The organism is Terrabacter carboxydivorans (assembly GCF_039532035.1).
Taxonomy (GTDB): Bacteria; Actinomycetota; Actinomycetes; order Actinomycetales; family Dermatophilaceae; genus Terrabacter; species Terrabacter carboxydivorans.
The window spans coordinates 112,788-169,876 of the sequence record NZ_BAAARE010000009.1 but is presented as its reverse complement, the minus strand read 5'-3'; the positions used below and the strand labels follow the sequence as shown (position 1 = coordinate 169,876).

53 protein-coding genes, 1 tRNA gene and 1 riboswitch (2 of these 55 cut by a window edge) are annotated in these 57,089 nt (G+C 71.6%); of the genes, 45 read left to right on the top strand and 9 right to left on the bottom strand.

Going from position 1 to position 57,089, the window contains the following annotated elements:
• A protein-coding gene (gene thrS / locus ABD297_RS11685) for a threonine--tRNA ligase (RefSeq protein ID WP_344255103.1) crosses the window boundary here: on the top strand, positions 1-691 show its final stretch. 1,295 nt of this gene lie to the left of the window's left edge; only the last 691 of its 1,986 coding nucleotides appear in the window; its start codon lies beyond the left edge, outside the window; it ends in the stop codon at positions 689-691.
• 96 nt (positions 692-787) lie between these two features.
• Here thrS and ABD297_RS11680 read toward each other — a convergent pair whose 3' ends face one another.
• On the bottom strand, positions 788-1,276 hold the full coding sequence (locus ABD297_RS11680; RefSeq protein ID WP_344255102.1) for a hypothetical protein: 489 nt from the start codon (positions 1,274-1,276) through the stop codon (positions 788-790).
• A 235-nt stretch (positions 1,277-1,511) separates the two neighbouring features.
• On the opposite strand from ABD297_RS11680, the gene ABD297_RS11675 reads away from it, so the two are divergent.
• Positions 1,512-4,793 (top strand): GH92 family glycosyl hydrolase, encoded by a 3,282-nt coding sequence (locus ABD297_RS11675; RefSeq protein WP_344255101.1) that lies wholly within the window; start codon positions 1,512-1,514, stop codon positions 4,791-4,793.
• Here the strand turns inward: ABD297_RS11675 and ABD297_RS11670 are convergent.
• A complete protein-coding gene (locus tag ABD297_RS11670; RefSeq protein ID WP_344255100.1) occupies positions 4,780-5,793 on the bottom strand; it encodes a prolipoprotein diacylglyceryl transferase in 1,014 nt (337 codons plus the stop codon). The two genes, ABD297_RS11675 and ABD297_RS11670, sit on opposite strands and share 14 nt — an antisense overlap.
• A 451-nt stretch (positions 5,794-6,244) precedes the next feature.
• Here ABD297_RS11670 and ABD297_RS11665 point away from each other — a divergent pair, with 451 nt between their 5' ends.
• From ABD297_RS11665 to ABD297_RS11635, 7 genes are all read left to right on the top strand, one after another.
• Complete coding sequence (locus tag ABD297_RS11665; protein ID WP_344255098.1) at positions 6,245-6,799, top strand: HIT family protein; 555 nt, start codon at positions 6,245-6,247, stop codon at positions 6,797-6,799.
• 63 nt (positions 6,800-6,862) lie between these two features.
• Positions 6,863-7,486, top strand: a complete 624-nt coding sequence (gene pgsA / locus ABD297_RS11660) for a phosphatidylinositol phosphate synthase (RefSeq protein WP_344255097.1) — start codon at positions 6,863-6,865, stop codon at positions 7,484-7,486.
• Positions 7,483-8,532, top strand: coding sequence for a phosphatidylinositol mannoside acyltransferase (locus ABD297_RS11655; RefSeq protein ID WP_344255096.1), 1,050 nt, complete (start codon positions 7,483-7,485; stop codon positions 8,530-8,532). The genes pgsA and ABD297_RS11655 overlap by 4 nt, the downstream gene beginning before the upstream one ends.
• Positions 8,529-9,701, top strand: coding sequence for a glycosyltransferase family 4 protein (locus ABD297_RS11650; protein WP_344255095.1), 1,173 nt, complete (start codon positions 8,529-8,531; stop codon positions 9,699-9,701). The genes ABD297_RS11655 and ABD297_RS11650 overlap by 4 nt, the downstream gene beginning before the upstream one ends.
• Entirely contained in the window at positions 9,698-10,249 is a 552-nt protein-coding gene (locus ABD297_RS11645) for a hypothetical protein (RefSeq protein ID WP_344255094.1), read from the top strand. Before ABD297_RS11650 ends, ABD297_RS11645 begins: the two co-directional genes overlap by 4 nt.
• A 148-nt stretch (positions 10,250-10,397) precedes the next feature.
• On the top strand, positions 10,398-11,330 hold the full coding sequence (pdxS, locus tag ABD297_RS11640) for a pyridoxal 5'-phosphate synthase lyase subunit PdxS (RefSeq protein ID WP_344255093.1): 933 nt from the start codon (positions 10,398-10,400) through the stop codon (positions 11,328-11,330).
• Between the two features lie 196 nt (positions 11,331-11,526).
• Positions 11,527-12,564, top strand: coding sequence for a DUF4037 domain-containing protein (locus tag ABD297_RS11635; protein WP_344255092.1), 1,038 nt, complete (start codon positions 11,527-11,529; stop codon positions 12,562-12,564).
• Here the strand turns inward: ABD297_RS11635 and kynU are convergent.
• Positions 12,557-13,810 (bottom strand): kynureninase, encoded by a 1,254-nt coding sequence (gene kynU / locus ABD297_RS11630; protein WP_344255091.1) that lies wholly within the window; start codon positions 13,808-13,810, stop codon positions 12,557-12,559. The genes ABD297_RS11635 and kynU overlap by 8 nt on opposite strands.
• 156 nt (positions 13,811-13,966) lie before the next feature.
• Here kynU and pdxT point away from each other — a divergent pair, with 156 nt between their 5' ends.
• The 10 genes from pdxT (at position 13,967) to ABD297_RS11580 (ending at position 24,499) form a co-directional block, all read left to right on the top strand.
• Entirely contained in the window at positions 13,967-14,638 is a 672-nt protein-coding gene (gene pdxT, locus ABD297_RS11625) for a pyridoxal 5'-phosphate synthase glutaminase subunit PdxT (protein ID WP_344255164.1), read from the top strand.
• Entirely contained in the window at positions 14,635-15,396 is a 762-nt protein-coding gene (locus ABD297_RS11620) for a YebC/PmpR family DNA-binding transcriptional regulator (protein WP_344255089.1), read from the top strand. Before pdxT ends, ABD297_RS11620 begins: the two co-directional genes overlap by 4 nt.
• Before the next feature lie 142 nt (positions 15,397-15,538).
• Entirely contained in the window at positions 15,539-16,219 is a 681-nt protein-coding gene (ruvC, locus tag ABD297_RS11615; protein WP_344255088.1) for a crossover junction endodeoxyribonuclease RuvC, read from the top strand.
• Positions 16,216-16,818 carry a Holliday junction branch migration protein RuvA gene (gene ruvA, locus ABD297_RS11610; RefSeq protein WP_344255087.1) on the top strand — a complete coding sequence of 201 codons (603 nt, stop codon included), beginning with the start codon at positions 16,216-16,218 and terminating at the stop codon, positions 16,816-16,818. The genes ruvC and ruvA overlap by 4 nt, the downstream gene beginning before the upstream one ends.
• A complete protein-coding gene (gene ruvB, locus ABD297_RS11605) occupies positions 16,815-17,939 on the top strand; it encodes a Holliday junction branch migration DNA helicase RuvB (protein WP_344255086.1) in 1,125 nt (374 codons plus the stop codon). The genes ruvA and ruvB overlap by 4 nt, the downstream gene beginning before the upstream one ends.
• Positions 17,940-18,178: 239 nt before the next feature.
• Entirely contained in the window at positions 18,179-18,541 is a 363-nt protein-coding gene (gene yajC / locus ABD297_RS11600; RefSeq protein WP_344255085.1) for a preprotein translocase subunit YajC, read from the top strand.
• A 7-nt stretch (positions 18,542-18,548) separates the two neighbouring features.
• Complete coding sequence (gene secD / locus ABD297_RS11595; RefSeq protein WP_344255084.1) at positions 18,549-20,462, top strand: protein translocase subunit SecD; 1,914 nt, start codon at positions 18,549-18,551, stop codon at positions 20,460-20,462.
• Positions 20,459-21,619, top strand: a complete 1,161-nt coding sequence (gene secF / locus ABD297_RS11590; RefSeq protein ID WP_344255083.1) for a protein translocase subunit SecF — start codon at positions 20,459-20,461, stop codon at positions 21,617-21,619. Before secD ends, secF begins: the two co-directional genes overlap by 4 nt.
• A gap of 41 nt (positions 21,620-21,660) precedes the next feature.
• On the top strand, positions 21,661-22,185 hold the full coding sequence (locus ABD297_RS11585) for an adenine phosphoribosyltransferase (protein WP_344255082.1): 525 nt from the start codon (positions 21,661-21,663) through the stop codon (positions 22,183-22,185).
• A gap of 28 nt (positions 22,186-22,213) precedes the next feature.
• Positions 22,214-24,499, top strand: coding sequence for a RelA/SpoT family protein (locus ABD297_RS11580; RefSeq protein ID WP_344255081.1), 2,286 nt, complete (start codon positions 22,214-22,216; stop codon positions 24,497-24,499).
• Between the two features lie 112 nt (positions 24,500-24,611).
• Here the strand turns inward: ABD297_RS11580 and ABD297_RS11575 are convergent, their stop codons facing one another.
• A complete protein-coding gene (locus ABD297_RS11575; RefSeq protein WP_344255080.1) occupies positions 24,612-26,501 on the bottom strand; it encodes a DUF349 domain-containing protein in 1,890 nt (629 codons plus the stop codon).
• Entirely contained in the window at positions 26,498-27,352 is an 855-nt protein-coding gene (locus tag ABD297_RS11570; RefSeq protein WP_344255079.1) for a peptidylprolyl isomerase, read from the bottom strand. Before ABD297_RS11570 ends, ABD297_RS11575 begins: the two co-directional genes overlap by 4 nt.
• Positions 27,353-27,568: 216 nt before the next feature.
• Here ABD297_RS11570 and ABD297_RS11565 point away from each other — a divergent pair, with 216 nt between their 5' ends.
• Positions 27,569-28,270: an MBL fold metallo-hydrolase gene (locus ABD297_RS11565; protein ID WP_344255078.1), complete on the top strand. Its 702-nt coding sequence runs from the start codon at positions 27,569-27,571 to the stop codon at positions 28,268-28,270.
• On the top strand, positions 28,267-29,619 hold the full coding sequence (gene hisS / locus ABD297_RS11560; RefSeq protein ID WP_344255077.1) for a histidine--tRNA ligase: 1,353 nt from the start codon (positions 28,267-28,269) through the stop codon (positions 29,617-29,619). Before ABD297_RS11565 ends, hisS begins: the two co-directional genes overlap by 4 nt.
• A gap of 59 nt (positions 29,620-29,678) precedes the next feature.
• On the opposite strand, the gene ABD297_RS11555 is transcribed toward hisS, so the two are convergent.
• Positions 29,679-30,290, bottom strand: coding sequence for a hypothetical protein (locus tag ABD297_RS11555; protein WP_344255076.1), 612 nt, complete (start codon positions 30,288-30,290; stop codon positions 29,679-29,681).
• Entirely contained in the window at positions 30,287-30,664 is a 378-nt protein-coding gene (locus ABD297_RS11550; RefSeq protein ID WP_344255075.1) for a hypothetical protein, read from the bottom strand. Before ABD297_RS11550 ends, ABD297_RS11555 begins: the two co-directional genes overlap by 4 nt.
• A gap of 197 nt (positions 30,665-30,861) precedes the next feature.
• On the opposite strand from ABD297_RS11550, the gene ald reads away from it, so the two are divergent.
• The 12 genes from ald to ABD297_RS11490 all read left to right on the top strand — a co-directional run bounded on the left by ald (position 30,862) and on the right by ABD297_RS11490 (position 42,412).
• Positions 30,862-31,977, top strand: coding sequence for an alanine dehydrogenase (gene ald, locus ABD297_RS11545; protein WP_344255074.1), 1,116 nt, complete (start codon positions 30,862-30,864; stop codon positions 31,975-31,977).
• Positions 31,974-32,960: a site-specific tyrosine recombinase XerD gene (gene xerD / locus ABD297_RS11540; RefSeq protein WP_344255163.1), complete on the top strand. Its 987-nt coding sequence runs from the start codon at positions 31,974-31,976 to the stop codon at positions 32,958-32,960. Before ald ends, xerD begins: the two co-directional genes overlap by 4 nt.
• 204 nt (positions 32,961-33,164) lie before the next feature.
• The gene (locus tag ABD297_RS11535) at positions 33,165-34,001 is read left to right on the top strand and encodes a ParA family protein (RefSeq protein WP_344255162.1); all 837 of its coding nucleotides are present in this window, start codon (positions 33,165-33,167) and stop codon (positions 33,999-34,001) included.
• Between the two features lie 14 nt (positions 34,002-34,015).
• On the top strand, positions 34,016-35,047 hold the full coding sequence (locus ABD297_RS11530; protein WP_344255073.1) for a segregation and condensation protein A: 1,032 nt from the start codon (positions 34,016-34,018) through the stop codon (positions 35,045-35,047).
• Positions 35,040-35,723 (top strand): SMC-Scp complex subunit ScpB, encoded by a 684-nt coding sequence (scpB, locus tag ABD297_RS11525; RefSeq protein ID WP_344255072.1) that lies wholly within the window; start codon positions 35,040-35,042, stop codon positions 35,721-35,723. The genes ABD297_RS11530 and scpB overlap by 8 nt, the downstream gene beginning before the upstream one ends.
• On the top strand, positions 35,720-36,688 hold the full coding sequence (locus ABD297_RS11520; protein ID WP_344255071.1) for a pseudouridine synthase: 969 nt from the start codon (positions 35,720-35,722) through the stop codon (positions 36,686-36,688). Before scpB ends, ABD297_RS11520 begins: the two co-directional genes overlap by 4 nt.
• Positions 36,689-36,734: 46 nt before the next feature.
• Complete coding sequence (locus tag ABD297_RS11515) at positions 36,735-37,817, top strand: prephenate dehydrogenase (RefSeq protein WP_344255070.1); 1,083 nt, start codon at positions 36,735-36,737, stop codon at positions 37,815-37,817.
• 157 nt (positions 37,818-37,974) lie between these two features.
• Positions 37,975-38,682: a (d)CMP kinase gene (gene cmk, locus ABD297_RS11510; RefSeq protein WP_344255069.1), complete on the top strand. Its 708-nt coding sequence runs from the start codon at positions 37,975-37,977 to the stop codon at positions 38,680-38,682.
• Positions 38,679-39,344, top strand: a complete 666-nt coding sequence (locus ABD297_RS11505) for a lysophospholipid acyltransferase family protein (protein WP_344255068.1) — start codon at positions 38,679-38,681, stop codon at positions 39,342-39,344. Before cmk ends, ABD297_RS11505 begins: the two co-directional genes overlap by 4 nt.
• A 12-nt stretch (positions 39,345-39,356) precedes the next feature.
• Positions 39,357-40,856, top strand: coding sequence for a ribosome biogenesis GTPase Der (gene der / locus ABD297_RS11500; RefSeq protein WP_344255067.1), 1,500 nt, complete (start codon positions 39,357-39,359; stop codon positions 40,854-40,856).
• Positions 40,857-40,943: 87 nt separating this feature from the next.
• Positions 40,944-41,017, top strand: a tRNA-Pro gene (locus ABD297_RS11495).
• A 219-nt stretch (positions 41,018-41,236) separates the two neighbouring features.
• Entirely contained in the window at positions 41,237-42,412 is a 1,176-nt protein-coding gene (locus tag ABD297_RS11490) for a glycosyltransferase 87 family protein (RefSeq protein WP_344255066.1), read from the top strand.
• A 261-nt stretch (positions 42,413-42,673) separates the two neighbouring features.
• Here the strand turns inward: ABD297_RS11490 and ABD297_RS11485 are convergent, their stop codons facing one another.
• Positions 42,674-45,286 (bottom strand): WD40/YVTN/BNR-like repeat-containing protein, encoded by a 2,613-nt coding sequence (locus ABD297_RS11485; protein ID WP_344255065.1) that lies wholly within the window; start codon positions 45,284-45,286, stop codon positions 42,674-42,676.
• A gap of 432 nt (positions 45,287-45,718) precedes the next feature.
• Here ABD297_RS11485 and ABD297_RS11480 point away from each other — a divergent pair, with 432 nt between their 5' ends.
• The gene (locus ABD297_RS11480; protein ID WP_344255064.1) at positions 45,719-46,231 is read left to right on the top strand and encodes a hypothetical protein; all 513 of its coding nucleotides are present in this window, start codon (positions 45,719-45,721) and stop codon (positions 46,229-46,231) included.
• A 266-nt stretch (positions 46,232-46,497) separates the two neighbouring features.
• A complete protein-coding gene (locus tag ABD297_RS11475) occupies positions 46,498-48,183 on the top strand; it encodes an Ig-like domain repeat protein (RefSeq protein WP_344255063.1) in 1,686 nt (561 codons plus the stop codon).
• A gap of 42 nt (positions 48,184-48,225) precedes the next feature.
• Here ABD297_RS11475 and ABD297_RS11470 read toward each other — a convergent pair whose 3' ends face one another.
• Complete coding sequence (locus ABD297_RS11470; protein WP_344255062.1) at positions 48,226-49,662, bottom strand: YibE/F family protein; 1,437 nt, start codon at positions 49,660-49,662, stop codon at positions 48,226-48,228.
• Between the two features lie 123 nt (positions 49,663-49,785).
• Between ABD297_RS11470 and clsA the strand changes: the two genes are divergently transcribed.
• The 10 genes from clsA to gcvP all read left to right on the top strand — a co-directional run.
• A complete protein-coding gene (gene clsA / locus ABD297_RS11465; protein WP_344255061.1) occupies positions 49,786-50,394 on the top strand; it encodes a cardiolipin synthase ClsA in 609 nt (202 codons plus the stop codon).
• A 37-nt stretch (positions 50,395-50,431) separates the two neighbouring features.
• A complete protein-coding gene (locus ABD297_RS11460) occupies positions 50,432-51,448 on the top strand; it encodes a DUF881 domain-containing protein (RefSeq protein WP_344255060.1) in 1,017 nt (338 codons plus the stop codon).
• On the top strand, positions 51,445-51,777 hold the full coding sequence (locus ABD297_RS11455; protein WP_028785606.1) for a small basic family protein: 333 nt from the start codon (positions 51,445-51,447) through the stop codon (positions 51,775-51,777). Before ABD297_RS11460 ends, ABD297_RS11455 begins: the two co-directional genes overlap by 4 nt.
• Positions 51,778-51,779: 2 nt before the next feature.
• Positions 51,780-53,063 (top strand): DUF881 domain-containing protein, encoded by a 1,284-nt coding sequence (locus ABD297_RS11450; RefSeq protein ID WP_344255059.1) that lies wholly within the window; start codon positions 51,780-51,782, stop codon positions 53,061-53,063.
• Between the two features lie 208 nt (positions 53,064-53,271).
• Entirely contained in the window at positions 53,272-53,661 is a 390-nt protein-coding gene (gene gcvH, locus ABD297_RS11445; protein ID WP_344255058.1) for a glycine cleavage system protein GcvH, read from the top strand.
• Between the two features lie 163 nt (positions 53,662-53,824).
• Positions 53,825-54,295, top strand: coding sequence for an FHA domain-containing protein (locus ABD297_RS11440; RefSeq protein ID WP_344255057.1), 471 nt, complete (start codon positions 53,825-53,827; stop codon positions 54,293-54,295).
• Positions 54,292-55,017 carry a transcriptional regulator FtsR gene (gene ftsR / locus ABD297_RS11435; RefSeq protein ID WP_344255056.1) on the top strand — a complete coding sequence of 242 codons (726 nt, stop codon included), beginning with the start codon at positions 54,292-54,294 and terminating at the stop codon, positions 55,015-55,017. Before ABD297_RS11440 ends, ftsR begins: the two co-directional genes overlap by 4 nt.
• 41 nt (positions 55,018-55,058) lie before the next feature.
• A complete protein-coding gene (locus ABD297_RS11430; protein WP_344255055.1) occupies positions 55,059-55,580 on the top strand; it encodes a bifunctional nuclease family protein in 522 nt (173 codons plus the stop codon).
• Between the two features lie 217 nt (positions 55,581-55,797).
• Positions 55,798-56,382 (top strand): MerR family transcriptional regulator, encoded by a 585-nt coding sequence (locus ABD297_RS11425; protein WP_344255054.1) that lies wholly within the window; start codon positions 55,798-55,800, stop codon positions 56,380-56,382.
• Positions 56,383-56,509: 127 nt separating this feature from the next.
• A riboswitch (glycine riboswitch) is annotated at positions 56,510-56,609 on the top strand.
• Positions 56,610-56,689: 80 nt separating this feature from the next.
• On the top strand, positions 56,690-57,089 hold the beginning of the coding sequence (gene gcvP / locus ABD297_RS11420) for an aminomethyl-transferring glycine dehydrogenase (protein WP_344255053.1). 2,528 nt of this gene lie beyond the right edge of the window; 400 of the gene's 2,928 nt are visible here — the first part of the coding sequence; the start codon lies at positions 56,690-56,692; its stop codon lies off the right edge, out of view.

Here is a 57,089-nt window from a genome sequence, read left to right as displayed (position 1 = left end):
CTTCTACCTCGAGCTGTCCACCCGCGACACCGAGGGCGAGAAGTCCTCGAAGTTCATCGGCTCGGACGAGCAGTGGGAGGCCGCGACCAAGGTGCTCGAGGAGGTCGCCACGGCGTCCGGTCTCGAGCTCGTGCCCGACCCGGGCGGCGCCGCGTTCTACGGCCCCAAGATCTCGGTCCAGGCCCGTGACGCCATCGGACGCACCTGGCAGATGTCGACGATCCAGTACGACTTCAACCAGCCGGAGCGCTTCGGGCTCGAGTACCAGGCCGCCGACGGCTCGCGCCAGCAGCCGGTCATGATCCACTCGGCGAAGTTCGGCTCGATCGAGCGCTTCCTCGGCGTGCTCGTCGAGCACTACGCCGGCGCCTTCCCGGTGTGGCTGGCCCCGGTCCAGGCACTCGGCGTGCCGGTCGCGGAGGACTACGCCGACTACCTCGGTGAGGTGCTGGACCGCTTGCAGCGCAAGGGAGTTCGCGTCGAGCTCGACGCGAGCGACGACCGCTTCCCCAAGAAGATCCGCAACGCGAGCAAGTCGAAGGTGCCGTTCACGCTCATCGCGGGCGAGGAGGACCGTGCCGCCGGCGCCGTGTCGTTCCGCTACCGGGACGGCTCGCAGAAGAACGGCGTCCCGGTCGACGACGCGATCGCCGAGATCGTCGCCGCGATCGAGAGCCGCGCCCAGGTCTGAAGCCGCCGGCCACCGACGGCGTATGCCGTGTGGTGACGTGCAAGGAGCCCCCGCCGACGTCGTCGGCGGGGGCTCCTTCGTTGCGCCCGGTGGCGCTCAGAGGATCGGCAGCGTCACCCCGGCTGCGGTGCAGATGGCGGCGTTGCCCATGACCGCCGCGCCGAGGCGCGCCTTCGTGTCGGCCGACACCGACCCGTCACGGGTGTCGGCGAGCTCGAGCGTCCAGAGCTCGATGACGGCGTAGAGGCCCCGGAACCTGGCCGGCGCCTTCTCCTTGTCGGCCGACGCCTCGTCGTGCAGGTCCATCCAGGCCGCGCGGTCGGCGACGTCCTTCTGCCCCTGAGCGTGCACCCGCCGGTTGAGCTCGACGTAGGCCTCGCAGTGCTCCTTGGCGAGCGGGACGTCGGCGTCGTCGAACGCGACCGTCGACGGCGAGCCGCTCGCGAGGCGGTCGGTCGGCGCCGGCGTCGAGGTGGCGGGTGCCGTCGACGAGGACGCGGACGTCGGCCGGTCGGTGCCGGAGGTGGAGCAGCCCGCGACGGCGAGCGTGCAGATGAGCGCGGCGAGCGCCCTGGTGGTGAGCATGGAAGTGGTACCCCTGTCTGTCGGCGACCCGGTGTCGTCGTGGCGCGAGCCTACGAGGGAGCCCGTCCGCGCCCGGCACGGCCCCGGCAGTGGGCGCAGTGCACGGCTCACGGCATACGCCCTCTTTGTCCGATGTCCGGCGTCCATCGGACAGGACAGGCGTCTCGGGTTGCCGGTCCCACTGAACGACACGAGTCTCGGGAAGGACACCGTCGTCGCCCCAGAAGGAACGTCCATGCGCACCGTGCTCCGCTCGCTCGGCACCGTCGTCCTCGCCGCCACCGCCCTCGGGCCGGTCCTGCCCGCGGGAGCACCCCCGACGGCCGCGGCCGCCGCACCCCTCGTCGGCTCCGTCAACCCGTTCATCGGCACCCAGGACAACGGCAACACCTTCCCGGGTGCCAGCGCTCCGTTCGGCATGGTGCAGGTGAGCCCTGACACCGGGGGAGAGGGTGGCTACGACTACTCGCAGAAGTCGATCTACGGCTTCAGCCAGACCCACCTGTCGGGCGTGGGCTGCCCGGTCGTCGGCGAGCTCCCCGTCATGCCGACGACCGGCGCGATCACGAGCGTCGACTCCTCGCGCTACGCGTCGAGCTACTCCCACTCCGACGAGGAGGCGAGCCCCGGCTACTACCGCGTCGGACTGCCGACCTACGGCGTCCAGGCCGAGCTGACGGCCACTGACCGCACCGGGTGGCAGCGCTTCACCTTCCCGGCCGACAAGGCCGCCAACGTCCTGCTCAACACGGGCAAGGCCAACATGCGCGTCTTCGACTCGGAGGTGCACGTCGTCGGCGACCGCGTCGTCGAGGGTCGCATCCACGACGGCAACTTCTGCGCCGGCAAGGACGAGCACACGGTCTACTTCCGCGCCGAGTTCGACCGTCCCTTCAGGTCGTTCGGCACCTGGAGCGGATCCACGCTGACCGCCGGCGCCCGCGATGCGTCCACCAGGGCCGGTGGCAACGGTGCGGCCCTGACCTTCCCGTCCGGCACGACGTCGGTGACGATGAAGGTCGGCCTCAGCTACACCGGGGCCGACGGAGCCCGGGCCAACCTCGCGAAGGAGACGGGCGACGACTTCGACTTCGACGCGACGCGTGCCGCCCTGACGCAGCGGTGGGAGTCCGAGCTCGGCAAGGCCCGCATCACGGGCGGCACCGACGAGCGACGGACGGCGTACTACACGGCGCTCTACCACTCGCTCATGCACCCCAACCTCGCCTCTGACGTCGACGGGCGCTACCACGGCTGGGACGGGAAGAACCACGTCGCCGAGGGCTACACGCCCCGGCAGAACTTCTCGCTCTGGGACACCTACCGGCCGCAGAACCAGCTGCTCGAGGTGCTCGCCCCCGACGTCGCCCGCGACTCCTACCTCTCGGTGCTCGCCATCGGGCGCGAGGGTGGATGGCTGCCTCGCTGGGCCCTCGTCAACAGCGAGACCAACATCATGACCGGCGACCCCGTCACGCCGTTCCTCGTGGAGGGCTGGAGCAAGGGCTTCCTCGCGGGCCACGAGGCGGAGGCCTACGCGCTGCTCAAGCAGAACGCCACCGAGCAGCCACCCGCCGACAGCCAGTACAACGGGCGGTCCGGGCAGCAGTACTACGAGAAGCTCGGCTACATCCCCTTCGGTCTGCGCGTCGGCACCGACTGCGTCTCCCACGGTGGTGACAACGACTGCGCCCACCCGGCATCGGCCACGATGGAGTACGCCGCCGCGGACGCGTCCCTCGCGATCATGGCCAAGGGGCTCGGCCACCAGGCCGACGCCTCGATGCTCACCGAGCGCAGCGGCTGGTACAAGAACCTCTGGGACTCCCAGACGCAGTCCTTCCGGCCCCGCATGAGCGACGGCACGTGGCTCGACCCCTACGACCCGGTCGAGGCCTCGCACGCCTTCCACGAGGGTGGCTCCTACCAGTACCAGTGGCTCGCCCCGCAGGACCCGGCCGGCCTGGTGAAGCTCATGGGTGGCCGCGCGACCACGGAGAAGCGCCTCGACGACTTCTTCGCCTACGACAAGCTGCTCCAGGACCCGGCCGGGACCGCCCGGACCGACTGGATCGAGGCGACCTACGCCTACTACAGCAAGCCGACCTACAACCCCAACAACGAGCCCGACCTGCTCGCGCCGTACGTCTACGCGTGGGTGCAGCAACCGGCCAAGATCGCCACCGTCGCCCGGGCGGCCTTCACCCTGTTCACCGACGGTGCGGACGGGATGACGGGCAACGACGACCTCGGCACGATGTCGGCCTGGTACGTCTTCTCGTCCTGGGGGCTCTACCCGACGATGAGCGGCGCCAACTTCTTCGTCGTCAGCTCTCCCCAGTTCGAGCGCGTCGACATCGACGTCGCGACGCCGGCCTCGGTGAGCACCGGCCAGGGCGGGAAGCTCACGATCACCGCGCCCGGCGTCTCGAACGACCGGCGCTACGTCCAGACCCTGACGGTCAACGGCGCGAAGAGCACGAAGAGCTGGGTGGCCTGGGACGCGCTGCGCAGCGGGGGCACCATCGCCCACACGGTCGGCACGACGCCGAGCCGCTGGGGAACCACGCCCGCCGACGTCCCGCCGTCGGCCGTCCGGGCGGCGCGCGACCCGCGCCTGTCGCTGTCGATGACGGCGCGTCCCGACCCGGTCGTCGTCCCCACGGGAGCGCGCGAGGCACGCCTCTCGGTCGACCTCGTGGCCCAGGCGCCCAAGAGCCTGCCGGTCCAGGTCGACGTGGCCGCGCCGCAGGGCTGGTCGGCTGTGGTCGGCGCCTCCGGTGACGGCTCCACGGTGCTGCACAGCAACGGTGTGCCGGCGGCCGCGCAGGTCCCGGTCACGCTGAAGCTCCCCGCGGGGCTCGGCGTCGGCTCCCACGAGGTGACCGTCACGGCGTCGGCCCCGGGCGTGGCCCCGGTGACCAAGGTCGTCACGGTCCAGCTCCAGCAGGCCCTGGCCTGCGTGCCCGGTGCCGCCGGGTGCGCCGTCGACCTGGCTCCGGCCCGCAACCACGACGGCACGGCGACGGTGTCGGCACCGAGCGAGGGCAACTTCGACAACAGCGGGTGGAGCTACGACGCCGCGCTGCTCCCGGCCGCGGGCACGTGGGACTGGAACGGCGTCACGTATGCCGCGCCGGTCACCTCGGGCACGACGCCGAACTTCGTCGAGGGGCGAGGTCAGACGATCCTCGTGCCGGCCGCGAGCCGCAGCACCATCCACGTCATCGGGTCGACGCACAACGGCGACGTGTCGAGCGCCCTGCGCCTGACCTACACCGACGGGAGCGTGCAGTCCGTGCCGGTCTCGCTGACCGACTGGGCCGCAGGCAGCGGCCACAACGGCAACCAGGTCGCCATCGCCGTGGACCACCGCATCAAGGGTGGCGCCGGTGTCGACGGACCGCCGGTCCAGATCTTCGGCACGAGCGTGGCCGTGGACCCGGGTCGTCAGCTGCAGTCGATCACCCTCCCGGGCGACGACCGCTTCGAGGTCTACGCGGTCAGCCTCGGCTGACCGACGACGGGTCCCGGTCCCGCGCGGGACCCCAATCCGGATCGTGCTCCGGGCTCGGCGACGTCCGCCGGGCCCGGAGCCGCAGGAGCCCGGCGAGACCGACGACGAGGAAGAGTCCGGAGAGGTACTGGGCCTGGCTGAGCGCCCAGGGCCCGTGCAGCTCGTTGACGCGGAAGGGCTCGATCAGCAGGCGCTCGGCGGCGGCCAGCACGATCCAGAGACTGAAGAGCCACCCGTCGCGGTACGGGTGGCGCCGCAGGCTCCACAGCACGGCGAAGAGGACCAGGCCCATGGCCGTCTCCCAGATCGGCGTCGGGTGCACGCCGGGGGCCATGATCTGCACGCCGACGATGTTGCCCTCGTACTGCTGGGCCCACAGCCAGCTGGGCAGCCAGGCAGGCCGGCCCGCCGGGTCGGCCGCGATGCCCCAGTCGCCGTCACCGGACACCTGGCAGCCGATGCGCCCGACCGCGTAGCCGAGCATGAGCGCCGGGGCCGCGGAGTCGAGGAAGGGTGCGACGCGGATCCCGTTGCGCCGCAGCAGGAGCACGCCGACGGCCGTGGCGACGACGAGGCCGCCGATGATGTTGAAGCCGTTGCTGCTGAAGACCTGCCCGACGGGGTCCGAGAGCAGGGCCCCGGGGTCCTCGAGGACCGAGAAGAGCTTCGCGCCGGCGATGCCCGCCACGAGCATCACCGCCGCGAACGTCGCGGTGAGGTCGTCGAGCTGCTGCCGTGAGCCGGGAACCCGCGCGGCGCGCACGTCCTGTAGGGCCGGGCCGTCCGGCGCCGGCGTCGAGCCGTCCGGCGACGGACCGGCCTCCACGAGGTCACCGGCGTCCCACCGGCGGCGCAGCTCGAGGCGCAGCACGGCCGTGGCCGCGAGGAGAGCCACGAGGACGAGCAGGCCGAACATCGGCATCGGCAGCGGCAGGTGGGCCCCGGTGAGCGCCTGCACGAGGTCACCGAGGTAGGGATAGGACCGGGTCGGCACTGGCACAAGCGGGACCTTAGGGACGCCGTCGCTCCGAGGGCAACCGAGGGCGAGGTTTCTTGGCGAAACCCCTTGCCAGAGACCGTGCCGTGGTCTACAAATGGAAGTACCAATCCGCTTCGGCGGAAAGGTTTCTGACTCACTCCGGTGGGCCAGAATCGAAGGCCCGGGAACTCATACTTCCCGGGCCTTCACCTCTCTCAGGGTGCCGTCCGGCAGCGATCCGGCCGCGCCTGCGGCACCTCGGCCCCGCGGCTCTCACACCCGCGGGGCTGATCTGCGTCCGGACCCCGACAGGACCCTTAGCAGGAGACTCGACCAGCCCACGCTGTGCCTGTCGCCGCGTGTCGATTTCGGCTTCGGCGTGCCGGCACGGTTCAATGGTGAGGGCCCTGCGGTGTGTGAGACCGCAGGGCCCTTCACGTCCACCCGCCGCTCCGCCCTAGGATCGACAACCATGACGGAGCAGGGGAGCGCACCCGAGGCGGCCGACGACTTCGCCCACGTCGAGGACGGCTTCCAGCGGCTCTGGACGCCGCACCGGATGGCCTACATCCTCGGCGACAAGCCGACCGAGGAGGCGGGCCACGGCTGCCCCTTCTGTGCGGCGCCCGGCAAGTCCGACGAGGAGGGGCTCATCGTCCACCGCGGTGAGCACTGCTACGTCGTGATGAACCTTTTCCCGTACAACCCCGGGCACGTGCTCGTCTGCCCCTACCGCCACGTCTCGCTCTACATCGACCTCACGGACGAGGAGACAGCCGAGTTCACGGCCCTGACCAAGCAGGTCGTGCGTGTCCTGCAGACCGCCTCCGAGCCGCACGGCTTCAACCTCGGGATGAACCAGGGCGCCGTCGCGGGCGCCGGCGTCGCCGCCCACCTGCACCAGCACGTCGTGCCGCGCTGGAGCGGGGACTCCAACTTCCTCCCCATCGTCGCCCAGACCAAGGCGCTGCCCGTGCTGCTCGAGGACACGCGTTCGCGCCTCGTGGCAGTCTGGCCAGCAGACTGACTCGAGACCGGACCCGAGCGCCGTCATCGCGCACACCCGGGCGGTCAGTACGCTGTCCCCACCATGCTCAACAGACTCCTGCGCGCGTCGATGACCAAGATCCTCGGTCCGATCGCCCACCTGTTCCTCCGGCTCGGCATCAGCCCGGACGTCGTCACGATCGTCGGGACGCTCGGCGTCTGCGTGGGAGCCCTGGCGTTCTTCCCCCGCGGGCAGATCTGGGTGGGGGTCCTCGTCATCACCGCGTTCGTCTTCTCCGACAACGTCGACGGCATCATGGCGCGCGAGTCGGGCCGCTCCAGCAAGTGGGGCGCCTACCTCGACTCGACGCTCGACCGGGTCGGTGACGCGGCCATCTTCGGCGGTCTCGTCCTCTTCTACGCCGGTCGGGGCAACAACCAGCTCATGGCCGGTCTCGCCCTCAGCTGCCTCATCCTCGGCAGCGTCGTGTCCTACGCCAAGGCCCGTGCCGAGGGACTCGGCTACACGGCCGACGTCGGCATCGCCGAACGTGCCGACCGGCTCGTCGCGGTGCTCGTCGCAGCCTTCTTCGCCGACCTCTTCGACTCCACCCTCCTGCTCGGGATCGTCCTGGGCCTGCTGGCGGTCGCCAGCTTCGTCACGGTGCTCCAGCGGATGCTGACCGTGCGACGGCAGGCACTCGCCTCCGGAGAGGTGGGCGCGTGACCAGCCTGCCCCGCCGGGCCACCGACACCGTCAGCGTGCTCGGGTTCAAGCTCGGGTGGTCGGTCGTACGCGCCCTGCCGGAGCGGGCGGCATACGCCCTCTTCGACCGTGTCGCCGACCTCTCCGTGCGGCGTGGTGGCAAGGGCATCGAGCGCCTGCGCTCGAACTACCGCCAGGTGCGCCCCGAGCTGTCCGAGGCCGAGCTCGAGACGCTCGTCCGGCAGGGGATGCGCTCCTACATGCGCTACTACTGCGAGGCCTTCCGGCTGCCGTCGCTCTCGCGCGCCCAGATCGATGCGGCCATCGTGGTGCGCGGTGACGCCGAGATCCGCGAGCTCTGCGCCAGGCGCGAGGCCGGCGTCGTCTTCGTCGGGCACCTCGGCAACTTCGACCTCGCAGCCGCCTGGTCCGCCGGCAACCTGATGCCCGTCACGACCGTGGCCGAACGCCTGAAGCCCGAGGAGGTCTTCCAGGAGTTCGTCGCGTTCCGGCGCAGCATCGACATGGACATCATCCCGCTGACCGGCGGCGACGACCCCTTCCACGGGCTGCTCACGGCCGCCCGCGACGGCGGCCGCCTCATCGCCCTGGCGGCGGACCGGGACCTGACCAACGGCGGCGTCGAGGTCGACCTCCTCGGACACCGGGCCCGGATGGCCAAGGGACCCGCCGTGCTGTCGCTCATGACCGGCGCACCGCTCTACGCCGCCCGCATCTGGTACGAGCCCGCTCCGGCGGGCGAGGGGCTGGGCGGCCACCGCACGGTCATCGAGTTCAGCGAGCGGCTCGTGCCCCGCGTCGAGGGCACCACGGCCGTGCGCGCCGCCGACCTCATCCAGCAGTGCGCCGACCACCTGGCCGTCACGATCCGCGAGCACACGTCGAGCTGGCACATGCTCCAGAGAGTCTTCGTCGACGACCTCGCGGCCCCCGTGCCGCCCGCCGCCGCCACCCCCACCCCCGCCGGCACCGAGATCCCGGACGCAGCCACCGCGTCGAGCGCGACCAGCCCGACCAGCCCCTCTGCCCGAGGCGCGACCTCGTGAGGATCGGGATCGTCTGCCCGTACTCGTTCGACGTGCCCGGAGGGGTGCAGTTCCACGTCCGGGACCTCGCCGAGCACCTCATCGCCCAGGGGCACGAGGTCTCGGTGCTCGCGCCGGCCGACAGCGAGACCGAGCTGCCCGACTACGTCACGTCCGCCGGTCGGGCCACCGCGGTGCGCTACAACGGCTCCGTCGCGCGACTGAACTTCGGGCCCGTCACGGCCGCGAAGGTGAACCGCTGGCTCGACGCCGGACAGTTCGACGTGCTGCACCTGCACGAGCCGGTCACCCCGAGCATCAGCGTGCTCGCCCTGATGGCGGCGGAGGGCCCCATCGTGGCCACCTTCCACACCTCGATGCTGCGGTCGCGGACGATGCAGACGGCATACCCCATCATCCGGCCGAGCCTGGAGAAGATCTCGGGCCGCATCGCCGTGAGCGAGGACGCCCGGCGCACCGTCACGACCCACGTCGGCGGCGACGCCGTCGTCATTCCCAACGGCGTCTACGTCGACCGCTTCGCGAGCGCCCCCCGACGCTCGGCGTGGATCGGCACCCCGACGTCGCCCACCATCGCCTTCCTCGGCCGCATGGGCGAGCCGCGCAAGGGACTGCCAGTCCTCGCCGCGGCGCTGCCCGAGGTGCTGCGCTCGGTCCCCGGCCTGCGGGTGCTCGTCGCCGGGCCCGGCGACCCCGAGGAGGTCACGGAGGGCTGGCCGCGCGAGGTCCGAGCAGCGTGCGAGTTCCTCGGCTCCGTCTCCGACGACGACAAGGCCTCGCTCCTCGCCTCGGTCGACGTCTACGTCGCCCCCAACACCGGCGGCGAGAGCTTCGGCATCATCCTCATCGAGGCCATGAGCGCCGGTGCCTGCGTGCTGGCCAGCGACATCTCGGCCTTCTCCCGCGTGCTCGACGGCGGCACCGCAGGGGCCATGTTCGCCAACGAGCACCCCGACGACCTCGCGCGCACCCTCGTCGACCTGCTCCGCCGGCCCGAGCGTCGCGCCGAGCTCGCGGCGGCCGGCCAGCACCGCGCCCGGCTCTTCGACTGGTCGGTCGTCGCCGACGAGATCCTCGCGGTCTACGAGACCGTCATCGAAGGTCGGGCGGCCGCGGACTGGCAGCCGCAGGGACGCTGGAACCGCTTCCTGCGCGGGGGTGCCCGATGAGCGAGGTCCTCTCCTGGGTCTTCGCGGTCCTCTTCGTCCTCGTCGTCATCGCCTGGTACCTCTCCTACACGGCGGCGCGGGTCGACCGGCTGCACGTGCGCCTCAGCGGCACGCTCGCCGCGCTGGACGCCCGGCTCGTGCGCCGGGCCGAGGCCGCGGTGGAGCTCGCCAACAGCGGCCTGCTCGACGGAGCCACCTCGCTCATCCTCGCCAACGCCGCCGCGGAGTCGCTCGAGGCACCGTCGGAGCACGGCGAGGCTCGCGAGCTCGCCGAGAACGACCTCACCGAGGCGCTCGACCTCGCCCTGACGCCCGACGTCGTCAGCTCGCTGCGCTCGACCGCGCTGGGCGAGGACGTGCTCGGTCGCCTCAGCTCCGCGTGCCTGCGGGTCCAGCTCGCCCGCCGCTTCCACAACGACGCCGTCACCGACGTCCGACGGGTCCGCCGCACCTGGACGATCCGGCTCTTCCACCTGGCCGGGCACACCCCGATGCCCCACACCGTCGAGTTCAACGACGCCTCGCCCGAGCACCTCGTCGCCGCCTGACGCCGGAGTCGTCAGCACGGATGCCGACCGTGCGCCGAGAGGCGTATCACGCCGAGCCCGTCCCGGGTGGACCGGGTCGTGGGCACCCGGGTGGTGGGCCTACGCTTTGGGACGACCCACCTTTCGGATCACGGGAAAGCAGGACATCGTGAGCACCACCCCGACCACGGGCGCCACGCCCGCGGCTGACCAGCACGCCGCCTCCACCGGCACGACCCGCGTCAAGCGCGGCATGGCCGAGATGCTCAAGGGCGGCGTCATCATGGACGTCGTCACCGCCGAGCAGGCCCAGATCGCCGAGGACGCCGGCGCCGTCGCCGTCATGGCCCTCGAGCGGGTCCCGGCCGACATCCGCGCCCAGGGCGGCGTGTCCCGGATGAGCGACCCCGACATGATCGACAGCATCATCGAGGCCGTCTCGATCCCGGTGATGGCCAAGGCCCGCATCGGCCACTTCGTCGAGGCCCAGGTGCTCCAGAGCCTCGGTGTCGACTACATCGACGAGTCCGAGGTGCTGACCCCGGCCGACTACGCCAACCACATCGACAAGTGGCAGTTCACGGTGCCCTTCGTGTGCGGCGCGACCAACCTCGGCGAGGCCCTGCGCCGCATCACCGAGGGCGCGGCCATGATCCGCTCCAAGGGCGAGGCCGGCACCGGTGACGTCTCCAACGCGACGACGCACATGCGCACGCTGCGGGCCGAGATCAACCGCCTGCACTCGATGAGCCCGGACGAGCTCTACGTCGCGGCCAAGGAGCTGCAGGCGCCCTACGAGCTCGTCAAGGAGGTCGCCGAGGCCGGCAAGCTCCCGGTCGTGCTCTTCACCGCCGGCGGCATCGCGACCCCGGCCGACGCGGCGATGATGATGCAGCTCGGTGCCGAGGGCGTCTTCGTCGGCTCCGGCATCTTCAAGTCCGGCAACCCGGCCCAGCGCGCCGAGGCCATCGTCAAGGCCACGACCTTCCACGACGACCCCGACGTCATCGCCAAGGTCTCGCGCGGCCTCGGTGAGGCCATGGTCGGCATCAACGTCGACGAGATCCCGCAGCCGCACCGGCTCGCCGAGCGCGGTTGGTGACCTCCGGCCACCACGCCACCTGCTGACGTATGCCGTCGTGCCCCACCGGGCGCGGCGGCATACGCACGTCCCAAGCCGCCTGCCGCCGCCCCCGGACCCGCGACACACCGAGCAGCGACCAACCTCTGCGGTTGCAGCCGCACCCTCCGGCTGTTGTCCGGTGTGTCGCCGGGGCGGGGGCTGGCACCATCGGGGCGTGAGCCTGAGCGGAACCGAGCTGTCGCGGTCCTACTTCGAGGAGGTCGTGCGCCCCGTCGTCGAGGACCGCTGGCCGCGGCTGCCGTATGCCGCCGCCCGCCTCGGGAGCGGCTCCGACGTCCTCGGCCTCGACGACGCGATGTCGCGCGACCACGACTGGGGCCTGCGACTCAACCTCCTCGTCCCGGGCGAGCTCGTGGCGACGGTGGACGCGCACCTCGCCGAGCACCTCCCCGAGTCGTTCGCCGGGCACCCGGTCCGGTTCGCGACGACGTGGGACCCCGTCGTGCGCCACCGCGTCCAGGTCGACACGGTGCGTGACCTCGCCGTCTCACGGCTCGGGGTCGACCCCACCGACGGGCTCACCACCGAGGAGTGGCTCTCCCTGACCGGTCAGGCCGTCCTGGAGGTCACCGCCGGCGAGGTGTTCGCCGACGGCGCGGGCGAGCTGACCGGCATACGTCGTCGGCTCGAGTGGTACCCCGACGACCTCTGGCGCCACGTCGTCGCGACGGACTGGGCACGGCTCGCACAGGAGCTGCCGTTCGTCGGGCGCACGGGGGAGCGCGGCGACGAGCTGGGCTCACGCGTGGTGACGGCTCGGCTCGCGGGGATCGCCATGCACCTCGGCCACCTGCTCGAGCGACGGTGGCCGCCCTACGCCAAGTGGCTCGGCACGAGCTTCGCCCGACTGCCGCGGGCCGGAGCCGCGGCGACGTCGCTGGTGGGCGCCCTGGCCGCAGACGACTGGCACCGGCGCCAGGCCGGCCTCGTCGAGGCCCTGCGCGCGCTCAGCCTGCTGCAGGCGACGGCAGGACTCCCGACCGTCGACGACCCGGTCGAGCCGTTCTGGGACCGTCCCTACCTCGGCGTGCGCGACGCCGCGGTCGGGGTCCTCGCCGAGACCATCCGCGACCCGGACGTCCGATCCCTTCCGCGAGGGGTCGGCTCCGCCGAGCAGGTGAGCGACAACGTCGACGTGCTCATGCACCCCGGTCGACGGCCACCACCGACGGCGGCACGACGCGTCAGGTGACGGCGCCGCGCTCGGCGAACTCCGGCCGCTCGAACTCACGCCCCTCGAGGACCTCGTGGACGTGCACGGCGGCGCGCACGGCGTCGACGTGCGTGACGTAGAGCGGCGCGAAGCCGAGCCGGATGATGTCGGGCTCGCGGAAGTCGCCGATGACGCCGCGCCCGATGAGCGCCTGCACGACGGCGAAGGCCTGCGGGTGGCGCAGCGACACCTGCGAGCCACGCCGCCCCGGGTCGCGGGGAGTCGCGAGCGGCAGGTCGACCCCGAGCGCGTCGAGGGCGTCGATGAACGTCCCGGTCACCGACAGGGACGCGGCCCGCACCTCCGCGGGGGAGAGCCCGTCGTATGCCGTGAGGGCGGCCTCGAGGGCGAGCACCGACAGCAGGGGCGGGGTGCCGACGCGGGCGCGGGTGATGCCGGGCGCCGGCTCGTAGTCGGGGCGCATCGCGAACGGGTGCGCGTGACCCTGCCAGCCGGTCAGCGGCTGCTCGAAGTCGTCCTGGTGCCGGGTCGCCACGTAGAGGAAGGCGGGCGCGCCGGGACCGCCGTTGAGGTACTTGTAGCCGCAGCCGACGGCCAGGTCCGCGCCGCCGGCGTCGAGGTCGACCTCGATGACGCCGGCAGAGTGGCAGAGGTCCCAGCACGCGAGCGCGCCCACGGCGTGGGCGGCCCCGGTGATGGCGCGGAGGTCCCAGAGCTCGCCGGTCCGGTAGTCGACGCTCGAGTACGAGACGAGGGCCAGGGCCTCACCCACCTCGGCGATCGCCGCCGTCGCGTCGCGCGGGTGGACGCGTCGCACCTCGAGACCCGCCAGGGCTGCGGCCGACTCCGTCATGTAGAGGTCGGTGGGGAAGGAGTCGGGGTCGGTGAGCACGACGGTGCGGCCCGGGCGCAGCCGTCCGGCGCCGATGACGGCCTTGAAGAGGTTGACCGACGTCGAGTCGGTCACGACCACCTGGCCCGGGGCGGCCCCGACGAGGCGGCCGACCCGGTCGCCCACGCGGGTCTGGGCGCCCCACCAGTCGGCCTCGTTCCACGACCGGATGAGGCGCTCGCCCCACTGGCGGTGCATGACGTCGTCGACGACGGCCGGGACGGCGTTCGGCAGCGCGCCGAGCGAGTTGCCGTCGAGGTAGATGACGCCGTCCGGCAGGGTGAAAAGGTCGCGGGTGCCCCGCAGCGGTGAGCCGGCGTCGGTCTCCGCAGCGCGGGCGATCAGGTCGTCGTGGGTGTGCACCGTCGTCATGGCGGCAACGTATCCGGTGGTGCGCCGCCGGCGTCAGGGCTGCCTTCGCGATCATCTCGCATGTCAGACGCTTCCGACTGGCTCCCCGCCGACCCACCCCTCGAGTCCGGGCCGGTCCCCGCGTTCTAGGCTGGGTCGGTGAGCACCACCAGCACCCTGACCCTGCCGCGGATCGGCGTCCTCGCCGTGCAGGGCGACGTCCGCGAGCACCTCGCGGCACTGTCCGCCCTCGGAGCCGAGGCCGTGACGGTCCGTCGCCCGGCCGAGCTCGAGCAGGTCGACGGGCTCGTCATCCCCGGCGGGGAGTCGACCGTGATGGACAAGCTCGTGCGCGCCTTCGACCTGCGCGAGCCGCTCGTGCGCCGCATCCGCGAGGGCCTGCCCGTCTACGGCTCGTGCGCCGGGATGATCATGCTGGCCGACCGCATCGCCGACGGGCGCCCCGACCAGCAGACGCTCGGCGGTCTCGACATCACGGTGCGCCGCAACGCCTTCGGCCGTCAGGTCGACTCCTTCGAGCAGGACCTCGACTACGCCTGGAGCGACACGGCGAGCTCCGGAGCGACCGGCACGGTTCACGCCGTCTTCATCCGCGCGCCGTGGGTCGAGCAGGCCGGACCCGACGTCCAGGTGCTCGCCCGCGTGAGTGAGGGCGCCGCCGCCGGTAGGATCGTCGCGGTCCGGCAGGGCAACCTCATGGCCACGTCCTTCCACCCGGAGGTGGGGGCCGACCGCCGGATCCACGCCGAGTTCGTCTCGATCGTCAGAGCGCACCGACTCCAGCAGTCGGATGCACGCCAGTCACCGGAACGCGAGGACACTGCATGAGCGGCCACTCCAAATGGGCCACCACGAAGCACCAGAAGGCGGCCAAGGACGCCAAGCGCGGCAAGCTCTTCGCCAAGCTCATCAAGAACATCGAGGTCGCAGCCCGCCAGGGCGGCGCCGACCCCACGGGCAACCCGACGCTCTACGACGCCATCCAGAAGGCGAAGAAGACCTCGGTGCCCAACGACAACATCGACCGTGCCGTCAAGCGCGCGTCGGGGGCCGAGGCCGGCGCTGCCGACTGGCAGACGATCATGTACGAGGGCTACGCCCCCAACGGTGTCGCCGTCCTCATCGAGTGCCTCACCGACAACCGCAACCGCGCCGCCGCCGAGGTGCGCACCGCACTGACCCGCAACGGTGGCCAGCTCGCCGACCCCGGCTCGGTGTCCTACGTCTTCAACCGAAAGGGTGTCGTGACCGTCCTCAAGGACGCCGGCTCCGAGGACGACATCCTCGAGGTCGTGCTCGAGGCGGGGGCCGAGGAGGTCAACGACAACGGCGACACGTGGGAGATCATCTCCGAGGCCACCGACTTCGTCGCGGTCCGCAAGGCGATCCAGGATGCCGGCATCGACTACGAGTCGGCCGAGGCCTCGTTCGTGCCCAACCTGCAGGTGCCGCTCGACCTCGACGGCGCGCGGAAGATGATCCGCGTCATCGAGGCTCTCGAGGACAGCGACGACGTGCAGAACGTCTTCGCCAACGGCGACATCCCGGACGACGTGCTCGCCCAGCTCGACGACGACGAGGACTGAGCCCACACGGGCCGGCGCCGGCCGCAGCACGGGAGGCACGCCGGCACCGGCGTGCCTCCCGTGCTTTCGGGGGAGCGCGGCTAGCGTTGTCCCGAACACCTGTTCGGATCGTCCGCCCCGCCCACAGACCTGGAGGTATGCCGTGCGCGTCCTCGCGGTCGACCCCGGGCTCACGCGGTGCGGCGTCGGCGTCGTCGACGGCGTCCCGGGTCGCAAGCTCTCCCTCGTCGATGTGGGCGTCATCCGCACCCCGTCCACCGACCCCACGCCGCGACGCCTCGTCGTGGTCGAGGACGAGATGCGCCAGTGGTTCGCCCGGCACCGCCCCGAGGCCGTCGCCATCGAGCGGGTCTTCGCCGACACCAACGTCTCCACCGTCATGGGCACCGCGCAGGTCACGGGGATCGTCATGATCATCGCCGAGCGGCTCGGCCTGCCGGTCACCCTGCACACCCCGACCGAGGTCAAGGCCGCCGTCAGCGGCAGCGGGCGGGCCGACAAGGCGCAGGTCACCACGATGGTGACCCGGCTGCTCGGACTCGACACGCCACCCAAGCCCGCGGACGCCGCCGACGCGCTCGCGCTCGCCATCTGCCACGTGTGGCGCGGGGGCACCCAGAGCCGTCTCGAGGAGGCACGGCTCGAGGTGCTGGCGCGCACCGGCAACCGGGGGAGCGGCATACCCCGTCGGGTCCCGCCGGGAGCCGCGCCACCCGTGCAACGACTGAGGGCCGCGTCGGCCCAGACCTCCCGGGCGGGGCGGACACCGTCACCCGCCTCACCCGACCGCACCCCACCGCACCCTGGAGCCCAGCCCCGATGATCGCCTCGCTCTCCGGCACCGTCCTCAAGGTCGGCCTCGACTCCGTCGTGGTCGGCGTCGGCGGAGTCGGCATGCTCGTCCACACGACGCCCGCGACCGCCACGTCGGTGCGGCTGGGCCAGCCCACCGAGCTCGCGACGAGTCTCGTCGTGCGCGAGGACTCGCTGACGCTCTACGGCTTCGCCACCGACGACGAGAAGCACGTCTTCGAGACCGTCCAGACCGTCTCGGGCGTCGGCCCGCGCCTGGCCCTGGCGGTGCTCGCCGTCCACTCGCCCGACGCGGTGCGGATCGCGCTCGGCACCGGTGACCTCGTGGCGCTGACCAAGGTCCCGGGCATCGGCAAGAAGGGCGCCGAGCGCATGGTGCTCGAGCTCAAGGACAAGCTCGGCGCCCTGCCGGGCTCGGCGGGGCAGGCCGAGCCGGTGCACCTCGACAGCGGCGAGGCCTGGCGCGAGCAGGTCCGTGAGGCCCTCGTCGGCCTCGGGTGGACCGCACGGCAGGCCGACGACGCCCTCGACAAGGTGGCACCGCTGGCCGCTGACGGCGCCGGCGTCTCCGCCCTCCTTCGCGCGGCCCTGCAGGAGCTCGGTCGATGAGCGTCGACCGGTCGTGGGAGGTCGAGCAGGTCCCGGACGTCTGGGACGACGGCTCGTTCGACGCGACCGCCCGCACCGTCGACGCCGCCGGCGACACCGACGAGCGGCAGGTCGAGGCGGCGCTGCGCCCGAAGCGGCTCGAGGACTTCCCGGGCCAGACCCGCGTGCGCGACCAGCTCGGCCTCGTCCTCAAGGCGGCCAAGCGCCGCGGCACCCCGCCCGACCACGTCCTGCTCTCCGGGCCGCCCGGACTGGGCAAGACCACCCTCGCGATGATCGTGGCGGGCGAGCTCGAGCAGCCCATCCGCATCACCTCGGGTCCGGCCATCCAGCACGCGGGCGACCTCGCCTCGGTGCTGTCGTCCCTGGCCGAGGGAGAGGTGCTCTTCCTCGACGAGATCCACCGCATGTCCCGCTCGGCCGAGGAGATGCTCTACCTCGCGATGGAGGACTTCCGGGTCGACGTCATCATCGGCAAGGGGCCGGGCGCTACCGCGATCCCGCTCGAGCTGCCGCCCTTCACCGTCGTCGGCGCGACCACCCGGGCCGGTCTGCTGCCGGCGCCCCTGCGCGACCGGTTCGGCTTCACGGGCCATCTTGACTACTACGCAGCCGCCGACCTCGTGACCATCCTGCACCGCTCGGCACGCCTGCTCGGGCTCGACGCCGACGACGACGGCATCCGCGAGATCGCCCTGCGCTCGCGTGGCACGCCCCGCATCGCCAACCGCCTGCTGCGCCGCGTGCGCGACTGGGCCCAGGTCCACGGCGAGGACCGGGTCACCCACACGGCGGCCCGGCAGGCCCTCGAGCTCTTCGACGTCGACGAGCGCGGCCTCGACCGGCTCGACCGTGCCGTCCTCGAGGCGCTGTGCCGCCGGTTCAGCGGGGGACCGGTGGGGCTGTCGACGCTCGCCGTGGCCGTCGGCGAGGAGCCCGATACCGTCGAGACGGTCGCCGAGCCCTACCTCGTGCGTGAGGGCTTCATGGTGCGCACGCCGCGTGGGCGGGCCGCGTCCGGCCTCGCCTGGGAGCACCTCGGGCTGACGCCTCCGCTCGAGGCGCAGTCGCTCTGGACCGCCACGCTGCCCATCGAGGAGGCCGGCGGCGCCCGTTTCTAGGGGCGCGCCCACGTGCTCGGGCGGCTGCGGGACGCGACCAAAACGTGACCCGTGCCCGCTGCGCCACGGCCCGATCCGGTCTGACAAACTGCACCGGCGCACGTAGACTCCTGCGGGCACCATCGCCGCTGCCGCGGCACCATCCGGTGCCCCTGGTCGTTGACGCGACATCCGACCCGAACGACGGTCGTGGCGCGCGTGTGCACCGACCGGACGAAGACACGAAGGACTGAGCTGACATGAGCAACAACGGGACTTTCTCGTTGCTGATTTTCGCCCTGCCCCTGTTGCTGCTGGGCTGGCTGTTCTTCACCCAGAACAAGCGGATGAAGCAGATGCGCGACTTCAGCTCGTCCCTGCACGTCGGTGACCGCATCGTCACGTCGTCCGGGATCTACGGCACGGTCAAGCACCTCGACGACTCCAGCGTCTGGCTCGAGGTCGCCGAGGGCACCACGATCCGCGTCGACCGTCGCGCCATCGCGATGAAGCAGTCCGACGAGTCGGCCGTGGCCGACACCACCGACGCGACGCCGTCCACCGACGTCGCGCCCGACGAGGCTCCGGGCAGCACGCCCGGCTCCCAGCAGAACGGTCAGTGAGGGTTTCGTGGCACGCAGCTCCACCAAGAAGTCGGCGAGACGCAGCCTCCTGGCGCTCATCGTCGTCATCCTCGGCCTCAGCGCCCTGGCGGCAGGCCTGACGAAGTGGGGCGACGGGTCGCTGACCCCGCGCCTCGGCCTCGACCTCGAGGGCGGCACGGAGCTCGTGCTCCAGCCCCAGCTCACCGGCAGCGAGACGATCAGCGAGGGCCAGGTCAACCGGGCCGTCGACATCATCCGGCAGCGCATCGACGCCAACGGCGTCTCCGAGGCCGAGATCACCACCCAGGGTGGGCGCAGCATCGTCGTGTCCATCCCCGGGCAGCCCACGCCGGAGCAGCTCGACGCGCTGAAGAAGCCCTCGCAGCTGCGGTTCCGCGCCGTCTACGTCCAGGCCCTCGACGCCAACGCCTCGCAGGTCAACCCCGGTGCGACGCCCTCGGGCAGTGCGACCGGCACGGTCACCCCGTCCGGCACGCCGACCGGCACCTCGACGGGCACCGCACCCGCAGCGACCCCCTCGACGTCTGCCACCGCGCAGAACGGCGCCGTCCCGGACGCCCTGCGCGCCGCCACGACGCCGGCGACGCCCACGGGCACGGCCACGACGCCGTCCGCCACGGCGACCACCCCGGCGCCCGCCGCCACGCAGACTCCTGCCACGCCCACCCCGGCGCAGACCGAGGCCGCGATCAAGGCGCAGGCCAGCACCGGTCTCGTGGGCCTCGGCTGGGACAAGGCCAAGGCCGACGCCGCCGCCGCGAAGGTCGCCAAGGACTACACCGCGCTCAACTGCGCCAAGCCCGGTGCGGTCGACGCCATCGTCGACGACCCGGCCCTGCCGATCGCGACCTGTGGTGAGGACCGCGTCACCAAGTACGTCCTCGGCCCGAGCGAGATCGACGGCAGCGAGATCGCCGACGCCACGAGCGGCTACCAGCCCGGCCCCAACGGCCAACCCACCTCGATCGTCGAGGTCGCGCTGTCGTTCAAGGACGCTGGCAAGGCCAAGTTCGCCGCGGTCACCAAGCGCCTCTACGGCCTGCAGTCGCAGCCGCCGCTCGACCAGTTCGCCGTCGTGCTCGACAAGGCGGTCATCACCGCACCGCAGGCTCGTGCCGTCATCACCGACGGCCGCGCCTCGATCACCGGCTCGTTCACCATCGACTCGGCCAAGCAGCTCGCGGAGCAGCTGAAGTTCGGTGCCCTGCCGATCTCCTTCGCGCTGCAGACGCAGGACAACATCACGCCCCAGCTCGGCAAGGAGCAGCTGCGCATCGGCCTGCTCGCCGGCCTCATCGGGCTGCTGCTCGTCGTCATCTACTCGCTGATCCAGTACCGCGCCCTCGGTTTCGTCACGGTCGCCTCGCTCGTCGTCGCGTCGGTCATCACCTACCTCGCGGTCACGGTGCTCGGCACGACCCACGGCTTCCGCCTGACCATGGCGGGAGTCACCGGACTCATCGTCGCCATCGGTGTCACCGCCGACAGCTTCATCGTCTACTTCGAGCGCATCCGTGACGAGGTGCGTGACGGCCGGCCGCTCGTGGCTGCCGTCGAGACCGGCTGGAAGCGGGCGCGACGCACCATCATCGCGGCCGACGCCGTCAACTTCATCGCGGCCGGGGTGCTCTACTTCCTGGCCTCGAGCAACGTGCGAGGCTTCGCCTTCACCCTGGGCCTCACGACGATCATCGACCTGCTCGTGGTCATGCTCTTCACGCACCCGATGGTCCAGCTCCTCGCCCGCACCGAGTTCTTCGGCAACGGCCACAAGTGGTCGGGTCTGGACCCGCAGCGCCTCGGCGCGAAGGAGTCGGTCCGCTACCGCGGTCGCGGCCAGTTCGGGGCACCCGGCGCCCAGCGCCCGCCCGCCACCGTGGGTTCTGCCCGCGTCGCCGATGGGAAGGCCCAGGCATGATCAACTTCGCCCAGGTCGGCAACGACCTCTACACCGGCAAGCGCTCGATCGACTTCATCAAGCGCCAGAAGACGTGGTACGCCCTGTCGGCGGTGCTCATCGCCCTCGCGCTGGTCGGCATCTTCGTCAGGGGACTCAACTTCGGCATCGAGTTCAGCGGTGGCTCCGAGTTCCGCGTCCAGGGCGTGACCAACAGCCAGGGCTACGAGGAGAAGGCGCAGGCCGCCATCTCCAAGGCCGGCATCGAGGGCAACGTCATCTCGACGATCGTCGGCCAGGACACCGTCCGCGTGCAGTCCGAGGCCGCCTCGGACCGCACGGACGAGGCGTCGACCGCGCTGGCCCAGCAGTTCGGGGTCGACAAGAGCGCGGTCAGCGCCTCGCTCATCGGCCCCAGCTGGGGACAGTCGGTGAGCCAGCAGGCGATCCGGGGCCTGATCGTCTTCCTCATCCTCGTGACCATCGTCATGGCGCTCTACTTCCGCACGTGGAAGATGGCCGTCTCGGGTCTCGTGGCGCTGCTGCACGACCTCGTCATCACGGTCGGCATCTACGCCCTGTTCGGCTTCGAGATCACGCCGTCGTCGATGATCGGCTTCCTGACCATCCTCGGCTACTCGCTCTACGACACCGTCGTCGTCTTCGACAAGGTGCGCGAGAACACCTCGGAGGCCTTCCGGACCAAGCGCATGACGTACTCCGCCGCGGCCAACCTCGCCGTCAACCAGACGCTGGTGCGCTCGATCAACACGACGGTCGTCGCGCTGCTGCCGATCGCGGCCGTGCTCTTCGTCGGCTTCACCCTGCTCGGTCCGGGCACGCTCCTCGACCTGTCGCTCGCCCTCTTCATCGGCATCGCGGTCGGTGCGTACTCCTCGATCTTCATCGCCACGCCCCTGCTCGTCGACCTGCGTCGCAACGAGCCGGCCGTCCGTGAGCTCGAGAAGTACGTCGCCCGGCACGGCGTGAAGCCCCACGTCGCCGCGCCGCAGGGTGCGCTGGAGCCGGCTGTCGTCGGTGCCGACGCGACCGGCGCCGCCACGGGTTCCGTCACCGGTTCAGCCGCGCCCGGCGAGACCTCGGCCCGACCCGTCCACAAGTACGCCCAGCCGGGTCCGCGTAACCAGCCCAAGCGCGCCCCCAAGTCGCGACGCTGAACAAGCCCACACCGTACGTTCGATCAGCAGCAGGAGACGGCGTGAGCCAGATCAGTGACCTCGTCGCGAGCAAGGTGCGCGACATCCCGGACTTCCCGAAGCCGGGCGTCCTCTTCAAGGACTTCACGCCGCTGTTCGCCGACGGCCCCGCGCTGGGCGAGCTCGTGCGCGACATCGCGGCGCGCTACGAGGGCCAGGTCGACGTCATCGTCGGCGTCGAGGCCCGCGGCTTCATCCTCGGCGCCGCCGTGGCCTACGAGCTGGGCCTCGGCATGGTCCCGGTGCGCAAGGCCGGCAAGCTGCCGGGCGAGACGTACCGCGAGTCCTACGCCCTCGAGTACGGCACGGCCGAGATCGAGGTGCACACCGACGCCTTCGAGCCCGGGCAGCGCGTGCTCGTCATCGACGACGTCCTGGCGACCGGCGGCACCGCCGAGGCCACCGCCCTGCTCGTCGAGCGAGCCGGCGCGAAGGTCACCGCGATCGAGGTCGTCCTCGAGCTGGCCTTCCTCGAGGGGCGCACGCGTCTCGGGGACCGGCCGGTCAACGCCATCCTCACGCTGTGATCCCGGACGGACCGCCTAGACTCTCTTCATGAGCGAGGACGTCCGCAACGAGCTGTCCACCCCGTCGCGGGTGCGCGCCCGTTTCGCACGTTTCGGGGCCACCCGGCCGGCCGGCAACCCCGTCCTCGAACCGCTCATGACGGCGGTCCGCCAGAACCACCCGAAGGCCGACCTGTCGGTCATCGAGCGGGCGTATGCCGTCGCCGAGCACGCGCACGAGGGCCAGATGCGCAAGAGCGGCGACGCGTACATCACGCACCCGCTCGCCGTGACGACCATCCTCGCCGAGCTCGGCATGACGCCCCCGACCCTCGCGGCGGCGCTGCTGCACGACACGGTCGAGGACACGGCATACAGCCTCGATGAGCTGCGTCGCGACTTCGGCGACGAGATCGCGATGCTCGTCGACGGCGTCACCAAGCTCGACAAGGTCACCTACGGCGAGGCCGCGCAGGCCGAGACCGTGCGCAAGATGGTCATCGCGATGGCGCGCGACATCCGCGTCCTCGTCATCAAGCTCGCCGACCGCCTGCACAACGCGCGGACGTGGCGCTACGTCAGTCCCGAGTCGGCCAAGCGCAAGGCCAACGAGACGCTCGAGATCTACGCCCCGCTCGCGCACCGCCTCGGCATGAACACCATCAAGTGGGAGCTCGAGGACCTCTCGTTCGCGACGCTCTACCCGAAGGTCTACGACGAGATCGTGCGCCTCGTCGCCGAGCGCGCCCCCGCCCGTGAGGAGTACCTCGCCGGCGTGCGCAGCCAGGTCACCGAGGACCTCACCGCGGCCAAGATCAAGGCCGTCGTGACCGGTCGGCCGAAGCACTACTACTCCGTGTACCAGAAGATGATCGTGCGGGGCCGCGACTTCGAGGAGATCTACGACCTCGTCGCCGTCCGCGTGCTCGTCGACACGGTGCGCGACTGCTATGCGGCGCTGGGCGCCCTCCACTCGCGGTGGAACCCGGTCCCGGGCCGGTTCAAGGACTACATCGCGATGCCGAAGTTCAACATGTACCAGTCGCTGCACACGACGGTCATCGGCCCGCAGGGCAAGCCGGTCGAGATCCAGATCCGCACCCACACGATGCACCGTCGGGCCGAGTACGGCGTCGCGGCCCACTGGAAGTACAAGGACCAGAGCAACGGTGGCGGCCCCGCCCGCCCCGGCGAGATCACCCCGCAGAACGACATGGCGTGGCTGCGCCAGCTGCTCGACTGGCAGCGCGAGACCGAGGACCCGGGCGAGTTCCTCGACTCGCTGCGCTTCGAGATGGGCAGCAGCGAGGTCTACGTCTTCACGCCCAAGGGGTCGGTCGTGGCGCTGCCGATGGGCGGCACGCCCGTCGACTTCGCGTATGCCGTCCACACCGAGGTCGGCCACCACTGCATCGGTGCGCGGGTCAACGGCCGCCTCGTGCCGCTCGAGTCGACCCTCGAGAACGGCGACGTCGTCGAGGTGCTCACGTCCAAGGCCGACGGCGCCGGCCCCTCGCGGGACTGGCTGCAGTTCGTCAAGAGCCCCCGTGCGCGCAACAAGATCAAGCAGTGGTTCTCCAAGGAGCGCCGCGAGGAGGCGATCGAGGCCGGCAAGGACTCGATCGCCAAGGCGCTGCGCAAGCAGAACCTGCCGCTCCAGCGGCTCATGAGCCACGAGTCGATGACGGCCGTCGCGACCGACCTGCGCTACCAGGACATCGAGGCGCTCTATGCCGCCGTGGGCGAGGGCCACGTGTCCGCGCAGCACGTCGTGGGCAAGGTCGTCGCCTCCATGGGCGGTGTCGACGGCGCCACCGAGGACCTCGCCGAGGCGACCGTCCCGACCCGGGCGTCCAGCCGCCGCAAGCCCGGTGACCCGGGAGTCGTCGTCGTCGGCACCGCCGACGTGTGGGTCAAGCTCGCCAAGTGCTGCACGCCGGTGCCCGGAGACCCGATCATCGGCTTCGTCACGCGCGGCAACGGCGTCTCCGTGCACCGCGTCGACTGCACCAACGCCGACCAGCTGACGGCCAACCCCGAACGCCTCATCGACGTCGAGTGGGCGCCGAGCTCGGCCAGCGTCTTCCTCGTCCAGCTCCAGGTCGAGGCGCTCGACCGCAACCGGCTGCTGAGCGACGTGACGCGGGTGCTGTCCGACCAGCACGTCAACATCCTCTCCGCGTCGGTCCAGACCTCCCGCGACCGGGTGGCCATCTCCCGCTTCACCTTCGAGATGGGCGACCCGGCCCACCTCGACCACGTCATCAAGGCCGTCCGCAAGATCGACGGCGTCTTCGACGTCTACCGCGTCAACGGCGGCAAGTCGACCATGTGAGCGCGCGCCGCTGGCTCCACCTCCGGCCGTGGCACGGTCCCACTGGAGATACGAAAGTGCCCACTCGACCCGTGAGTCGAGTGGGCACTGTCGTCCGTCAGGAAAAGGGCGGTCAGCCGCCGAACTCGGCGACGCCGGCGCGGGCCTGGTCGAGCCAGACCTGACGCGCCTCGAGCGCCTCACGGGCCTTCTTGATCTTGCTCGCGCTACCGGACGCCTCGGCCTTGGCCAGGTCGTCCTGCAGGTCGGCGACGGCGCGCTCGAGCTGCTCGACCATGGCCTTGGCGCGGGCGGCCACCTCCGGGTTGCTCGACTTCCACTTGCGGTCCTCGGCATCACGGACGGTCTGCTCGACACGTCGCATGGCCTTCTCGACGCGCTCCATGTCGGACCGGGGGACCTTGCCCGCGGCGTCCCACTTGTCCTGGATGACGCGCAGCTGGGCCTTGGCCTTCTCGAGGTCGGTGACCGGCAGGATCGCCTCGGCCTCGACGAGCAGGGCCTCCTTGACGGTGAGGTTGCCGCGGTACTGCTCCTCCTCGACCGCGACGACCTCGTCCTTGGCCGCGAAGAAGCTGTCCTGGGCGGCCTTGAAGCGCGCCCAGAGCTTGTCGTCGTCGGCCCGGCTGGCCCGTCCCGCGTTGCGCCACTCGTCCATGAGCCGCTTGAACGCACCCGCGGTGGCAGCCCAGTCGGTGCTCGTCGCGAGCTTCTCGGCCTCGGCGACAAGGCGCTCCTTGGCTCCCTTGGCGTCGGCGTGCTGCGCGTCGAGACCGGCGAAGTGGCTGCGGCGCGCCTTGTCGAACCCGTTGCGGGCCGCGCTGAAGCGCTGCCACAGGTTCGACTCCGTCTCGCGGTCCAGCCGCGTCGCCGCGCGCTGGTGCGCCTTCCACTCGTCGAGCAGCTCGCGCATGCGAGCTCCGCTCGTCTTCCACTGGATGCGGTTCTCCGGCTGCGCAGCGATCGACTCGGCCTCGGCGACGATCTTCTCGCGCTCGGCCGTGGCGGCGACCCGCGCCTCGGCGCGGTGCTGCTGCTCGACGTTGCGCTTCGCGGCCAGGCCCGACTGGATCTCGTCGAGCTTGGCGGCGAGGGCGTCGAGGTCTCCGACGACGGTCGCGTCCTTGACCTGGGCGGCCAGGGTCTTGAGGCCCTCGGCGACGTCCTTGGAGGGTACCTCGGGCTGGGAGAGGCGCTGCTCGAGCAGGACCGCGGAGGCGAAGAGCTCGTCGTACTTGCGCGCGAAGTACGTCAGGGCCTGCTCGTCGCTGGCTCCGGGATACGAGCCGACCTCCTGCTCCTGACCGTCCTTGGTGCGCACGAAGACGGTGCCGTTCTCGTCGACGCGTCCGAAGGCCGCGGAGGCGGAGTGGTCGGTCGTGATGAGCGCCGGGGCGGCCGGCGTCACGGTCGGGTGCGGCGCCGCCTTGGCGAGTGCTGCCGGGGTGGGGATCGCCGACGGCTTGGGGACACTGGCCGGTGACGGAGCCACCGGAGTGGCCGTGGCTGCCGTCTCGGAGGCGGTCTCGGAGGCGGTCTCGGAGGCGGTCTCGGAGGCGGTCTCGGAGGCGGCTGCCTCGGGGGTCGCCTCCGCGGTGTCGCCGCCCTCAGTGCTGCTCACCGAGGCGACGGCGTCAGCCGTCTCCGCGTCGGCGGCGGACGGCTCAGCGTCCTCCTGCGCGGCGGGCTCGGCGACGGGCTGGGCGTCCTTGCCTGCAACGGGTTCGGACGGCTCGATGTCCTTCTCCGCGACGGGCTCGGCGTCCGTCTCGCCTGCGACGTCGCCCTCGGTGGCCGAAGCGACCGCGGACCCGTCGGTCTGCGGGGCGTCCGCGGACTCGTCGGTCTGCGGGGCGTCCGCGGACTCGTCGGTCTGCGGGGCGTCCGCGGACTCGTCGGGCTGCGGGGCCTGGGCCTCGGAGGCCCCTGCCGCCTGGGTGGCCGAGGCGTCCGTCGCGGGCTCGGAGGTCTCGTCAGTCTGGGGGTGCTGGATGTCGGTCATGCCTTCTTCTCCGTCACGCTGACGCTGAGGATGCTGATCGGGGAGACGGGGGTCCCGTCCGCCGGGCTGGGGGGCAGCGCCTTGTTGGCCGCAATCTTCTCAACGATGTCGAGGCCCTTGGTCACCTTCCCGAAGATCGTGTAGCCACCACCGTCGGTCGGCAACTGGGTTTCCTTATAGGTGATGAAGAACTGGCCACCGTTGCTGTTCGGGTCCTGGGTGCGGGCCATGGCGAGCACGCCGGTCGCGTACTTGCCGTCCTTGGGCGCGTTCTCGATGCCGAAGGTGTAGCCGGGGCCACCCTGGCCGGTGCCGGTGGGGTCACCGCACTGGAGGACGTAGATGCCCTCCGTGGTGACGCGGTGGCACGGGCTCGGGGCCCAGAAGCCGGTCTTGGCGAGGTTGATGAACGACGCGACGGTCTGCGGCGCCTTGGTGCCGTCGAGCTCGAAGGTGAGGTCGCCACACGTCGTCTTGACGGTCGCGACGAAGGTCTTGCCGGCCGCGGTGGCCTTGGACGGGACGTCCTTCTGCTGCTTCGGGGTCGTCTGGTTCGGCGGGGGAGCGGTGCACCCCGCCGCCAGCTTCTGCCCGGCGGCCAGGCCGCCGGACGAGGTCGGGCTGCCGGTCGCGGTGCTCGTCGGGGTGGTCGGCGCCGCCGCCGGGGCGGGACTGTCGGAGCTCCCGACGATCTTGGGCACGACGATGACGGCTGCGACGATGAGGATGACCGCGAGGATCACACCGAAGACCTGCTTGTCGCGCGTCGAGTCGCCCACCGGCGGCTTGGCGCTCTTCTGCTGTTCCTCGTGGCGGCGGCGCGCACGTGCGCGTTCCTGCTCTTTGGTCACGAACCTCTCCTCGTACGGGCCACATGGGCGGTCCCCGGGCGTCCGGTCATTTTATGGAACGACGGCGGCGCCGGTGCAGCGGGACCGGTCACGAGTCCGTGACATCTCCCGCGCGAGCGCGGATCCGCGTGTGCGAGAGGACGCTCACGGCATACCCGGGCGTCGAGGAGGTCGTATGCCGGGTGCCCGCGTCGGCCCGCTCGCTAGGCTCCCAGCGTGCTGACCATCGCGTTCCCCGCCCAGGCGTTCGACACCAACTGCTACGTCCTCGCCCCCGCGGCGGGGGAGGAGTGCGTCATCGTCGACCCGGGCATCGGGGTCGAGGAGACGCTGCGCGAGGTGCTGGCCGAGCACCGGCTGCGGCCCTCGGCGGTGCTGCTGACGCACGGGCACGTCGACCACGTCTACTCCGTCACGCCCGTCTGCGGGTCCGACACCGCTGCCTACATCCACGCCGACGACCGCTACCGGCTGCACGACCTGCTCGGACGCAGCAACCCGGGACTCATCGCCATGCTCGAGCAGCAGTTCGGCACGGCTGCCACGTGGACCGAGCCGACCAACGTCGTCGAGATCACCGACGGCACCCGCCTGACGCTGGCGGGCATGGACTTCGACGTGCTCCATGCCCCGGGGCACACCGAGGGCTCTGTCATGTTCGGCATCGACCGGGTGCCCGACGGGATCCGCGAGCAGGTCGACGTCGACCGCACCATGGTCACCGGCGACGTGCTCTTCGCCGGCTCGGTCGGGCGCACCGACCTACCCGGCGGCGACCCGGCTGCCATGCAGCGCAGCCTGCGCGACGTCGTGCTCCCGCTGCCGGACACGACGCTCGTGCTGCCCGGGCACTACCAGGCAACGACGATGGCCCACGAGCGCGCCACCAACCCCTACCTGAAAGACTTGCCCGCGTGAGCACCCCGCAGCCCAAGGCCGCCAAGGTCATGCCGATCAGCGGCTTCCCCGAGTACCTCCCGTCCGAGCGCATCGTCGAGCAGCGCTTCCTCGACGTCATCCGCGAGACGTTCGAGCTGCACGGCTTCTCCTCGATCGAGACGCGCTCCATCGAGCCGATCGACCGGCTCAGCTCCCAGGGGGAGGACGCCGACAAGGAGATCTACGCCGTGTCCCGCCTGGCCGGGGGCAGCGACGACGACGCGCGGTGGGGCCTGCACTTCGACATGACCGTGCCGTTCGCGCGCTACGTGCTCGAGAACGCCGGCAAGCTCTCCTTCCCGTTCCGGCGCTACCAGATCCAGAAGGCCTGGCGCGGCGAGCGGCCCCAGGAGGGGCGCTACCGCGAGTTCACCCAGGCCGACATCGACGTCGTCGACGTGGGGCAGCTCTCGCCGCACTTCGAGGCGGAGATGCCGCTCGTCATCGCCGACGTCTTCAGTCGGTTCCCCGTGGGCGAGTTCGTCATCCAGGTCAACGACCGCAAGATCCCCAACGGCTTCTACCAGGGCATCGGCATCACCGACGTCATCGGGACGCTGCGCATCGTCGACAAGCTCGACAAGATCGGCCCCGAGAAGGTCAAGGCCCTCCTGCTCGAGTCGGGCACGACCGACGAGCAGGCCGACCAGTGCCTCGCCCTGGCCGCGATCCGCTCCACCGACCTCGGCTTCGTCGACCAGGTCCGGGCGCTCGGTGTCGAGCACCCGCTCCTCGAGGAGGGCCTCGAGTCGCTGGCGCGCGTCATCCGGACCGGGATGGCCCACGCACCGGGCAAGCTCGTCGCCGACCTGCGCATCGCGCGCGGTCTCGACTACTACACCGGCACCGTCTACGAGACCCAGTTCGTCGGGCACGAGTCCTGGGGGTCGTTCTGCTCGGGCGGCCGCTACGACGCCCTCGCCAGCGACGGCCGGACGACCTACCCCGGTGTCGGCATCTCGATCGGCGTGACGCGGATCCTCGGCCTGCTCATCGGCCGCGGCCTCGTCACCGCCTCGCGCTCGACCCCGGCCGCCGTGCTCGTCGCCCTGACCGACGACGACTCGCGCGAGCAGGCGGTGGGCGTCGCCACCGCGCTGCGCCGACGTGGCGTCGCCTGCGAGGTCGCGCCGTCGGCAGCCCGTTTCGGCAAGCAGATCCGTTACGCCGAGCGTCGCGGCATCCCGTTCGTGTGGTTCCCCGGTGCCGATGGGTCCGGCGACGAGGTCAAGGACATCCGGTCCGGTGAGCAGGTGCCCGCCTCGCCGCAGTCGTGGGCACCGCCGGCGGAGGACCTCGTGCCCCAGGTGACGCGCACCGACGCCTGAGGCCAGACGGCCGCCCGGTGCGGTCCCCTCGGCGGTCGTCGCTCCGGGCGGCGGCGGGGTCAGCTGCCAGGCGGCGGTCGCAGCCCCTGGTCCCGGAGCTCGAGCAGGGCGAGTCGGTGGAGCACGTCGCGGTCTTGACGGCGCCAGGCACCGGCCGGGTCGTCCGAGACCCGCGCCAGCGCCTTCATCGGCTGGGTCGCGAGGGCTCGCAGGGCGAACAGGTCGAGGTCCTCACCCGCATCGATGAACCTCTGGGACTGGATCGCGTTGCGCACGAAGCGTCCCCGCACGTAGAGCCACACCGCGAGCACGATGAGGACAGGCACGAGCGCGGTCGCCAGCCCGAGCACCCGGGCGAGGCTGTCGACGGTGTCGGCCATCGAGGTCCCGGCCGTCTGCAGCGTCGTCCCCGACCCGGCGGCCTGCGTCAGCCAGGTCTTGAGCTGGTCGCCCACGAGGGGGAGCTGCCCGGCCTGGTCACCAGCACCGGTCAGGGCGCCGTTGACCGAACGCCCGGCGGACGTGAGCGAGTCGGCCGGAGCGCGCAGGCGGTCCACGGTGTCGTGGACCTGGCGACCGGCATACACCCAGAGACCCGTCCAGAGGAGCACGAGCACGTCGGACAGGAGCTGTCGGGTGCGCCTGGTCGGGGTGTCCGCGTAGAGCCTCACTGCGACCCGGCGGTCATGGCCAGGGTCGTCAGCAGGACGACGACGGCGAGCACGTAGCCCACGACGGTGGCCACGAGGAAGCCCTGGGCGAAGGCCCGGGCCGGGCGCAGCGCGATGGCGACGGCCGCCACGAGGGCGCCGATCCCGAGGGCGCGCAGTCCCGTCTCGAGGGCGACACCGGTCGTGAGGGTGACCGTCATGACCGCGACCGCGAAGACGGCGCCCGCCATCGCGCCGCGCGCACGGGTGAGGCCCCTGCCGGGACCGCTGGACCGCGGCTGCTGCTGCCCGGTCGGCTGCGGCGTCGGTCGCCGGTCCGGCACCGCCGCGGGCGTGGGCGAGGTGTGGCCCTCCTGGGGCGTCGGGTCGGTCATGCCGGCTCCTCCCTGGTCGTCTGACATGCGCGCGTTTGCGCCCACTCTGGCAGGCCGAGGCCGTTGACGCCGGGTTGGACGAGGTCGCGAACGGTCCGCCACGCCCACGGATACAGTGGCCTCGCGGCCCCAGCGACCGCCTTCTCCCCGCGGCAACGGCGCCGAGGGCGAGCCAGTCCGGAAGGAAGTGCAGCAGCATGAAGGTCGGCATCCCCCGCGAGGTCAAGAACCACGAGTACCGCGTGGCCATCACCCCGTCAGGCGTCCACGAGCTCGTCGAGAACGGGCACGAGGTGCTCGTCGAGAAGGACGCGGGCGTCGGGTCGCAGATCAGCGACGACGACTACGCCGCGGCGGGCGCCCGGGTCATCGGTTCCGCCGACGACGTGTGGGGCGAGTCCGACATGGTGCTCAAGGTCAAGGAGCCCGTGGCGGAGGAGTACCACCGCATGCGCGAGGGCCTGACGCTCTTCACCTACCTGCACCTCGCCGCCGACAAGCCGCTCACCGAGGAGCTCGTGAAGCGCAAGGTCACCGGCATCGCCTACGAGACCGTGCAGCTGCCCTCGGGCGGACTGCCGCTGCTCTACCCGATGTCCGAGGTGGCCGGCTGCCTCGCCCCGCAGGTCGGCGCCCACGCGCTGATGCGCGCCCAGGGTGGCCGTGGGGTCCTCATGGGCGGCGTCGGCGGTGTCGCCAACGCCAAGGTCGTCATCCTCGGCGCCGGCGTCTCGGGCCAGAACGCCGCCAACATCGCCCTGGGCATGGGCGCCGACGTCACGCTGCTCGACACCGACCTCGACAAGCTGCGCATGTCGTTCTGGCGCTACGAGAACCAGGTGCACGGGCTCGCCTCGAACCGGCTGACCGTCCAGCAGCAGGTGCAGGAGGCCGACATGGTCATCGGCGCCGTCCTCATCCCGGGTGCCGCGGCCCCCAAGCTCGTCTCGAACCAGCTCGTCTCGCAGATGAAGCCGGGCTCGGTGCTCGTCGACATCGCCATCGACCAGGGCGGCTGTTTCGAGGACAGCCACCCGACGACGCACGCCGACCCGACCTACCGGGTGCACGACTCGGTCTTCTACTGCGTGGCCAACATGCCGGGCGCCGTGCCCAACACCTCGACCTACGCCCTGACCAACTCCACGCTCCCGTATGCCGTGAAGCTGGCCAACCAGGGTTGGCGCGAGGCCCTGCGCGGCGACCACGCGCTCGGTCTCGGGCTCAACACCCACGACGGCCACGTCACCTACGCCGGGGTTGCCGAGGCCCACGGCATGCAGTCGGTCTCGCTCGAGCAGGCCCTGTCCTGACCGAGCAGGTCGTCACCGAGCCACCCGCGGCACGGCTCACGCGCCTCGAGCGCGACGTCCGCGGGTGGCTCGACCACGTCCGGGTCGAGAAGGGCGCCTCGGACAACACGCTGAAGTCCTACACCCGCGACCTGCGTGCCTACACCGCCTACCTCGCCGGCAAGGGGGTCGACGACGCGGGCCGCGTCACCGAGGCCGACGTCACCGACTTCCTCGCGTCGCTGCGCGAGCGGGGCCTGGCCGCCTCGTCCGCCGCCCGCACCCTCGTGGCCGTGCGCGGCTTCCACCGCTTCCTCGCGCTCGAGGGTGAGGTCGCCGGTGACCCGGCCGCCAACGTGGCACCGCCCAAACCGCCCGCGCGGCTGCCGAAGGCGATCCCCGTCGAGGCCGTCGAGCGCCTGCTCGCCGCCTCGTCGCTGGGCGACACGCCCGAGTCGCTGCGCGACCGAGCCCTGCTCGAGGTCCTCTACGGCATCGGCGCACGCATCAGCGAGGCCGTCGGACTCGACGTCGACGACATCGACACGGCAGGCCCCGACGACCCGTCGGGCAGCCGCGGCCCGGGCGGGGGAGTGGCGTCCGTGCGCCTGCGGGGCAAGGGTGGCAAGGAGCGCGTCGTCCCGGTCGGACGCTATGCCGTGGAGGCCGTGACGGCATACCTCGTGCGGGGCCGTCCGGCCCTCGCCACGCACGGAACGGGCGGTCCGGCGCTCTTCCTCAACCAGCGCGGCGCCCGGCTCTCGCGCCAGTCGGCGTGGGCCGTGATCCGTCGGGCGGCCGAGCGGGCCGACCTCACCGAGCACGTGTCTCCGCACACGCTGCGCCACTCCTTCGCCACCCACCTGCTCGACGGAGGCGCCGACGTGCGCGTCGTGCAGGAGCTGCTGGGGCACGCCTCGGTGACCACGACGCAGATCTACACGATGGTGTCGGTGCACCGACTCCGCGAGGTCTATGCGGGCGCCCACCCCCGTGCCCGCTGATAAGGTCACACGTGATCAGCGCGAGGCTGACCGCAGCATCCCAAGGCAAGGCCGAGCGGAGTGGAACACCCGGTGAACGAGGAGTCACACGACACCATGGAGTCCGTGCCGTCCGAGGACCTCGAGCAGACCCGTCACAGTCCGGTCAGCGCCGTCCCCCGGGTCGCGCAGCTTCCGGGCACCGAGTCCGCCGGATCCGGCGCCATGGGCCCGACGGGCCGCCCGCTCCCTCACTTCCCGGACCCCGTCCCGCTGACCAACCACGGCCCGGCGCGGATCATCGCGATGTGCAACCAGAAGGGCGGCGTCGGCAAGACGACGACCACGATCAACCTCGGCGCGGCGCTGGCCGAGCTGGGGCGCAAGGTCCTCGTCATCGACTTCGACCCGCAGGGTGCCCTCTCGGTCGGGCTCGGCGTCAACGCCCAGGAGCTCGACACCACGATCTACAACCTGCTCGTCGAGCGCGGTCACGAGATCCACGACGTCATCCAGCAGACCCGCACGCCGAACCTCGACCTGGTGCCGGCCAACATCGACCTGTCGGCCGCCGAGGTCCAGCTCGTCGGCGAGGTGGCCCGCGAGCAGATCCTCGCCCGGGTCCTGCGGCCCGTCGTCGATGAGTACGACGTCGTCCTCATCGACTGCCAGCCCTCGCTCGGCCTGCTCACCGTCAACGCCCTGACCGCCGCCCACGGCGTCGTCATCCCGCTCGAGTGCGAGTTCTTCGCCATGCGCGGCGTCGCCCTGCTCATCGACACGATCGACAAGATCACCGACCGCCTCAACCCGCGCCTGCAGGTCGACGGCATCCTCGCCACGATGTACGACAGCCGCACGCTGCACAGTCGCGAGGTCGTGCGCTCGGTCGTCGACCACTTCGGGGAGCAGGTCTTCCACACCGTCATCAGCCGCACCGTGAAGTTCCCCGACGCGACCCTCGCGGCCGAGCCGATCACCTCGTACTCCTCCGAGCACTCCGGTGCCAACGCCTACCGCCAGCTCGCCCGCGAGCTCATCGCGCGCGGCGGCGCGGCCTGATCCGCAGTGATCTGATGACCGAGCAGGACACCGTCGACCGCCCCGCGGTCGACGCCGACGACGCTGCCGTGCCCGCGGTCGACGAGGGCCGGGCCGCGGCCTCGCCCGAGCTGACCCCCGGAGGCGTCATCACCCGCCGGGCGTCCGCGCCGTTCGAGGTCCACCTCGACGTCTTCTCCGGTCCCTTCGACCTGCTGCTCGGCCTCATCAGCAAGCACAAGCTCGACATCACCGAGGTCGCCCTCGCCAAGGTCACCGACGAGTTCGTCGCGCACATCAAGACGGCGCAGGCGGCCGACAGCGACTGGGACCTCGGTCAGGCCTCGGAGTTCCTGCTCATCGCCGCCACATTGCTCGACCTCAAGGCCTCGCGCCTGCTCCCGCAGTCGAGCCCGCAGGACGACGAGGACCTCGCACTCATCGAGGCGCGCGACCTGCTCTTCGCGAGGCTGCTGCAGTACCGCGCCTACAAGGAGATCGCGGGCATCTTCCGGGACCGCATGGCCACTCTCGGACGCATCACGCCACGCCAGGCGGGCCTCGAGCCGGAGTTCGCCAGCCTGCTGCCCGAGCTCGTCATCTCCATCACGCCGGAGCAGTTCGCGATGGTCGCCGCGCGCGCCATGACGCCGAAGATCGCGCCGACCGTCGGTCTCGAGCACCTGCACGCTCCGCAGGTCAGCGTGCGTGAGCAGGCGGCGCTCATCGTCGACCGGCTGCGGCACCGCGGGCAGGTCTCCTTCCGCAGCCTCGTGGCCGACGCCGACAGCACGCTCGTCATCGTGGCGCGCTTCCTCGCGCTGCTCGAGCTGTTCAAGGAGGCGGCCATCGCCTTCGAGCAGGCCGAGGCGCTCGGCGAGCTCGACATCCGCTGGACCGGCACCGACGACGGCGACATCGCCATCGACGACGAGTTCGACGAGGCCGAGGACGAGACCGAGGACGGCCCCGACCGGCCCGAGGGCGACGCGCCCGGGCCGCACCCGAGCGATCCCGAGGAGACGGGCGGCGACCCCGCCCCGCGGACAGGAGCAGACGATGAGTGACCAGTCGGCGCAGGGGCCCGACGCGACCGTGGAGCCCGACGCGGCGGACGTGGACGACGTCGCCGGCGAGCTCGACGACCGCGAGGGTGCCGACGAGCAGATCGCCTTCGACATCAACGACTTCCCCGGGGGCGCACGCTCGGCCCTCGAGGCCGTGCTCATGGTCGTCGACGAGCCGGTGACCGAGGTCGCACTGGCTTCGGCGCTCGAGCTGCCCGTCGAGGACGTGCGTGGTCACCTCCACGCGCTCGAGGAGGAGTATGCCGCCGCGCAGCGCGGTTTCACCCTGCGCAGCGTCGCCGGCGGGTGGCGCGTCTACAGCCGCTCGGACTTCGCGCCCGTCGTGGAGAAGTTCGTCCTGGACGGCCAGCAGGCCAAGCTGACGCAGGCCTCCCTCGAGACACTGGCCGTCATCGCCTACCGTCAGCCCGTCTCCCGTGCACGCGTCAGCGCCGTCCGTGGCGTCAACGTCGACGGCGTCGTGCGCACCCTCACGTCGCGCGGGCTCATCGAAGAGGTCGAGGACCTCGGGGAGAGCGGTGCGATGCTCTATCGCACCACCCCCTACTTCCTCCAACGCATGGGGCTGTCGTCGCTCGACGACCTCCCGGCGCTGGCGCCCTACCTCCCGGACGCCGACGTCATCGACGAGCTCATCGAGGAAGGACACGCATGAGCGAGTACTCCAGGTCACCCCGCCAGCCGCGCAAGAAGGGCTCCGGCTCGTCCGGAGGCACCGGTGGCGCCCGTCGCGGCGGGTCCGGCTCCACGGGCCGCAGCGGTCGCCCCGTCGCGGGCGGACGCAGCGGCGGAGGCGGCAAGGGCAGCGGGCCGCGCTTCGCCGGCTCGACCAAGGCGAGCCAGCCCACCAAGCTGCCCGAGCGCAAGGCCGTCCCCGAGATCGACGTGCACGACCCCGACGGCGTGCGCCTGCAGAAGCTCATGGCCGCCGGCGGTGTCGGCTCGCGCCGCGTCTGCGAGAACCTCATCGAGCAGGGCCGCGTGCAGGTCGACGGCCAGGTCGTCACCGAGCTGGGCGTGCGCATCAACCCGCAGACCCAGGTCGTCCACGTCGACGGCGTGCGGGTCAACCTCGACGAGGACCGCGTCTACCTCGCCTTCAACAAGCCCAAGGGCGTCGTGACCACGATGCACGACGAGCTCGGCCGCATCTCCCTCGAGGACTACGTCGGCAACCGCGAGCAGCGTCTCTTCCACGTCGGACGCCTCGACGCCGACACCGAGGGCCTGCTCCTGCTCACCAACGACGGCGACCTCGCCCACCGGCTGCAGCACCCGGCATACGGCGTCCTCAAGACCTACATCGCCACGATCCGCGGGCCGGTCCAGCGCGACGTCGGCAAGCGGCTGCGCGAGGGTGTCGAGCTCGAGGACGGCCCGGTCAGCGTGGACTCCTTCCGCATCGTCGACCACCAGCCCGGCAAGGCCATGGTCGAGGTGGTGCTGCACGAGGGACGCAAGCACGTCGTCCGACGCATGCTCGAGGCCGTCGGACACCCGGTGCTCGAGCTCGTCCGCACCGAGGTCGGCCCGATCCGCCTCGCCGACCTCAAGTCCGGTCGCACGCGCCGCCTCAACAAGGCCGAGATCGGGGCGCTCTACAAGGCCGCCGGTCTGTGATCCGGACGTCCCGTCGGCGTGGGGACACGCTCGCTACGCTGACGGGGTGAGCACGCACGTCCGCATCGTCGGGGCTGGGCTGATCGGCACCAGCTTGGGAATCGCTCTGTCCCACAACGGTTTTCGAGTCTCTCTCGACGACCCGTCCCCGACGGCCGTACGGCTGGCACGGGACCTGCGGGCCGGCGAGATCGCCGGTGACTCGGTCGGCGCGCCCGACGTCGTCGTCGTCGCGGCCCCGCCCGACGTTGCCGCGCGGGTGGTCGTCGACGCCCTGGACCGGTGGCCCGATGCCGTCGTCACCGACGTCGCGTCGGTCAAGGAGTCGGTGCTGCGCGTCGTGCTCGACTCCGGCGCCGACGCCAGCCGCTACGTCGGCTCGCACCCGATGGCAGGGCGCGAACGCTCCGGGGCGGCTGCTGCGCGCGGCGACCTCTTCGACGGGCGGGCCTGGGTCGTCGTCCCGCACGAGGGCTCCACCGACGCCGCCGTCCGCCGCGTGCGCGAGGTGGCCCTCGCCGTCGGGTCTGCGGTCCGGGTCATGCCCGCGCACGAGCACGACGAGGCCGTCGCCGCCGTCTCGCACGTCCCGCAGCTGGCTGCGAGCATCGTCGCCGCCTGCCTGCGCGAGCTGCCAGAGTCCGCCGTCGGGCTCGCCGGGCAGGGACTGCGCGACGTCACCCGGATCGCCGCGAGCGACCCCCGCCTCTGGACCCAGATCCTCGCCGGCAACGCCCCCGCCGTGCGCGACGTCCTGCGCCTGGTCCGCGAGCAGGTCGACGACGTCGTCTCCGCGCTCGACTCCCTCGTGGACGCCGACGGCGACGGGGCCCTCGGGACCCTGAGCCGGGTGCTCGAGGCCGGCAACCTCGGCCACGCACGGATCCCCGGCAAGCACGGTGCGGCCCCCGCGGCATACGAGGTCGTCTCGGTCGTCGTCCCGGACGAGCCCGGCGCCCTGGCACGGCTGCTCACCGACGTGGGCGAGGCCGGCATCAACCTCGAGGACCTCCACCTCGAGCACGGCCTCGGGCAGGCCGTGGGCGTGGCCGAGATCTCGGTCGTGCCCGCCTCGGTCGAGCCCCTGCGCACCGAGCTGGCGCGGCTCGGGTGGCGCGTCCACGACTGAGACCTCCGGGGAGGCCCCGACAGGTGCAGGCTCCCGGTGCCCACTGCCGGTGCTGACTCCCGCGCCCGACGTCCGGCGCCCTGCGGGCCGGGATCAGCCGGTCCCCGCGCTGGGCGCCGGCGGGGTGCGCCCGCCGCCAGGCACTATCCTCGTCCGCATGCCGCAGACCCCCGAGGACCACCTGTCCGGATTCGTCATCGCCGTGGACGGGCCCTCCGGCTCAGGCAAGTCAAGCGTCAGCAAGCAGGTCGCGCGCACCCTCGGCTACGGCTACCTCGACACCGGGGCGATGTACCGCGCGCTGACGTGGTGGTGTCTCCACGAGAACGTCGACCTCGGCGACCCGGACGCGATCACCGCTGCGGCACAACGGTTTCCGCTGAGCATCGGCACGGATCCCGACGCCCCGACCGTGCTCGTCGACGGCACCGACGTCGCCGCGGCGATCCGCGAGACCGGCATCTCGACCAACGTCTCGGCGGTGGCGACCGTCATCCCCGTCCGCGAGATCCTGCGCGTCCTGCAGCGCCGTCTCATCTCCGAGGCGGCCACAGAACAGGGCGGCGTCGTCGCCGAGGGCCGCGACATCACCACCGTCGTCGCCCCCGACGCACCCGTGCGCATCCTGCTGACGGCGTCCGAAGAGGCCCGGCTCGCTCGCCGCTCCACCGAGCTGCACGGGGCCGCCGACGAGGCCGCCGTCGCCGCCACCCGCTCCCAGATCGTCGACCGGGACCGCGCCGACTCGGCCGTGTCCGAGTTCACCGTGGCTGCAGACGGCGTCACGACGATCGACACCTCGCACCTCGACTTCGAGGGCTCGGTCGAGGCGGTGCTCCAGGTGGTCGAGGCGGCCCGGGCATGAGCTCGGCGGTCGCTCCCCACCCCACCCGGGCCCGGATCGGCCGCCCGATCGGCAAGGTCATCTTCAGCACGCTGTACCGCGGCACCGCGCTGCACCCCGAGCGCGTCCCGCAGACCGGGCCGGTCATCCTCGTGGCCAACCACGCCGCCTTCCTCGACGGGCCACTCGTCTTCGGCCTCGCACCACGGCCGGTCAGCTTCCTCGTCAAGCAGGAGGCCTTCTCCGGCTTCTGGGGCTGGACGATCCGCAACGTCGGCCAGATCCCCATCGACCGTTCCGTGGGCGACCGTGCGGCCCTCGCCACCGCCAGCGCGGTCCTGGAGTCCGGGGGAGCGGTGGGCATCTTCCCCGAGGGCAACCGTGGCGACGGCGAGGTGCACCAGGTCAACCACGGAGCGGCCTGGATCGCGCTGCGCACCGACGCCCGGATCGTCCCCGTGGCCGTCAGCGGCACCAGGCCGCCCGGTGCTACGAAGGACGACTGGCCGCCCATCCGGTCGCGCCTGACCGTCGACTTCGGTGAGCCGTTCCGGCTCGTGACCGACCCCGCCGTGCCGGGTCGGGACAGGCTCCGACTGGCCAGCGACCAGCTGCGCGAGGCGCTCGCGTCACATGTACGCCGCTCGCGGGTGGAGAATGGTCCCTCAACAGACGTTCACTGATTCGAGGACACCGTGACTGACGAGACCGCCCGCCCCATCGACGAGGGCGCTCCGATCTCGACCCCCGCCCCTGCCGTCGACGACGCCGCCGTGGAGCGAGCCCTGCGCGCAGGGCTCGAGGACTTCGAGCTGAGCCCGGAGGACCAGGCCCTGCTCGACGCCCAGGGAGGCCTCTCCGACGACGCCGCGGCCCAGGGCCCGCTCCCGGTCGTGGCCGTCGTCGGTCGACCGAACGTCGGCAAGTCGAGCCTGGTCAACCGCATCCTGCGCCGCCGCGAGGCCGTCGTCGAGGACGTCCCGGGCGTCACCCGTGACCGGGTCTCCTACGAGGCCGAGTGGGGCGGCCGCCGCTTCACCATCGTCGACACCGGCGGCTGGGAGGCGGACGCCACGGGCATCCACCTGCGCGTCGCCGAGCAGGCCGAGATCGCGATCGACCTCGCCGACGTCGTCATGTTCGTCGTCGACGCCACCGTCGGCGCGACCGACGACGACGAGGCCGTCGTCAAGCTCCTGCGCCGCTCGGGCAAGCCCGTGGTCCTCGTCGCCAACAAGGTCGACGACCAGCGGGGCGAGGCCGACGCCGCCATGCTGTGGAACCTCGGCCTCGGCCAGCCGTTCCCCGTCTCGGCGGTGCACGGTCGAGGCAGCGGCGACGCCCTCGACGCCGTGCTAGACGTGCTGCCCGACGTCTCCGCCCACGGCGCCTACGCCCAGGGCGGCCCGCGACGGGTCGCCCTCGTCGGTCGACCCAACGTCGGCAAGTCCAGCCTGCTCAACCGCCTCGCCGGGTCGGACCGGGTCGTCGTCGACAACGTCGCGGGCACGACGCGCGACCCCGTCGACGAGCTCATCGAGCTCGGCGGCACGACGTGGCGCTTCGTCGACACCGCCGGCATCCGCCGCCGCGTCCACCAGAGCCGTGGCGCCGACTTCTACGCCTCCCTGCGCACGCAGACCGCGCTGGAGAAGGCCGAGGTAGCCGTCGTGCTCATCGACGCGGAGGAGCCGATCGCCGAGCAGGACATCCGCGTCGTCCAGCAGGTCATCGACTCCGGCCGTGCCCTCGTCATCGCCTACAACAAGTGGGACCTGCTCGACGAGGAGCGCCGCCACTACCTCGAGCGCGAGATCGAGAAGGAGCTCGTGCAGGTGCCGTGGGCCCCGCGCGCCAACATCTCTGCGCGCACCGGCCGGCACATGGACCGGCTCGTGCCGGCCATCGAGACCGCTCTCGAGTCGTGGGACACCCGTGTGCCGACGGGGCGACTCAACGCCTTCCTCGGCGAGATCGTGGCCTCGCACCCCCACCCGCTCCGCGGTGGCAAGCAGCCGCGAATCCTCTTCGCCACCCAGGCCTCGACGCGTCCGCCGCGTTTCGTGATCTTCGCCTCGGGGTTCATCGAGGCGGGCTACCGCCGCTTCATCGAGCGTCGACTGCGCGAGCAGTTCGGCTTCGAGGGCACGCCGATCGAGGTCTCGGTCCGCGTCCGCGAGAAGCGTCGCCGCTGACCCGGAGCAGGGCGACGGGCCCCGCGGGGGCCGATTGGGACTAGCGGCACCCGGTGCGCTAATGTTCCTTTCGCCCCGAGGGGCATTCGGGCTGTGGCGCAGCTTGGTAGCGCACTTGACTGGGGGTCAAGGGGTCGCAGGTTCAAATCCTGTCAGCCCGACCGAATCGCAGGTTGCAGGAATCCGCTGAAGACCGGCGGAGATCGACGAAGGCCCTTGCCGCAACAGAATCCGGCAGGGGCCTTCGTCATGTCTGCGGCGCGATTTGGCGCCACACCCCGCGCGCCGAGCGCTTCCAGCAGATTCACGTCGGCATGTCGTCGTACGCCCATGTCCGTGCCCCACTGTGTGACTGAACTCGTCACAAGGCAGGGGGTCGCGTGACCGTGCAACGTCCCGAGGAGGACGCACCCGTCTGGCCGCTCTCCCGCAGCTGGCTGCGGGAGGCGTCCCGCCGCGAGCTGCTGCCGGTCTGGTTCGTCCTCGGCGTCTGGACCGTGCTCTGGTCGGCCTACGCGGTCCAGAACCTTCTGATGCGTTCTTGGGGCATCTTCCCGGACGCCGCACGGATTCTGTTCTCAGGGAGAGCCACCGGCGGGTTGCACCTCTACGCCCTCCGGCCGGACTTCCAGTTCGGCCCGGTGTCGGTCCTCGTGGCAGCACCTCTCGCTGGCCTGCCCCTGCACGAGTCGAAGTGGATCGCCGGGGTCCTCATGACCGTGGTCGGTCTGTGGCTGGTCGCCGTCATCGCCGGATCCAGGGCCCACGACGTCGGCGTCCCGGCCCCACAACCGCTGCTGGTCGGCGGCCTGCTCGTGATGCCGGTCTGGCCGCTGCTCTCCCTGACGAGCGGCCACCTCGACGACGTCCTCGCCCTCGGACTCGGCATCTTCGGGATCCTCCACGTCCAACGGCACCACCCGGTCTGGGCGGCGGCCCTGCTCGCCCTCGCGGTCGACAGCAAACCGTGGGCCCTCCCCTTCGGGGTGGCCCTGCTGGCGCTTCCCCGGAGGCACTGGCCCAAGACCGTCGTCGTCTTCGGTGGGCTGATCGCTGCCGCGTGGCTGCCCTTCTTCATCGCCGACCCGGCCACGATCGCCGCAGTCAAGTTCCAGCTGCACATCTCGTACGGGTCGGTGCTGGCGCTCTTCCACCTGAGCGGACCGATCCCGCCCTGGGTACGCCCCGCCCAGCTGGTGGTGGCGGTCGGCCTCGGGATCCTCGCCGTGCGCGCGAGGGTGCTCCAGGCGATCCTGCTCGCGACGGTGGCGGGCCGGATCCTCCTCGACCCGGCCATCGCGTCCTACTACACCGCCGGAGCGGTCATGGTCGCCTTCTTCATGGACCGATCCCGCACCTGGCGCCTGCCGTGGTTCACCGTGGCGGTCGTGGTGCTGCTCTGGGCGCCCCAGCTGGTCCAGCCGGGCAACGACTGGTACCTCGTCACGCGATGGCTGCGCTTTCTCTGGGGGGTCGGGACCCTCGCCGCGCTCGTCCTGACGCTGCTCAGGCACGGTCGACCAGCCGTCGCTCGGCAGAGTCGGTCAGCGGCCTGACCACACGCCGCGGGGGGGTGGTCATCGAGCCAGGTGATGATCTCCACCACGGCGCCGTGGTGGAGATCGGGGGGTGAGGCGATCGTGGGTGACGTCGGACTGCCACGCCTCGTTCGGCAGGTCGGCCTGGCACCCGATGTAGATGGCCGGATGCAGGAGGCCCCTCGGCAGCGACGGGGCCTGACCTGTGCACACAGGTCAGGCCCCGACTCATGCCCGCACCGTGGCCCGGAGGCCGCGGCTGCAGTCAGTCACCGTCCGTCACGTGGCGGTGCGGTAGATGCCTCGTCCGTAGGTGGCGACGTAGAGCTGGCCGTCCGGTCCCTCCAGGGCCTGGGTGGCGATGGTGACCGGGATGGCGTCACGGGACCACTGGGGAGCGCCGGTACGCAGCGACGTGAGCGTCGTCTCGACGACCCCGAGGTCGGTGGCCATGACGACCCGCCCGTTGGAGGCGATCAGCAGGTTGTCGCCCGGGATGTCGGGCAGGTTGCCGCTGACGTCGGTCCAGGTCGCACTGGCCTGCCCTGAGGAGTCGGTGCCGCCGGTGAGCGTGACCTTCCACAGGTGGCCCGAGCCGGCCAGGTCGCTGCCCGGTCCGTCGACCCAGTTGCGGGAGTACCCGCCGAACAGCACGTACGAGCTGTGCGGGTCGGCCGGGTCCGGCGTCACACCGGTGACCATCCGCAGGGGGACACCCGCGGAGGACGCCACCTGCTGGTAGGCGCCGTTGGCGTTCGTCATGAGCCCACGGCCGAAGCTCGAGCCGGGGTTGCACGAGCCGCACCAGCCGGCCCACACGACGTGGTTGCGGCTCGCCAGCGCCGTGATGGAGTGCCCCGCGCCGGTGTCCGCGGCCTTGGTCCAGTCCGCGCCGCTCGTGCTGGCCCACGTCTTGGTGTTGGTCCAGACGTACTCGCCGCCGGCGACCCAGGTGCCGGGGTCGGTCTGGTCGGCGCTGAACGGGGCGATGAAGCGCGGCAGCGGGTCGGCCGGCGCGATGGTGACGATGGAGCTGTCGGAGGCGGCGCTGCCGTCTGCGACACCGCAGTTCGTCGTCATCTGCAGCGTCAGGTCGACGTACTCACCGACCGTGCGGCAGCCGTTGTTCGGGTCGACGAGCTGCTGCCCGCCGTCACCGCCGTAGGGCGAGACCATGACGCCCTTGTTGGCCGGGTCGAGCAGCGAGACTCCGTTGTCCTGCAGACCGCCCCAGACCTGCACTTGACCGGGGTGGGCGACGTCCTTGCCGACGCCGACCGAGTAGTACTGCAGCATGTCGAGCTGCCCGGACGCGGACAGCGAGCGCCAGGACGAGGCCGTCGGTGAGACCGCGCGCTGGTAGAGGCCGCCGTCGTTGCCGACGTACACCTGTCCGGCGCTGGAGCCGGAGCCGAAGGCGATGGTGTGCTGGTCGGAGTGGAGGACGTTGCCGTCACACGTGTTGTCGGCGTCGACGTTGGACCAGCACGAGAAGCCGAAGTCCCAGTAGCGGCCGATGGTCTTCCAGCTCGCACCGCCGTCCCACGACTCGTAGACCTCCTCGAGACCCACGTAGACGTGCTTGGCGTTGGTGGGGTCGACCCCGATGAACTGGTTGTACCAGGCCTGCACGCCGGGCGCGTAGCCCTTGCCGATGCGCTGCTTGCGCTCGGCGGAGCCGCTCTGCGCCAGCGTGCTCGGGTTGGCGATCTGGTTGTAGGGCCCTGCGGCCGCGCCGGTGTTGGACACGTAGACCCCGGCGAGGGCGCTCGCGGCCCCGGCGTTCAGGGCCGCCGGCGACTCGAGGACGACGTAGAGCTTGGAGCCGTCCGCGGAGTACTGCACGGTGGCGTTGCCGACGTCCTTGGGGTTGATCGCCCCCAGCGGGTTGACCTTCGCCCACGTCGTGCCGCCGTCGCGGCTGAGGTAGAAGCCGTTGTATGCCGCGCCGCTGCGCCACGCGACGTTGGCGAGGATCACCTGGCCGCCGGTCCCGGGCTGCACGGCGACGTCGTTGGCGATGTCGCGGTAGCTGGCGTTGACGTCGGTGCACGAGAGCATCCCCTGCGCACAGGGCGCGAGGGACCGCGTCCAGGCGGTGGACGACGATCCCGAGAGGGAGTGCACGTACAGCCCGCGCGACGCGGCGACGAAGACGCGTCCGTTGGCGGCGTCGACGAGGATGCGGCGGATGACCTGGCTGTCGAGCTCCGTGCCACCGACCCTCGAGCCGGCCGTGAACGTGGCGGTGTCCGGCGAGGCGAGCCGGAAGACGCCGGCACCGACGTAGGTGGCGGACCCGGTGGTGCCGTCGCCCGTGGCCACCCACAGGGCGCCGTCGGGCGCGATAGACATGCTGCCGATCGACTGTGTCGGAAGGCCATCCGCGATCGGCGTCCAGGACGCGCCGTTGTCGCAGGAGCGCTTGATCCCGCCGGCCGCCCCACCCGCGAAGATGCAGTGCGCGTCGACGGCGAGCGCCTGCACGCGCCCTGTCACGTAGCCGGCGCCGCCGCTGCTGTTGGAGGCGCTGGGGTCGCGGTAGTGCGGGTCGTCGGAGTTGTAGGGGACGTCCGTGACCGACGACCACGCCGACGGGGCAGCGGGGAGGGCGGTCAGCTGGCTGTAGGCCGCAGCATACGCCCCGGGCGCGACGAGCCCCGTGGGTGCCGAGCGTGCCTGGGCGAACTCTCCCTGCGAGGTCATCAGCTCGGCAGCCTGGTCACCCGCGTCCTGGAAGCGACCGCCGCCCCCGGTACCGGGGCTGTTGCTCGCGTAGCTGGGCAGCGCGAGGAGCGGCGTCATCGCGAGGGCGGCGCCGGCGACGACGCACAGCGTGGCTCTGCGAAGGCCACCTCGCTGCGGGGTGAAGACCTTGGGAACGGGCATCATTCGTGGAACCCTCCTTGCCAGAGCGCCTTGGTGCGGCGCACACGTCATCGCAGTCATGGTGAACATGCGAGTCCCGTGGCGGCCGCCGGCGAATCGGTATCGGCACAGGATTGGCTCGCACTCTAGCGCCGCGCGGCCGGTCGGAGACCTGCACGGATCTGTGAATTCTCGGCGTCCCGGCACGGGCTTCGGGCCTGCTGCGGGCTGCTGTCCACGTGCCGACGGCCTGGTGTGCGGCCTCGGGTAAGAGCTCGTGAATTCGCTTGTAGTGCAAGGCGCCCCGTCCTGCACTGCAAGGACTCCCGACCTGCCACAAGCGTTGCGCAAGGTATGCGCAACGTTGCCCGAGGCGCCCCGATTCCGGAGATTTCACGTGTCAGGGTTGCACCAGCAGATCACCAAGAACAGGTAAAGCCACTCGAGGGAAAGGTCATGGGGGACACCATGCGCACCGAGAAGAAGAACTCCAAGAAGAAGAAGTCCGCTGCCTTCGTCGCCGCCGGCGTCATCGGCCTCGCGACGGCCGGCGGGGCCTACGCGTACTGGACCAGCCTCGGCGGGGGTGCCGGCACCGCCTCCACGAGTGCCGGCGCCTCCAACGTCTTCGCCGTCACCGGCAACGTCGCCAACGCGATGTTCCCCGGCGACACCGCACAGACGGTCACGGCGACGGTCGTCAACAACGGCACCGAGAACTACAAGCTCCAGACCGTCAAGGCGTACGTGACGACCGACAAGCAGAACTGCGACTCGACCAACTTCAAGCTCAACGGTGTCGAGGCGCCCGCCAACGCGACGAGCGCCGTCGCCGTCGCCGTCGCCCCGGCCGACCTCGCGCCGTCCGCGACGACGTCCGGCACGTTCACCATGCAGTTCAACAACAAGACGACGAACCAGGACGCCTGCAAGGGCGCCGCGGTGACCATCACCTACGTCGCCAGCTGAGACCCGGACGGGGTGGGCCGCCGCATCGACCCCGGCACCCACCCCGTCCGTCTTCACCCGAGCCTCGAGCAGGCTCGAACGCCGTCCAGACAGGGAGCTCGAACCGTGCAGACGCCGACATCCGAAGGGCACCGGGCCCCGGGGCTGTTCGGCGTCGTCGTCGTCCCGCTGATCTCGTGCGTCCACACCTCGCGGAGGGCGCAGCAGTGACGCCGGCTCCGACGACCCCAGAGACGCGCGCACGCCGTGCTGCCCCGAGCCGCGGCGTGCGCGCCCTCCGCGTCGGTGTCCTCCTGACGGTCCTCATGACCGTCTCGGGCACCGCCTGGGCCGCGTGGACGGCGACGGGTGGGGGCACCGGCAGCGCGACGACCGACACCCTGGCGGCGCCCTCGGGCGTCACGGCCACCGTCGCGAGCGGCGCGTCGGGAGTCTCGGTGTCGTGGTCCCCGCCGACGACAGGCGTGGCACCCAGCGGCTACCGCGTGGACCGCACCGACACCGCCGCGGGCACCACGACAGGCGCCTGCGGCACGTCGAGCACGTCCCTGCTGACGGGCGCCTCGTGCACCGACACCTCGGTGCCCGACGGGACGTACAGCTACACGGTCGTGTCGGTCCGCTCGGGGTGGACGGCCACGAGCGCCGTCAGTAGCCCGGTCACCGTCCAGGCTGCAGTGGCCACCGCCACGTCGCTGGCCTCGTCGACGAACCCGTCCGTGGTCGGCCAGACCGTCACCCTGACGGCGCGGGTGACCGCCGCCTCCGGAACGCCGACGGGTTCCGTCGCCTTCCGCGACGGCGGGTCCGCGATCACGTGCAGCGGTGGCAGCCCGACGCTCAGCGCGGGCACGGCGACGTGCTCCACCACCTGGACGAGCGCCGGCGCGCGCAGCATCACGGCCGCGTATGCCGGGTCGGCCCCCTACGCGCCGTCCTCGTCGTCCGTCGTCGGCCAGGTCGTCAACGCCGCCGCGACGGTGACCTCGGTGGTCTCCTCGACGAACCCGTCGGTGGTCGGCCAGTCGGTGACGTTCACCGCTTCCGTCCAGTCGGTGGCCCCCGGAGGCGGGGTCCCTGCTGGGAGCGTCACCTTCCGGGACGGCTCCGCGAGCCTCGCGTGCGGGGCCGGTAGCCAGGCCCTCAGCGGGGGGACGGCGACGTGCGTGGTCGCGTTCACCTCGGTGGGCGCTCGCAGCGTCACCGCGGTCTATGCGGGATCGACGAGCTATCTGGCCTCCACCTCCAGCGCCGTCAGCCAGGGGGTGAACGCCGCCTCGACCACGACACGCCTGACCAGCTCGGCCACGAGCGTCCCGTCGGGTCAGAGCGTCACGTTCACGGCCACGGTCACGCCCGTGGCTCCGGGCGGGGGAGTGCCCTCCGGCACGGTCACCTTCAAGGACGGCGCCACCACCCTCACCTGCGCCTCCGGCGTGCAGACCCTCGACGGTTCGGGGGTCGCCACCTGCACGACCTCCTTCGGCGCCACGGGCTCCCGGACCATCACGGCGTCGTATGCCGGCAGCTCCAACCACCTGACGTCGACGTCCGCTCCGGTGACCCTGGGCACCGTCAACGCCGCCGCCGTGGGAATCGGTTTCTCGGGCGTCACCGTCGACGGCACCGCAGTGACCCCGACCTGCACCGGGAGCGTCTCCTCCGGCTACAGCTGCGCCGTTCCGGGCGGCAACAACGCGGTCCTGTCCGCCGCGGTCGGCTTCGTCGACAGCACCGGCGCGCCGGTCGCCTACAGCTCGGCGACGGAGACCATCACGTGGACGAGCACCGGCAAGACGGCGGGGACCGGGACGGTCACGGTGGCCCCCAACGCCACGAGCGCCGGCAGCCGGGTGTCCGCGACGAAGACGGGCACCAACCCCGCGTCCGTCACGCTGACCTACACCACCGCCACCGGAGCCAGCTGGACCGCGACGCTGACCGTGAGCTGACCGGGGCTGACCAGGGCTGATTTGGCCTGACCGGACGGGACCTCAGCCAGACGTCATGCGCGAGCGCGCCTCGGCACGCGTCGTGGGCGGGGGAGGCCCGCTCGCGGCCCGGACGAGGTCGGCCGCCGTCGGACCGCTCGGCTCGGACGGCACCGGCGGCGACGGCGGAGCGGGCGGCGACGGATGGGCCTCGGCACGCGCCGCGCCCACGGTGAGGGCGGCAACGACCGTGGTGACCGGCACAGCCAGGACGAGCCCGATCGCGCTGCAGAGGGTGCGCACGATCTCCTCCGACAACGACTCCGTCTGGAGCATGTCGAGCACCGGCCGGTCGTAGAGGAAGAGCAGGAGCAGCACGGGGAGGGCGGCACCGGCATACGCGAAGACGATCGTGTAGATCGTGGACGCGATGTGGTCACGCCCGATGCGCATGCCCGAGCGAAACAGCTCGCGTCGACCCATGGCAGGCGCGGCCGCCCGCAGCTCCCACACCGCGGACGACTGCGTGATGGTCACGTCGTTGAGCACGCCCAGGCCCGCCACGATGATCGCGCACGTCAGCAGGTCCCGCGGGTTCATCGTCGTGACGAACGAGGCCAGGGTGGCGCCCTCGTCGTTGGCGACGCCGCTCAGCCGCGCCATGTCGACCGCCAGCAGCCCGAGCCCGGCGGTGATCCCCACTCCGAAGAGCGTGCCGGCGAGCGCCGTGCTCGTGCGCACCGAGAGCCCGTGGGCGAGGTAGAGGACGACGAACATGATCGCCGACGACCCGATGAGGGCCACGAGCAGGCCCGACTGCCCTTCGAGGAGCGCGGGCAGCATGAACTTGACGACGACGAGCCCGCCGAAGCCCAGACCGGCCAGTGCGAGCACACCCCGCCAGCGCGCGACGACGGCCACGACGACGAGGAAGAGCGCGAGCACGAGCGAGAGGGGAGCGCCGCGCTGGACCTGGAGGAAGGAGTAGGTCTCCGGCTGACCGTCCTGGGGCGGCGTGCGCAGGAGCTGGACGGTGTCACCCTCGCGCAGACCCGACGACGACACAGCGGGTGGCACCTGCACCGACACCGTCGGGCGCACGTCGCCGGACGTCGAGGTGGGCTGCGTCAGCTGGGCCGTGATCGCTCCGCACGTCGCGGGGGCGTCGGCGCCGGGTCCGCCCTGTCCCGGTGTCTGCCCGGTGCCGTTCGAGGGGGATCCCGAGGACCCCGAGTCGGCGCCGGGCGCGGGGCACACGGGAAGCACCCGCTGCACCTCGGCGACGGGGAACGTCACTCCCGGCGCTGCGAAGTCCGACGTGCCCACCCGGTTGGGCTGCTGCGCGTCGCCCGGCCAGTAGCGCACGAGCCCGTAGACGGTGGCAGCCGCGGCGACGACGAGCAGCAGGGTCAGGCCCACCCGGGCCATCGTGCTGACGGCGACGTGGCCCGATCCGTCACGGTCGGCAGGGGCGTGCGTGTGCGTGTGTCCGCCGGGCATGGTGCCGAGTGTGCCAGAGCGGTTGGGCGCGCAACCGCCTCGTGCGGGTGCCTCTCCAGCCGTGTCCGGATCGATGCCGAAGGCGCGCATCGCCCCCTCGGGGCGGCGGTTAGGCTAGCCGCCGTGGAGGTCGAGAGGACGGGAGAGCGCGAGCACGTCGTGACGGAGCGGCTCCTGACCATCCCCAACGTGCTGTCCGTGCTGCGACTGCTCGGGGTCCCGGTGTTCCTGTGGGCGATGCTGTCCGGACATGACGGTCTCGCGCTGCTGCTGCTGCTCTTCTCCGGCGTCACCGACTACCTCGACGGCAAGATCGCCCGGCAGTTCAACATGGAGAGTCGCCTCGGCCAGTTCCTCGACCCGATCGCCGACCGCCTCTACATCCTCACGACCCTCTTCGGGCTCATGTGGCGCGAGATCATCCCGGTCTGGCTCGTCGTCGTGATCCTGGCCCGCGAGGTCGTCATGGCGCTCATGCTGGCCTTCCTGCGCACCCGCGGCCAGCTCGGCCTGCCGGTGCACTTCGTCGGCAAGGCCGCGACGTTCAACCTCCTCTACGCCTTCCCCCTCCTGCTGCTCGCGCACCGCGACGACTGGCTGGGGGACCTGGCACGCCCGATCGGGTGGGGTTTCGCCTGGTGGGGCGTCGTCCTCTACTGGCTGGCCGCGGTGCTGTATGCCGTCCACGCCAGGATCGTGCTGAGGCAGGCTCCGCGGGCGGTGGCCCCGTGATGGCCCAGTGATGGCTCCGCGCCGGCCCGACGAGTCGATGACGCTCCTGACCACGATGATGGAGCGGCCGCTCGACGCCGGCTACCAGGAGGCGGCCGACCGGCGCGCCGCGGCGGGCCTGCCGCGGGCGACGTCGACGCGCACCGTGCTCGTCGTCGTCCTCGCGATCCTCGCGGGGTTCCTCTTCGCGGTCGCGGCGCAGTCCCTGCGGCCCAAGCCCACCGCGGCTGCTGCGGTCAAGAAGGAGCTCGTCACCCGCATCGAGGCCCTGCAGAAGCACGGAACCGACCAGGAGGCGAAGGTCGCCGCGCTCGGCAAGCAGGTCCGTGACTTCGAGGCGCTGGCGCTGCAGCAGTCCGGCGGCCCCGACCTGACCGCCCGGATCAAGGACCTCGAGATCCAGGCCGCGGCGGTGCCGCTCAAGGGACCCGGCGTCACCCTGACGGTCGACGACGCCGCCTCGACGGTGGCCGACGGCAACGCCGGCAACCGTCCCAGCAGCGGGTTCCAGGAGGGGCGCGTCACCTCGGGCGACCTGCAGATCATCGTCAACGGGCTGTGGGGGGCGGGCGCCGAGGCGATCTCCATCAACGGCCACCGGCTCAGCTCCACCGCCGCGATCCGGTTCGCCGGCCAGGCGATCATCGTCGACTTCCGGCCGCTCGCGCGCCCCTACGTCATCACGGCCCTCGGTGACCCGCAAGGCATCCAGCAGCTCTTCGAGCCCTCGTTCGCCGGGCTCTACCTCTCGCAGCTGACCGACCAGTACAAGATCCGCTCGGTCATGGCCGGAGCCGACTCGCTCACCGTGCCGGGAGACTCGTCGGCGCGGCTCGAGGTCGCGCAACCCATCGGTCCGACCCTAGGCTCGACGGCGCCCGCCCCCCCCACGCTGCGCTCCGGCACGAGCACCCCGCAGGGGAGCACCGGGGCCAGCACCTCGACGGGTCGCAGCACCTCGAGCGGGCTCCCGTCCTCGAACCCCACCAGCAGCAGCGCCGTCCAGGGCACCGGAAGCCCGGCGTCCCCGACCAGTCAGGAGAACCCTTCGTGATCCCAGTTCTCGGCCTCTTGGCCGGACTCGCGGTGGGACTCTTCCTCGATCCGTCGGTGCCGGTGTGGCTCCAGCCGTACCTGCCGATCGCCGTCATCGCCGCGCTCGACGCCGTGTTCGGCGCCATCCGCGCCATCCTCGACGGGATCTTCAACGACAAGGTCTTCGTCGTGTCGTTCCTGTCGAACGTCGTCGTCGCGGCGTTCATCGTCTTCCTCGGCGACCAGCTGGGCGTCGGCTCGCAGCTGTCCACCGGCGTGGTCGTCGTCCTCGGCGTGCGGATCTTCTCCAACGTCGCCTCGATCCGCCGGCACCTGTTCAAGGCCTGAGCATGGCGAAGCGCAAGAAGGGTCGCCCCACCCAGCCCGCCGTCGTGCAGGACCCGACGACGGTGCCCGCCGACGACGCTTCCGCCGCCACCTCCGTGCCCGCGGACCCCGCGGAGACGACCGGCACTGCGGAGACGACCGGCGCCACGGAGACGACCGGCCTCGCGGACACCGCGCGGCCGACGACGGCAGAACCGGGGGCCTCGCCACGAGAGGGCCTGGAGCCGGAGCCCGTGCAGCCTGACAACCAGGAAGGCGCGCAGCCCGTGGAGTCCACGGAGCCCGAGCAGCCCACCGTCACGACACCCGTGCCCACCGGGCCGGTGCCGACCATGGACACGACGGCCCCGGAGACGACAGCCCCTGAGCCGACGGCGCCGGAGACGACAGCGCCGGAGACGACGGCGCCGCAACCGGCTGCCTCTGCGGGTCTGACGGCCACCGCGGACCGGGAGCCTGCTGCCTCGCCACCTCCCGCCCCCGTCTTCGGCACGGGCCTCGACGACGGCGCCGAGGTCGACTTCACCTCGGCGGTGGCACGCGAGTCCCGTCCGAGCAGCGCCCCCGTCGAGGGTGGCGCCGCCTGGCGTCGGCTGCTGAAGATGAGCCGGCCGCGCGCGACACGAGCCAACCTGCTGGGCGCCCTGCTCGCCGTGCTCCTCGGCGCCGGCATCGCCGCGCAGGTCCAGCTGACCAACCAACGCGGTCTCGACGAGCTCAGCCAGAGCGACCTCGTGCGCGTCCTCGACGACATCTCGGTGCGCTCGTCCCGCCTCGACCAGCAGGTGCGCGAGCTGGAGGCCACCCGGGACCGGCTCAAGAGCGGCACCGGCACGGCCGCCGAGGCCCTCGACCAGGCCCAGAAGCGCGTCGACACCCTCGGGATCCTGGCCGGCACGCTCGCGGCCAAGGGCCCCGGGATCACGCTGCGCATCACCGACCCGACCAAGGCCGTCACCGGCCCCATCGTCCTCGACATCATCGAGGAGCTGCGTGACGCGGGGGCCGAGTCCATCGACGTGGGCGGGGTCCGCGTGGTCGCGTCCTCGTACGTGGGGGACCGCGGCGGTCAGCTCGTCGTCGACGGCGTCACCGTGCCGAGGCCCTTGGTCATCAAGGTCATCGGCGACTCCAAGACGCTCTCGTCGGCCATGACGATCCCCGGTGGCATCGTCGAGTCGGTGCGGCAGAAGGGCGCGGAGGCGGTCGTGACGGAGTCGAGCCTCATCGAGATCACCTCCCTGCACCGTCCCACCGAGATGACCCACGCCAAGCCGGTCGAGTGACGGCCGGACTCCCTGCCTCGCGCCCGCGCCCGACGGCTCGGGGTGTGCGCGGGGAGTTCACAGCGCACTCACCGGCCCCACTTCCTGCGCGTCCCGCGTGGGCATGGCATCCTCTGGGGTGCCGCGACATCGTCCGCGGCACCCCGCACGGCAGGACTCGCGGCCTCGACAACCCCTGACCGGGGCCGCACACCGACGAAGGAGCGACATGAGCGAGCTGGACTACCCCTCTGACCTGCGCTACACCAGCGACCACGAGTGGGTCCGCGTCGGCGACGACGGGGTCGTCCGCATCGGCATCACGGCCTTCGCGCAGGACGCCCTGGGCGACGTCGTCTACGTCTCCCTCCCGGCCGTCGGCGACACGGTGACTCCCGGTGACTCGTGCGGCGAGGTCGAGTCGACCAAGTCGGTCAGCGACGTCTACGCCCCGCTCGAGGGTGAGGTCACGGCCACGAACTCCGCCCTCGACTCCTCACCCGAGCTGATCAACTCCGACCCTTACGGCGAGGGCTGGATGTTCGAGCTTCGCCTCGCCGACGCCTCGTCGGTCGACGGGCTCATGGACGCCGCGGCCTACACGGCCTCGCTCTCCTGATCCGTCAGCCGGACGAAGCGCCACCCAGCCCCACCCAGCGTCACCCTGTTCCACCCAGCCTCACCGGGGGCATCCGTACGCCGTGGAGCCGGGCAGGATAGGACCTGCCCGGTCTACTAGAGTGGATGCACCCGAATCCGCCCGCACCACAGAGGAGGACCGCATGTCGAGCAACCCGCCCGACCACGACGACATGGACGTCGAACCCCGCACCATGCGGTTCCAGGGCGTGCCGTCGCAGGACAGCGACCACGTCGACACCGTCGTGCCGCGCGGCCTTTCGGCCGAGGACCAGGCCACCATCGACGCACTGCGACCGGGCACGGCCCTGCTCGTGGTTCTCCGGGGGCCCAACACCGGCGCCCGCTTCCTGCTCGACGACCAGCAGGTGGCCGCCGGCCGTCACCCGGACTCGGACATCTTCCTCGACGACGTGACCGTCTCGCGCAAGCACGCCCTGTTCGTCGCCCAGGGCGGCGGCTACCTCGTGCGGGACGCCGGCTCGCTCAACGGCACCTACGTCAACCGGCAGCGCATCGACGAGGCGCCCCTGCAGCTCGGCGACGAGGTCCAGATCGGCAAGTTCCGGCTCGTCTACTACTCGTCCGGAGCGCCCCAGACCGCATCGGCATGACCGCTGGCTCGGTGGCGGGCGACGCGGCCGCGCCCGCCCCACGACGGTTGACGATCGGCAAGGTTCTCGCCGCGCTGTCCGCGGACTTCCCGGACGTCACGGCCTCGAAGATCCGCTTCCTCGAGGCCGAGGGGCTCGTCCTGCCCCACCGCACCGCCTCGGGGTACCGCACCTACACGGAGGACGACGTGCGCCGCCTGCGCTACGTCCTGACGGCGCAGCGTGACCGCTACTGGCCGCTCAAGGTCATCCGGGAGGCCCTCGACGCCCTCGACCGCGGCCTCTCCGAGCCGGGGGACGACCCCGGCGGACGTCCGCAGCCGCCCGCTCCGGGTCCGGACCCCGACGTGCCCGGTCCCGCTGACCTGCTCCCTCGACCCGACGTGGCCCTCACCGGCCCCGAGCTGCGCGAGGCGACCGGGATCGACCGCGCGACGATGCACGCCCTGGAGACGTACGGCCTGCTGCAGCCCGACGACCGGGGCCACTTCGGGCACGAGGCGCTCTCGATCGCCGCTGCCGCCCGCACCCTGTCCGACCACGGGCTGGAGCCGCGCCACCTGCGCCCGTTCCGCACGGCCGCCGACCGCGAGGTCGGACTCGTCGACCAGGTGCTGGCCACCCGGCGGGGGAGCGGCACCCGCGAGGAGCGGGCCGCCGAGATCGCCTCTGCCTGCATCGCGCTCCACGTCGCGCTGGTCCGCGCGGGCCTCTCCCGCTGAGGCCCGTCCGTCCCGGCCACGGGCCGGGGTACGGTGGAGGAGTGAGAGAGGTCGATGTCCTGGGCGTCCGTGTCGAGATGCCCACGAACCACCCGATCGTGCTGCTCCGGGAGCGGGACGGAGGGCGATACCTGCCGATCTGGATCGGGGCCGCCGAGGCTGCCGCGATCACCTATGCCCAGCAGGGCGTCGTGCCACCCCGCCCCCTGACCCACGACCTCATGCGTGACCTGCTGGCCGTCCTCGGGCACGAGCTGACCGAGGTGCGCATCGTCGCGCTCAAGGACTCCGTCTTCCACGCGGCCCTCGTCATCGACGGCAAGGTCGAGGTGGGCTCGCGCGCCAGCGACGCCATCGCGCTCGCCCTGCGCACGGGCGCCAAGGTGCTGGTCGAGCCGGCCATCCTCGACGAGGCCGCGATCGTCGTCTCTTCGGAGGAAGACGACGAGGTCGAGCGCTTCAAGGAGTTCCTCGACCACGTCTCGGCCGAGGACTTCGAGGGCCCGTCGCCCGAGTCGCAGGAGCCCGGCGACCGACCGGACCTGCCCGACCGCCCCGACTGACCAGGATCGACGGGGCTGCCCGTCCACAGACTCTGACCTTCAGGTAGACATATAAGCTTGCGTCTCGACCCCGACACGCCCGTCGCCCGACCGCGAGGGTGATTGACCGGAGGCGGGACGCGGCCTACCGTCAGAGAACGACGTGAGTGTAGTTATCTGGATGTCGTCTGCGCGTTCGCACCACCGCGATTCGCAGCCTGAGCACGAGGAGGACGGCATGGCCGCCATCGAGGACGCGCGTGACACCGGTCGGGCCCTGCCCGTCGGGTCCCAGGGCCTGCTGTTCACCGACGACCTGCCCGAGCTCGACGTCGACAGCGGCTACCGCGGGCCGACGGCCTGCAAGGCTGCCGGCATCACCTACCGGCAGCTCGACTACTGGGCTCGCACCGGCCTCGTCGAGCCGTCCGTGCGCAGCGCGACCGGGTCGGGCACCCAGCGCCTCTACGGCTTCCGCGACATCCTCGTCCTCAAGGTCGTCAAGCGCCTCCTCGACACCGGGGTCTCGCTCCAGCAGATCCGGGTCGCCATCAGCCACCTGCGTGAGCGCGGCGTCGAGGACCTCGCCCAGATCACCCTGATGAGCGACGGCGCCTCGGTCTACGAGTGCACCTCGGCCGACGAGGTCATCGACCTCGTCCAGGGCGGACAGGGTGTCTTCGGCATCGCCGTCGGACGCGTCTGGCGCGAGGTCGAGGGCGAGCTCGCCCACCTGCCGAGCGAGCGGGCCGACGACGACACCGCCCTCGAGCACCCTGACGACGAGCTGACCGCCCGCCGTCAGGCCCGCCGGATGGCCTGACCACCCACCACCAGCCGACGCAGCCCGCCTGCGCCACCTCTTGCGGCACGGCCCGTCCGGACATCCCGGCCGGGCCGTTCGCGTGACCGGACTTCCAGCGCCTGCTGGTAGATTCGACAGTGCCGATCGACCCTGCGTGGGAGAGTCCTCGGGGTGCGCAGCACCTGCGAGGCGCCGAAGGGGCAACATCCCCGGAACCTCTCAGGCGCCAGGACCACGCGGGTGAGGCAACTCTGGAGAGGTCCCTTCACCGGGCTCGACAGACGGGGAGCGTGTGTCGTCCGCTCGAACCCGTCAGGAGCCCCGCATGTCGATCGACCACCTCGTGCCCGTCACCACCGGAACGTCCAGCGAGACGGTGATGGCCGACTTCGTCAGCCGCCACGTCGGACCGGCCGGTGACGACGTGCGCCACATGCTCGAGGTGGTGGGACAGCCCAGCCTCGACGCCATGTGCGACCGCGCCATCCCCGGCGCCATCCGCTCCGAGTCACCGCTCCGGGTCGAGGCGGCGGCGAGCGAGAGCGCCGTCATCGAGGAGCTGCGAGGGTTCGCCTCCCGCAACACGGTGCTCACCTCGCTCATCGGCCTCGGCTACTACGGCACCGTGACTCCTCCGGTCGTGCGCCGCAACGTCCTCGAGAACCCGGCGTGGTACACCGCCTACACGCCCTACCAGCCGGAGATCTCCCAGGGCCGCCTCGAGG

What these genes read in the sequence shown, in the direction of transcription:
- ABD297_RS11680 (WP_344255102.1), bottom strand. Translation starts at nt 1,276, where the DNA reads ATGCTCACCACCAGGGCGCTCGCCGCGCTCATCTGCACGCTCGCCGTC.
- ABD297_RS11675 (WP_344255101.1), top strand. Translation starts at nt 1,512, where the DNA reads ATGCGCACCGTGCTCCGCTCGCTCGGCACCGTCGTCCTCGCCGCCACC.
- ABD297_RS11665 (WP_344255098.1), top strand. Translation starts at nt 6,245, where the DNA reads ATGACGGAGCAGGGGAGCGCACCCGAGGCGGCCGACGACTTCGCCCAC.
- pgsA (WP_344255097.1), top strand. Translation starts at nt 6,863, where the DNA reads ATGCTCAACAGACTCCTGCGCGCGTCGATGACCAAGATCCTCGGTCCG.
- ABD297_RS11645 (WP_344255094.1), top strand. Translation starts at nt 9,698, where the DNA reads ATGAGCGAGGTCCTCTCCTGGGTCTTCGCGGTCCTCTTCGTCCTCGTC.
- kynU (WP_344255091.1), bottom strand. Translation starts at nt 13,810, where the DNA reads ATGACGACGGTGCACACCCACGACGACCTGATCGCCCGCGCTGCGGAG.
- ABD297_RS11620 (WP_344255089.1), top strand. Translation starts at nt 14,635, where the DNA reads ATGAGCGGCCACTCCAAATGGGCCACCACGAAGCACCAGAAGGCGGCC.
- ruvA (WP_344255087.1), top strand. Translation starts at nt 16,216, where the DNA reads ATGATCGCCTCGCTCTCCGGCACCGTCCTCAAGGTCGGCCTCGACTCC.
- ruvB (WP_344255086.1), top strand. Translation starts at nt 16,815, where the DNA reads ATGAGCGTCGACCGGTCGTGGGAGGTCGAGCAGGTCCCGGACGTCTGG.
- yajC (WP_344255085.1), top strand. Translation starts at nt 18,179, where the DNA reads ATGAGCAACAACGGGACTTTCTCGTTGCTGATTTTCGCCCTGCCCCTG.
- secF (WP_344255083.1), top strand. Translation starts at nt 20,459, where the DNA reads ATGATCAACTTCGCCCAGGTCGGCAACGACCTCTACACCGGCAAGCGC.
- ABD297_RS11580 (WP_344255081.1), top strand. Translation starts at nt 22,214, where the DNA reads ATGAGCGAGGACGTCCGCAACGAGCTGTCCACCCCGTCGCGGGTGCGC.
- ABD297_RS11575 (WP_344255080.1), bottom strand. Translation starts at nt 26,501, where the DNA reads ATGACCGACATCCAGCACCCCCAGACTGACGAGACCTCCGAGCCCGCG.
- ABD297_RS11550 (WP_344255075.1), bottom strand. Translation starts at nt 30,664, where the DNA reads ATGACCGACCCGACGCCCCAGGAGGGCCACACCTCGCCCACGCCCGCG.
- ald (WP_344255074.1), top strand. Translation starts at nt 30,862, where the DNA reads ATGAAGGTCGGCATCCCCCGCGAGGTCAAGAACCACGAGTACCGCGTG.
- ABD297_RS11535 (WP_344255162.1), top strand. Translation starts at nt 33,165, where the DNA reads ATGGGCCCGACGGGCCGCCCGCTCCCTCACTTCCCGGACCCCGTCCCG.
- ABD297_RS11530 (WP_344255073.1), top strand. Translation starts at nt 34,016, where the DNA reads ATGACCGAGCAGGACACCGTCGACCGCCCCGCGGTCGACGCCGACGAC.
- scpB (WP_344255072.1), top strand. Translation starts at nt 35,040, where the DNA reads ATGAGTGACCAGTCGGCGCAGGGGCCCGACGCGACCGTGGAGCCCGAC.
- ABD297_RS11520 (WP_344255071.1), top strand. Translation starts at nt 35,720, where the DNA reads ATGAGCGAGTACTCCAGGTCACCCCGCCAGCCGCGCAAGAAGGGCTCC.
- cmk (WP_344255069.1), top strand. Translation starts at nt 37,975, where the DNA reads ATGCCGCAGACCCCCGAGGACCACCTGTCCGGATTCGTCATCGCCGTG.
- ABD297_RS11505 (WP_344255068.1), top strand. Translation starts at nt 38,679, where the DNA reads ATGAGCTCGGCGGTCGCTCCCCACCCCACCCGGGCCCGGATCGGCCGC.
- ABD297_RS11485 (WP_344255065.1), bottom strand. Translation starts at nt 45,286, where the DNA reads ATGATGCCCGTTCCCAAGGTCTTCACCCCGCAGCGAGGTGGCCTTCGC.
- ABD297_RS11480 (WP_344255064.1), top strand. Translation starts at nt 45,719, where the DNA reads ATGGGGGACACCATGCGCACCGAGAAGAAGAACTCCAAGAAGAAGAAG.
- ABD297_RS11470 (WP_344255062.1), bottom strand. Translation starts at nt 49,662, where the DNA reads ATGCCCGGCGGACACACGCACACGCACGCCCCTGCCGACCGTGACGGA.
- ABD297_RS11460 (WP_344255060.1), top strand. Translation starts at nt 50,432, where the DNA reads ATGACGCTCCTGACCACGATGATGGAGCGGCCGCTCGACGCCGGCTAC.
- ABD297_RS11450 (WP_344255059.1), top strand. Translation starts at nt 51,780, where the DNA reads ATGGCGAAGCGCAAGAAGGGTCGCCCCACCCAGCCCGCCGTCGTGCAG.
- gcvH (WP_344255058.1), top strand. Translation starts at nt 53,272, where the DNA reads ATGAGCGAGCTGGACTACCCCTCTGACCTGCGCTACACCAGCGACCAC.
- ABD297_RS11440 (WP_344255057.1), top strand. Translation starts at nt 53,825, where the DNA reads ATGTCGAGCAACCCGCCCGACCACGACGACATGGACGTCGAACCCCGC.
- ftsR (WP_344255056.1), top strand. Translation starts at nt 54,292, where the DNA reads ATGACCGCTGGCTCGGTGGCGGGCGACGCGGCCGCGCCCGCCCCACGA.
- ABD297_RS11425 (WP_344255054.1), top strand. Translation starts at nt 55,798, where the DNA reads ATGGCCGCCATCGAGGACGCGCGTGACACCGGTCGGGCCCTGCCCGTC.